The following is a 57,671-nucleotide window of genomic DNA, read 5'->3' as shown; positions in this document are numbered from 1 at the left end:
CCCAAAACTAACAAATAAAGCATGGAAGATAAAGTTAAGTTCGAAATGGAATTTCCTATTCAGGCATCTCCTTCGTTATTATATCAATATATTTCAACGCCTTCTGGATTAAGTGAATGGTATGCAGATAATGTAAATTCCCGGGGTGAACTTTTTACCTTTATTTGGGATGGATCTGAGGAAACGGCCAGTTTGGTAAGCAAAAAAAACGGGGAACGAATCAAATTTCGTTGGGAAGATGATGCAGACACCCCATATTATTTTGAAATAAGGATACAGGTGGATGAAATCACTAAGGATGTTTCCATCATGATCACAGATTTTGCTGAAGAGGATGAAGTGGAAGAGGGGAAAATGCTTTGGGAAAACATGATCTCAGAGCTAAAACAGATCTTGGGTTCCTCCTAGATTTCGTTATTAAAAATACTACATTTGCCCCGTTTATTAAACGGGGTTTTTTTATGATAAATTTAAATGGGAATATAGTAGAAAATGAGCAGGCAACGATTACTGTTTATAATAGGGGTATAGCGTATGGGGATTCGGTTTTTGAAACGATTCGGGTTATAAGCGGAAAAATAATGTTCTGGGAAGATCATTATTTCAGGCTCATGGCATCCATGAGAATTATGAGAATGGAAATTCCTGAAAATTTTTCTCCAGAATTCCTGGAAGAGCAAATCCTGAATTTAATCAAGGAAAACCTCCTTGAAAATTCTCCGGTAAGAATCAAGTTTACGGTATTCAGAAAACAGGGAGGCTATTATCAACCAGAAACCCTGGACATCGATTATTTTATCCTGGCAGAGGAATTAAAAGATCCATTTTACCTGCTGAATTCTGATGCTTATGAAATAGAACTTTTTAAAGACCATTATATCATGAGCGGATTATTATCTACTATTAAATCGAACAACCGCGCTGTAAATGTATTGGGAAGTATCTATGCAAAGGAAAATCAATATAACAACTGTTTGCTGCTTAATGAAAATAAAGCCATTGTAGAGGCTTTAAACGGGAATATTTTTCTTGTAAAAGATAACAAGGTAAAAACCCCGCCTCTAACCGATGGTGCTTTGAATGGGATTACAAGAAAGCAGGTGATCTCGATAATTAAAAAAATGATGGATCTTGAAATAGAGGAAGCGTCCATTTCACCTTTTGAACTTCAAAAAGCCGATGAATTGTTTATTACCAATGTTATTGTTGGGATACAGCCAGTAACAAAATATAGAAAAAAGGAGTTTGGTGCAGAAGTGGCGAAAGAGCTACTTTCTAAACTTAACGTAAAGGCAAGGCTTGCTTAGTTGTAACTTGGATTTTCGGGAGCATTGGACCATAACATATAATCGCCGCCCAATTCAATCATTTTATCTTTCCAAAAGGAACGATAGGGACGTTCTATAATATCTTTTGCATCCTGGTGAGTACTTATGATCCATGCATTAGAGTTCAGTTCATCATTTAGCTGCTGTGCATCCCATCCTGAGTAACCCAGAAAAAACCGTATTTGTTTTTCAGTAATCAAATCGTTTAAGATCAATTCTTTTACAACATCAAAATTACCGCCCCAATAAATGCCATTAGCAATCTCGATGCTTTCCGGGATAAGCTCGGGCACCTTATGAATGAAATATAAGTTGTCCTGTTCTACGGGTCCACCATTATAAACCTTAAATCCTTTATCGAGTTCAGGAATCAGGTCATTCAAGGTAAAATCAAGAACTTTATTCAGTATAAAACCAATTGAGCCACTTTCGGAATGTTCTGCAAGCAAAATCACCGATCGGTTAAAAGATGCATCCCCAATGATTGAAGGCTCAGCCACTAAAAGTAGTCCCTTGGCTGGTTTTAAAGCTATCATAATTACTGTCTTTAATTAAATCTAAAGATTTAATTATTAAATTCAAATGATTTTATTGTTTTTTATAAAAAAAAACTCTCCCGAAGGAGAGTTGATTTTATTTTACTAATTACAAGAATTAGTTTACAGCTTTCTGCAAGTCTGCTCCTGCTTTAAATTTCACTACATTTTTTGCAGCAATTTTAATGGTTTTTCCAGTCTGTGGGTTTCTTCCTTCACGTGCAGCTCTTTTAGAAACTGACCAGGAACCAAATCCAACTAAAGAAACACGATCACCTTTTTTAAGGGACTTTTCAACGTTCTCTAAAAATGATTCTAATGCTTTTTTTGCTGCTGCTTTTGAGATACCAGCGTTTTCAGCCATTGCATCGATTAAATCCGTTTTGTTCATAATTTGAATTTTAAATTAATTGTTGGTTAAACATTCTGTTAATTTGCTTTACAAATTTATGTGGATTTCCCAGCCGTGCAAGTAATAACAAGGGAAATACGGATTTTTGTTGAAAACTTTAACATTTTGTTAATAAAATAAGATTGATTTTCACGAAAATTCATAGTTTCAGCAATCACAAGGCCTTAGAGAACTTTGGCTTCGGTTTCAAAATTATAGCCATTTAAAAGTTCTTTGGTGAGCATTTTTCGTTTTCCAGGTAACTGAATTTCCTTTAAAATTAAAAAACCGTCCTTAACAGCGACCTTCAGCTGTTTCTCCACCAAAACCAATTCCCCAACTGAAAATTTATGTGCTTCCCTGGAAATTTCAGCTTGATAAATTTTCATTTGGACTTGTTCCGCTCCATTTTTTAATTTGGTCCAGGCGGCAGGATATGGGTTTAGTCCCCTAATAAAATTATAAATCTTATTTATGGGAGCGTTCCAGTCTATCCTGGTATTTTCCTTTGTGAGTTTAGGGGCATCTTTTAATGCGATATCCGATTTCTGTTTCCTGGGAATCACTTCTTCATTTTGGATTAACTCAAGGGTCTCTACAACAAGATAGGCACCTGTTTGCATGAGCTTATCATGCAATTCGCCTACATTTTCATCTGCTTTAATTTCTATCTCCCTTTGAAGGATCATCGAACCCGTATCGATCTTTTCATCTATAAAAAATGTGGATACCCCGGTAACGGTTTCTCCATTTATAATCGCCCAGTTTATTGGAGCTGCTCCCCTGTATTGCGGCAGAAGGGAAGCGTGAAGGTTAAAAGTCCCATATTCTGGCAACTGCCACAGGACTTTTGGCAGCATTCTAAATGCTACCACGACCTGAATGCTTGGGTTAAGGGCTTTTATTTCTTCAATAAATTCAGGAGATTTTAGATTGACTGGTTGCAATACCGGGAGGGCCTGAGCTGTTGCATACTGTTTAACAGCGCTTTCCTGAAGTTTTCTGCCACGCCCGGAAGGTTTGTCTGGAGCGGTTACAACGCCTACCACATTAAAACCGGCTTTAATAATTTCTTTTAGTGTGGAAACCGCGAACTCCGGGGTTCCCATAAAAATTATCCGTAAATTTTTCATAAGTAGATTCTTATAATTTTTTTATTGGTCTCCCGAGCTATCGGAAGTAATTAGCACAATTTTATTGGTGTTTTTACGTGTTTCAGTTAAGCTCATCATAAATGTTTTAACTTATATTGATTGCTTGCATTAAGGTTGATAATATCCTTTTCCATCATCAACTTCAAAACCTTGAGTATTCCGGCTTCAGGATAGGGGAGTGCTGCCACAAGTTCTCTCGAGTTTTTCTCTCCAGATTCCAGCAATTCTATAATCCCAAGATACATCTGTTTTATCAAATCCTTTTTAAACTTCTTTTCCGGAGGTAGACAAACTGAACAAATCCTGCATTTTTCAGTATCTTTTTCTCCAAAATAATGCAGAAGTTGCTGGCTTCTGCAGGTTTTGTCATTTTCCACATAGGCGAGAATGGCCTCTATTTTAGCTGTTTTGGTTCTGAACTGATTTTTTATGTAATTTGAAAAAGGATAAATTCCGGTTTCATCCTCTCTTGGAATCAAAAATGTGATGGAAGCATCATTTTGCTGATGCTCAAACTCGACAATTTTATCTTTATGTAACCGATTTAAAACCTGAATAATTTCAGCTTCCGAAACAGTTGCTTTTTTCCCTACAGAAGAAAGATTTACAGGCATTTTATTTTCGAAAATCCCACCATAAGTCCGCAAGATCGATTTCACGATTGGGTCAAATTTTAAATTTTCTTCCAGGTAATGAAAAAGCTGTTTGTTTGAAATTATGAACTGTAGATGTGCCGATTTCTGATATTGTTGTGAAAGTTTTAGAATGCTTATCCTGTCCAGTAATTGCAGTGCATTGTATGCCTTGATTGAATTAAACTGATACCGGTTACAAAATTCTGCGAAATTAAAATCATGCGTGGTATCCATTCCTTCCCCATAAGCGATTTGAAAATAGGTGACCAGTTTTTTATAGATAAGGATCACAAATTCCATATCCGGAAGGGATTTAACAAACTGATTTTTAAGAAGTGGAATATCGCTTTTGTTTGTGATGATTGTTGCCGATGCAGCCTGATCGTCCCTTCCCGCACGTCCGGCTTCCTGAAAATAACTTTCTATACTTTCCGGCAGGTTGAGATGTACCACATTTCGTACATTCGGCTTGTCTATACCCATCCCAAAAGCATTTGTGGCCACCATAATCTTTACATCTTCCCTAAGCCAGGCACTAAGTCTTTTGGATTTCTCTTTTCCGGTCAATCCACCATGATAAGCAGCAACCTTATAGCCATAATATTCAAGTTCCCTCGAAATTTCCTGAGTTGCATTCCTGCTTCGCACATAAATGATTGCCGATTTGGATTTATCTTCCAGTAATTCCCGGAGCCTGTACATTTTATCTTCAGCAAAAAGAACATTAAATGCAATGTTATTTCGCTCCAGGGACTTTTTAAAGATCTTTGGGTTGGGAAGTAATAATTGTTTCTTGATATCCTCAACAACCTCCTTTGTAGCAGAGGCGGTTAACGCCATTACGGGAGCTTCGGGATGTAATTCTCTTAGAACTGAAATATTGAGGTAGGCCGGACGAAAATCATGACCCCATTGGGAAATACAATGTGCCTCATCTATCCCAATTAAATTTACATTCATTTGTTTGATGCGCTGTTGCACCAGTTCCTGTTGTAATCGCTCGGGAGAAAGGTATAGAAATTTATAATTTCCGTGAATGCAATTATCAAGAAGTGCATCCAAATCTGAAAAAGAAATTCCGGAAGTGATCGCCAGGGCTTTAATCCCTTTTTGCTGAAGGGTGCTTACCTGGTCTTCAATAAGCGCAACCAATGGGGAAATAATAATACAAATTCCATCTTTCAGCAATGCCGGAATTTGAAAACACAGGGATTTTCCACCTCCGGTAGGCAATAAGGCGATAATATCTTCTCCCTTATATGCTTCGGAAATAATTTCTTCCTGTAAAGACCTGAATGATTCGTGTCCCCAGTACTTTTGAAGTATGTGCTTTGCTTCCTGCAAATTTAGACATCAAGATTATTCAATATGAAATCACAGCGCTCTTCTATACTGTTTTTTGGCACTTCTAAAGGCTCATATCCAAAGCCAAGATATGTTTTTTGAAGATGGGAATGTATGATTTTTGCCTGTTCAAAGGTTTCATAACGCTCATTATCGGTTACATAAATTTCTTCCCAGGGTGGTAATAAAAACACCTTTTCGTATTTATACAACGTACAGGCTTTGGTGAAGGTAGATGGGTATTCTGTGCCAAAATATTCCATATAGGCAATAACATCAGGGATACCACGGTCTATAAAGATGTGATATTCTGAAGATACTTTCGATTCGTGATGTTGATTTACTCTTGCTTCAAGCAGTTTAAAGCTGAATAAAAAAGGATCTTCGAGAAAAAGTTGATCGATACCTTGTTTTTGAGCTTCCGCAGTAACCTCCCTGGAAACCTCGTGCAGGCAATAGTGCCCATCTGCCTCCAGTTTTTTGATAACTGAAGATTTTCCGGAACCGGGGCCACCGGTAATAAGTATTCTTTTATTTTCCACTTTGCAAATTTCGGTATTTGTATGCTATAAAAAAAATGAAGTATAGATTGTATATTTGCATTTTAATGAAAGAACATTTATAATGGACTCAGCTCAAAACCCGGAAGAATTTTACGAAAATTTAAAAGCCAAATTACAGGATACGGCCATGTGGCCCACGGAATATTTATATAAGTTTATTGTGGTCACAAAGGAATCGAAAGTGGAGATCATTCAGCAGGTATTTGACAATATGGGCGCTGTGATCGAGACTACGAAATCTAAAAAAGGAAAATACACCAGTGTTTCGGTAAATGTAAGAATGAAAAATCCAGATGCCGTAATTGATAAATATATAGAGATTGGTGAAAAAGTGGAAGGGGTAATTTCCTTGTAGTTTGGGACTTTTTTGCGTTTTTATCAACTTTTTGAAAGTTCTTTTCGGTACTTGGATTTTATCCTGAAAGAACCCTTTGAATCCTTAAAACTTCTGTTCTATAAAATGTTTAAAGAATAGGGGATTTGAATAATATTTAGTATTTTGCACCCGATATAATTTCTACCTATAGTTATTACCTTTAAATTTCAATTTTGACATACGAATTAGAATATAACTCTGAAAGGAGTAAGCTGATCATTCCCGAGTATGGGCGGCATTTGCAGAAAATGGTTGAATATACCGTTGCCATCGAGGATGATAAAGAACGAAACAAAGTAGCGAAATCCATTATTGCGATAATGGGTAACATGAACCCTCATTTGAGGGATGTTCCCGATTTTCAGCATAAATTGTGGGATCAAATATTTATCATCAGTGACTTTAAACTTGATGTAGATTCTCCTTTTCCAAAACCTTCCCGGGAATTGCTTGCCGCACATCCAACTCCAATGGGCTATCCACAGAATTTTCCAAAATATCGTTTTTACGGAAACAATATTAAAAGAATGATCGATGAGGCCGTAAAAATGGATGAAGGACAATTAAAAGAAGCACTTGTACTTGCCATCGCCAACCACATGAAGAAGTCCTATCTCAACTGGAACCGGGAGACGGTAGATGATGATGTGATTTTTGATCACCTTAAGGAATTAAGCGGGGGAACTTTAAATCTAAAAAACAGTGAAGAGGATCTTAGTGAAGCCTCAAACCTGTTAAAGGGCAATAAAAAATTCAAAAACACACCAAAGAAAGCAGTCCGGCCAGCACGTGGCCGTAAGCGCTTTTAAAATATACTTACCAAATGGGAACTTTCCAAATTGAAGGGGGTCATTCCTTAACCGGGGAAATACAACCACAGGGGGCCAAGAATGAAACGCTGCAAATACTTTGTGCAGTGCTGTTAACCTCCGAAAAAGTCACGATTCACAACATTCCGGATATCATTGATGTTAACAAACTCATAAGTTTGCTTCGTAATTTAGGAGTAAAGATTGAAAAGTTGGGAAGATCAAGTTACAGTTTCCAAAGTGACGATTTAAATTTTGAGTATCTGGAAAGTGAAGCTTTTAAAAAGGATGGAAGCGGATTAAGAGGGTCTATAATGATCGTTGGGCCGCTATTGGGCAGATTTGGAAAAGGTTTTATTCCTAAGCCCGGTGGAGATAAAATAGGTCGCCGCCGCCTGGACACTCATTTTGAAGGTTTCATAAAACTGGGAGCTGAATTTCGGTATAACAGGGAAGAACGCTTTTACGGTGTAGAAGCACCCAATGGATTAACCGGGAACGATATGTTGCTGGAAGAAGCTTCTGTAACAGGAACTGCAAATATTGTGATGGCTGCGGTATGTGCAAAGGGGATTACTACTATATACAATGCTGCCTGCGAACCCTATTTGCAGCAGTTATGTAAAATGCTGAATTTAATGGGAGCCAAAATTCAGGGAATCGGTTCTAATTTATTGCATATTGAGGGAGTTGAAACCTTTACGGGTTGTGAACACACCATACTGCCCGATATGATCGAGATTGGTTCTTATATTGGCCTTGCGGCAATGACCAAGAGCGAGATCACCATTAAAAATGTAGGATGGGAACATTTGGGTATTATACCGAATACATTTAGAAAACTTGGAATAACTATTGAAAAAAGAGGTGATGATATTTTTATCCCTGCACATACAGAAGGATATGAAATTCAGAGTTTTATCGATGGTTCCATAATGAATATAAGTGATTCTCCATGGCCTGGTTTTACTCCTGATTTATTAAGTATTATCCTTGTGGTTGCAACCCAGGCAAGAGGAAGTGTGCTTATTCATCAAAAAATGTTTGAGAGCAGGTTGTTCTTTGTAGATAAGCTTATCGATATGGGGGCTAAAATCATTTTATGTGACCCCCACAGGGCTACTGTGATTGGACATGATTTTCAATCTAATTTAAGATCCACCACAATGACATCTCCCGATATTAGAGCTGGAGTAGCTCTTTTAATTGCGGCCCTGTCTGCAAAAGGGACCTCAACAATCCATAATATCGAGCAAATAGACCGGGGATATGAAAATATAGATGAAAGGCTTCGGGCGATTGGAGCTAAAATTAAAAGGATAGCATAAAAAATTGCATAAAAAAGTCGGTTTAATGAAAATTAAACCGACTTTTTTATGCAATTCAAATTATACGTTTTTCTCGATCTTTTTCTCAAGATATCCAAATAAATTCTGGTTTTTGATCATTGCAGATGTTCGCTCTGGCAGCATATCTTCCCATCCGTCTTTTCCGTCATTAATCATTTGCAGGACTTCGCGGGAGAAAATATCCAGAATTTCCGGATTGTAATCTTCTATATCCACCACTTTGCCGTTGTATTTAAAGAATTTGTACAACTCTTTCATTCTTGGATGAACCTTCAGGTTATCACTATTTACAATCTCTCCTGTTTCCGGATCTTTTAGCGGATATAAATATACTTTCAGATCTTTAAAGAATAATTTTCCGAAAGCTTCCAGAATTCCCCCACTTAAATGGCGATAGTATTTTTCGTCAAAAATATCCACAAGATTATTTACACCCATAGCAAGACCCATTCTTTCCTTGGTAAATCTTGAAAAATATTCAACTACTTTGTAATACTCCTGAAAATTAGAGATCATTACAGTTTGGCCTAAAGAACATAATAATTCTGCTCTATCCATAAAATCCCGTTCATCAATCTCTCCTTCCGCCCTTAAATTGGAAAGGGTTATTTCAAAGATCACTTCTGTGTTTTCTTCTGAAACTTTCTTTTCTTTTATAAAAAGATCCAGGGACTGTTTATACATATCCATATTCACCTTGGTAACCGGCCTGAAACTTCCCCGCAAAGCGAGAATATTCTTCTTGTAAAGTATTTTTGCCGGTAAAATGTTGTTGCCATCAGGCGCGAACATTACCGCATCTGTCATTCCATTTTTAACCAGTTGTAAACTCATCAGCCTGTTATCAACCTGTTCAAATCTTGGCCCGGAAAAGTTTATCGTGTCAATTTCAAGTTGGTCTTTATCTATATGATCATATAAATACCGAAGTAATTTTTTTGGATTATCATATTTATAATAAGCTCCATAAATTAGGTTTACACCAAGGATGCCTAAGGTGATTTGTTGTAAGCGTGCGTCGTTTTCATGAAACCTTATATGCAGGCTTATTTCGTTGTAACCTTCGCTGGGATCTACCTGGTAGCGAACACCTACCCATCCATGACCCTTGTATTGTTTTGCAAAATCAATGGTTGCCACTGTATTGGCGTAACTGAAAAATAATTTATTGGGATGCTTTTCGCGGCTTATTCTTTCTTCGATTAAATTGATTTCGTGAGATAACATTTTCTTCAGTCGGAGCTCCGTAACATAGCGTTTGTCCTCTTCAATTCCGTAGATGGCATCGCTAAAATCTTTGTCATAGGCACTCATAGCCTTAGCGATAGTACCTGAAGCACCACCAGATCTAAAGAAATTTCTAACGGTTTCCTGTCCAGCACCTATTTCGGCAAAGGTTCCATAGATATTTTCGTTAAGATTGATCCGTAAAGCTTTACTTTTAATTGAAGGGACATTTTCAAATTCTCTATCCCCCATAATGGTGATGGGCATATTCTTCTCTTTTGATATAACATTAGGTGGAACAAAGGTACTAAAACCCTTTCCCATAGAAAAAAAATATACTTACTTTAGCATTAAAACAAAAATCTTTGAAAGTAACATTTTTAGGCACAGGCACATCGCAGGGAATACCAATTATTGGGAGTACACATCCGGTTTGTTTAAGTGAAAATCCAAAGGATAAACGCTTAAGAGTGTCTGTTTTAGTGGAATGGGATTCCCATAACATATTAATAGATTGTGGCCCTGATTTCCGTATGCAAATGCTTGCCAATAAGGTTTCTCATATAGATGCCATACTTTACACACACGAGCATAATGATCATACTATTGGATTGGATGATATCCGGCCTTATTTCTTCCGGCAGGGGGATATACCAATTTATGCCCATAAAAGAGTGCTGGATTCGCTTAAAAAGAGGTTTGATTATATTTTTGAATTTGAAAATAAATATCCCGGGTCTCCTGGAGTTCAGGTAAATGAAATTCAGAACGAACCTTTTAAGTTCAAAAATTTTGAGATTATACCTGTAAACGCCATGCATAACCGATTGCAGGTTTTTGGTTTCAGATTAAAAGATTTCGTTTATTTAACCGATGTGAAAACAATAGAAAAGAAAGAGATTGAAAAATTGAGAGGCGTAAAGGTTTTGGTTATCAATGCGCTTAGAAGAGAACCGCATCATTCCCATTTCAATCTTGAAGAAGCACTGGAATTTATTCAGGAGGTAAATCCGGAAAATGCTTATTTAACCCATATAAGTCATCAGCTAGGATTTCACGAAGAAGTACAGGCAGAGTTGCCGGAAAACATTTTTCTGGCCTATGATAATTTAAAAATCGAACTATAATGCGCAGTAAAATATTTTTGTACCTGTTTATTTTTATGTTTCTGTTTACTGTTTTTATTTATGTGAATGATAAAAAAATACTCGATGCCAAGGAGGAACAAATTGAGAATTTAAAGTCGAGATTGACTGAGGCTGATATACAGAATGAAGTGCTTTCCAATAAAAATGCCGGGCTCAATTATTTCTCGATGAACCAAAATGAAGCAGCGATTTCCTATTTTGAAGATCAGGGAATAAATGCGGAAGAATTCACCCGAAAGGTTGAAGATGAAATAATAAGCCGAAACAGGGCAAACGAGGATAATGAACTTGTTCCTTTTGAAGGTATGGAAGGTGTAATGCGCATCAATAAAGTGAAGGTCCTAAACCATAAATGGATCATTGCCGATTTTACCGATGGGAAGTTTTGGGGTGAACTTTTGATCTCTTATGATGTAGATGAAAATAATGATCTTCAGCTCACCACAGAAAAATCATTTTTATATCCTGCAAATTAGAAAGTGAGTAGTGAGTAGTGAGAAAAGCGAAAATTCCTTTTCTCAAATCTCAAATCTAGTATCTAAATTTTAAATTCTCTTTTTTAACCAGTTTTTCAATTCCATAAAATTTTGTGGAGCTACACCGTGGCCAACAGGAAATTCTGAATATTTGTGAGCTATCCCTAATTCTTTTAATTTCTCCGGCGCTTTTCTGGCCCAGGTTGCAGGAATAACCTGATCCTGACTTCCGTGGGAAGCATATATATCCAGTCCGGAAAAATTGTTTTTGGAAAAGCCTTCTTCCAAAATGTCAAGGTTGATATATCCGCTTAATGCGATTAGGTTCTTAACTATTTCAGGATGGCTTAAGGCAACAGCATAACTAAGAATAGTGCCCTGACTGAATCCAAGTAGGGTAATATTTTCCGGATCGACAGGGTAGTTCGTGATTGCCTCCTTAATAAATTTTACGATCTTATCCCTGGATTCCCTGGCCTGATCATTATCGCTGAATTTCCCCTGAACAGAATCAAAATTAATAGCATACCACGCATTTCCATAAGGTTCCATCGCATAGGGTGCCCGAACGGAAATAATCATCAATTCTTCCGGAAGTTCATTTGCAAAGGAGAAAAGATCGTTTTCATCGCTGCCGTACCCGTGAAACATGAAGAGCGTGGGCGCTTTTTGATCTTTCAAGGAAGATTCCTTAATTATATGATGTAAAGATAAATTTTGAGTTTTCATTAACTTATAGTGCTAAACCATTTTTGATATTGAGTTCCAAGAATTGGAACTTCTCTTTGTTCACCCTGAATTGCTGTTACCATCCCGTAACCCCAAAGTACTGCTATAAAGATCCAAAAAGCGTATGAGATCATCCAGCTGTCAAAAATACTTATAAGTGCTCCAAGTACATAAAAGGTAATATGGATCCCCAAAGCCTGCCTAATATGAAAGCTGGCAAAGGTGTTTTTAGTGTCATTATTCATGAAATAAGCGATAATAGTCCCGATTATCGTCAAATAAGAAATTATTGCTGCAGTTTTGCCAGATTCAATAGTAGTATTCATATGTAGTTATTTATTGTTTTTGGTTCTATTTTAGGAAATTGGTAAAATGGTTTCTTAACCATAAAGGGCGCAAAGGTTCCGCAAAGATCACAAAGTCTTGCTATTCCAGCGGTTACTTCTGTCGTGTATCCCTTTTATAATTTCCAATTCAATAATTATTCATCTGCATCATTTTAAATCATCATTTTTTCTTTGCGTCCTCTTTTTTTTTCTTGGCGTACTTTGTGGTTAAATTGGAACATGGCAAAATAGCAATTCTTAATTGAGATCAATAAAATAATCCACAATGTTCTAAAACATAAACTTGGTTTTTAACGGTCTCCCGATAGCCATCGGGAGTAATTCGCATATTCCTGCCTGCAGGCAGGCGCGTTCATCAGTTTTTGCATCGAGTTACCGTTATGCTCATTTCATCGAAATTCAATTTTTAAATCGTGCCTTTAACAAAAGTATCATTTTTGAACCTTATTCAGAAAGAATCAGGTTTTTTCCTGAGATGACTCCATAAACTTTTCCATTAAGTTTCGAATCCAGGAAGATGCTGTTTTTAGAAGAGGAATGAATATGTTGAGTGGTGAAGTTATACGTTCCTTCCGGACTGAACAGACTTAAATTTGCTCTTTTTCCTTCTTTTATAACCGGTATTTTCAAACCGAAACGTTTTCTGCTTCCGGTTAAAAACCCGATGGTTTCATCCAGGGTGAAAACTTGTAATAATGCCCCAAATGCCGATTCTAAACCTATGCTGCCAAATAAGGCATATTCAAATTCCACTTTTTTATGTTCTATATCAATAGGGGAGTGATCACTGGTAACCATATCGATGGTTCCTTCTTTCAATCCTTTTATAAGTGCCTTGATATCTTTTTTGGTGCGTAATGGAGGTAAAACTTTCGTGTTCGTATCAAATTCCTTCAGTAGATCGTCCGTGAACAAAAGGTTGTGGATTGCTACACTGCAACTTACATCAAGGCCTTTCTTTTTTGCTTCCTTTATCAGTCTAACCGATTTTTCTGTGGAAATAGTCGGGATGTGCAATTTGCCTCCGGTATATTCCAGGATATAAAGATCACGAATAATTTGTAGTTCTTCAGCAAGTGCCGGTATTCCCTTTAAACCAAGAAATGTGCTGCTAACTTCCTCATTTACCAATCCTTTTCCTGCAATCTTATTATCCTGAGGAAAGGAAAGCACCAGCCCATCAAAATTTTGGGCATATTGAAGCGCGAGTTTTAATAAATTGGGATGAGCTATTGATTTTTTATGATCTCCAAAAGCGATGGCGCCCCCTTGGTGCATATCATAGAGTTCTGCCAGGTCTACACCTTCGCCAGCTTTTGTTAAGGAGCCAATAGGTGCGAGTTTTACCGCATTATTCTTGGCCTTGGAAAGTATTGATGTGATGGCGCCGTTATCATCGGTAACAGGATTCGTGTTCGGGTTGAGTGCAATGTGCGTAAAACCGCTTTTTGCAGCTACTTTAAGACCATTTGAGATTGTTTCCCGCTCCTCATATCCTGGTTCTCCAAAACTCACGCTACTGTCAAACCAGCCGGGGGAAATGTGAAGGTCCTTTAATTTTATTTCTTTGTCCACTTCAGAAATTTTAAGCGAAGTCCCAATTTTTTCAATTCTTCCATCCTTAATAAAAAGATCCACTTTTTTTTGATGGTAGGCTGAATTGAAATCTATTATTTTGGCCGATCTAAGAAGTAGCTTCATTTAAAATATTTTAAGAGTAAAGTTTCCACGATTAAAAATAACAAAGCAAAAGTAACAAACCATTTCCAAAGCGTATCCACATCTTTCTTATATCCGCCGGAAGAAATAAATTCAGGTATGCCCTTCAAAATTTCAACATTTTTAATGTTATCAATATCCTGGTAAATCAGTTCGCTTTCTTTTCTGTTCACATTATAACTAATGCCCATTACAGTATCTTTATTTTGTAAAATCCAGAAATTTCCGGGTTTCTGGGGAAACTCATCGGTAATCATTTCTACCTTATTTGAGAATCGCTGTTGCTGCGGAATTAAATTTGCTGTTTCGGAAGTTAGATGTAAAATCTCATCACTTCCAATACTTACCGGTACTTCTATACTATTTGTTTCTCCTAAAGTATAATATAGGGGAGTGGGTTGAAGGGCTGAAATCCCCATTTTATAGAAGGTAGGAACCACTAATGGGGAACGTATAAAATTGCTGTTTTTGGCATTTAAAGCTGCACTAAAAAAATAATTACCTCCAATCCCTATTAAAAACGGATCCATATCCTGAAATGATAGTATAGAAGGGCCTGAACCTGATATTTTATAAGAAATCTGGGTTTTAGGATATTCAAAATTAGCGATTTCATTCTCAAAAACCCCTTGGAAAATGGGATGTTGAAAGGAAATTCCGGTAATCCGTTTTTCCTGCTCTTGTGTGTTTTGAAATCCTGTAACACCAAGCTCACGAACAAAAAGCCTGTAATTACTGCCTGTTTCCTCTACAGAAGGAATAAAGATGAATACGGTGTTTTCCAGCTTTTTTTGCTGAAGCGTGTTCAACAAGGAATTTGAAATTTCAGAAATCTCATTTAAGATGATCACTTTTGCTGCAGAAATTGCATTGTAATTTATTTCTGTATTTAAAAACGAAGTATAGTTGAATTCCGGTGTTGTGAAAATCCTTTTAATAAAAGCATCATCTGCGTTGTTAATGCTGATGATGTTTATAGGTTCGGTTTTATTAAGGCTGAAGAACAAGCTGTTATCAAAGGCTAAACCAGTGTCTTCAATTTGAATGTTTCCTGAAAGTATTTCTTCTTCAGAAATAGGAAACTCAAGTTGTTGCTTTTTATTTTCACTAAAATCAACGCCGGTTTTTCCTATTAATTTATCGCCGTTATAAAGTGAGACAGTAGTATTATTCGTGAAATCCTGAGAAGCACTTATTTCAATATTCAAAATTTGATCTCCAGCGGCTTCACGGGAAATAAATGCTGAATCCAGGCGAATATTTTCGAATCTTTCCGGTTTTAAAGGACGTGCATATATCTTGGTGTTCTTTACTTTCAAATCTTCGGGCATTGAAGAGCTCTTTTGAAAATCGGAAATTAGCAGCAATTTTTTTTGCGTTGTGCTATCCCGGGAAAAGAAACTTTCTGCCTTTAATAAAATGGTTTTATAATCAAGTTGTGTCGAAGCATATTCCAATTCCTGAAGATCCTGCCTGGTAACATTAAGAAATTCTTCGGTATTGGTAAAAAGTGCAAATTTTTGATCTTCTGGCAAGTTTTCAAGCAATTCCTGAATGCTGCGGTCAAAAAGTCGCCCCTGTTGCCCATTTGCCTGCATACTATAGGAATTATCCAGATAAATGACGGTTTCAATTACGCCTGATTCTATGGTTTCATCAGGAAAAAAAGGTTGGGAAAAAGCAAAAATAATACTGGCGAGCAAGAATAAACGCGTGGCGAGAACCAACCATTTTTTGAGTTTTGAACTCTTTCTGGTTTGTTGGGTAATTCGTTTTAGAAATTTGACATTGGTAAAATCTTCACGGCGAAATTTTCTAAGTTGGAAAAGATGAACAATTACTGGGATTATCAACAGGAAGAGGGCGTAGAGTACTTCGGGATGATGAAACTGCATTGTGCTTTGAATATTTATCAAATATATAAAAAGCCATTAAAAACGAAAGCTTGTTAAACTATTAATGTCTTCTAATGCTAAAAGAAAATTTACTTCCCAAACCGGGTGTTGAATTTACGCTAATCTCGCCTCCAAGGCTATTCACCAACTTCTTTACGGTTGCAAGTCCAATTCCGCTTCCTGGGTTGCCATCCCTGTCATTCGTGTCCAGAGTATGAAATAATTCAAATATTTTGTCAGAATTCTCTGCCGAAAACCCAACTCCATTATCTATAACTTCAAAATGATAAAAATCCGGGGTTTCATGAAAACTTATATTAATTTTTCGAAGTTCCCTGTTATTGTATTTTAAAGCATTGCTAATAAGATTCAAAAGTATTTGTGTCAGGGCGGCTTTATTGATGTTTTTTAAACTGGCGGTCTCTGGGTATTTAATTTCAACATCATTAGAAACATCATACAAATGGGCTATTTCTTTAAGGATTTGATGGAGGTCAACATTTTCAGCCGCCTTTTCAAGAATATTTTCACTGCGATAAAAATTAAGGATTCCATCTACATAATTCCTTAATGAGTATGAGGATTCTACAAGGTAATCCAGGTACTGAAGCGTTTCTTCATTGAGTTTATCTTTGTTCTCTTCCCTTAAAAGCTCTGTTAAGGAGATAATATTTGCAAGTGGGGATTTGATATCATGGGAAACCAGACTGGCGAATTTTTCCAATTCGTGATATTTCTGTTTCAGTTTATTCTGGATTTGTAGAAATTTATAATTCTGGTTTCTAAACTCAAGCAACTTCATGATTTGATTGGCAAGAACTTTTAGCGATTTCTTCTGAAAATCCTGCAATTCCCGTTCCCGCACATCAAGAATATTTAAGGTTCCAATAGTCAGGCCTTTCGCATTAATGATTGGAACGCCACAATAAAATTTATAATCCTTATCGAAAAAAGGGATAGCCATTTGAAAAAGTTCGGGATCTTCAGAAAAATTTGCTGAAAAATATTCCGTACAGCTCTCCAGGGTTGCCTGTGTAAAGGAATTTTCAAGATCCATTTCTTCCACACTAATCCCTGTTCTAGATTTAAACAAAATCTTTTCTTTGGCTACAATTCCCAGGTATGCTACAGGAACATTGCAAATGGAAGATGCCAGAAAAATTAAGTCATCGTAATCCTTATCATTGGATAAACTGATTATTTGGTAATCCTGAATTACTGTAATTCTGGAATTTTGGGTCAATTTGGAATTATACTCCATATAAAAGATCTAGCCGGTTCTTTAAATCATACCAATAATAAGGATTTTTTTACTAATAGTTAACTGTAATCCAAATATTTGTTAGCTTATATGAGGAAGGAAAACGGAAAAGTGGAGAAGAGATTGGGAAAATCAAATTACGATTATCAGGTTTTTAACTGAAATGGAATTTAAATAATGTACTAATTGCAGGTATTAATTTTCATCACAAATAGTATGATTTATTGAAAAGTGAAATGAGGTTCCTTTATTGACTTCTGATTCCAAAGAGATTTTTCCACCCAGGGAATTCACTAATTTTTTGACTGTGGAAAGTCCAATTCCATTGCCTCTATTTCCGCTTCTATCGGTTTCTGCTATAACTGTGAAGAGTTCAAAAATATCTTCCTGTTTATCTTTTGGAATCCCAATTCCATTGTCTTTTATAGTAAAGTGATAGAATTCGTTATCTTTCCTGCAATCTATATCAATAACAATTTCCTCTTTCCGATTGTATTTTAAACTATTGGTAACCAAATTGAGTATTATTTGTTCCAGTGCACTCCTGTTACAATTCAACATTAAATTTTCCTCTGGCAGGTTAATTTCACAATTATAGTCTATGTTTAATAGATCTATAATCTCTTCCAGGAGATCATGAATATCGAATTCCTCAATTACAGTTTCTGTAAGGCCATCACTTTCATAATGTTGAAGAATTCCCGTAATGTAACTGCTTAATTTAAATGATGATTGCTTTAAATAATCAAGATATTTAATTCCATCCTCATCAAATTTATCTGCATATTTAGCCTTTAGCACATCAGCTGTTAGTATCATATTTGCAAGGGGCATTTTCATATCATGGGAAACAATTCCTGCAAAATCTTTAAGCTGGCTGTTTTTTTCTACAAGTACTTTTGTAACCTTTTCAAGTTTTAGGTTATGCCTTCTTAATTCAAAGAGGTTTTCCACTTGTTTGGCGAGCGCTACTAAAGCACTTTTTTGACCCTCGGTAAGAGAATTTGGCTTGGTATCTAAAACACATAATGTACCTAAAGCATTCCCGTTAAATGATTTTAATGGCATTCCTGCATAAAACAGAATCTTGGGATCATCAAGTGTATAAGGATTATTTTTAAACCTTAAATCTTCACGGGTATCCTTAATTTCCATCAATTCTTTTGGATCTAGAATTGCGTGAGCACAATGAGATATTGCTCTAGGAGCACTATTTAATTCGGTTCCTACTTTGGATTTGAACCATTGTTGATCTTCACCAATAAGGGTTATTAAAGAAACCGGAACATTACAAATGTAAGAGGCAAGTTTTGTAATATCATCGTAGTTTTCCTCAGAATCTGTATGCAGAAGTTGTAATTCTTCCAGGGCTGCCAACCTTTTTTTTTCACCTTTCGGAGGGGCTGCTTCTATCATATGCATAATTGTTTTTTGTTCTTGTAGCCAAGAATTAGACCAAAGTTACTGATTTAATTTTAAAAAGTTAAGGTAGTGTTAATATTTCTCAAACACGCCTAAACCAAAGAGCGCATAGTCATATTTCACAGGGTCTTTGGGATCAAGTTTGCGTAAATTTTTATCAAGTTCGTCAAGGGCTTTTGCATCGTTTTGTTTTCTTTTTAGCAATCCAAGTTTTCTGGCTGTATTTCCTGAATGCACATCTAAGGGACAGGATAATTGGGCAGCATTCAATTGGTTCCAGATTCCAAAATCAACATTCGCTGCATCGCTTCGAATCATCCAGCGTAAATACATGTTAATTCTTTTGGCTGCCGAATTCTTCATTGGATCACTCACATGTTTTTCGGTTCTTGAAAGATGGGGCATTTCAAAAAACACCTTTTTAAATTGATGTATGCTTCCCTGAAGAGAATCTCTTTCAGCATATTTGGTAAAAACACCTTCCAACCCCTGGTGCCTGGAGTAAATGTTTTTTAAGGACCGTACAAAGTATTGGAGATCTTTACCATTAAAGGTACGGTGAACAAAATTTTCAAGGGAATCCAAATCCTCATCCTGGTGATTCATAACAAAATCGTAGGGTGAACTTTCCATAAGCTCCATAAGAGAGGTAGCATTTTTAAGAATGCTTTTTCTATTTCCCCAGGCGATGGTTGCTGTTAAAAAACCTGCGATTTCAATATCTTCTTTTTTGCTGAAAAGATGCGGGATTTGAACCGGATCAGATTCTATGAATTCCGGGGTATTGTATTGTTCAACCTTAAAATCTAAAAATGATTTTAATTCGGATTTTTTGAGCATTTAGGGTTATTTTCTAAAGAATTATTTCTCCGTCTACCATGGTGAGTTTCCTGTCGGCCATATTTGCCAGTTCTTCGTTGTGAGTAACAATGACAAAAGTTTGGTGAAACTCTTCCCGAAGTTGAAAAAACAGTTTGTGCAGCCTTTCAGCCGATTCTGAATCAAGATTTCCTGAAGGTTCATCGGCAAAGATCACTGCAGGATTATTGATCAAAGAACGGGCCACCGCAATTCGCTGTTGTTCTCCACCGCTTAACTCTGCCGGTTTATGGGATGCACGGTCTTTTAAACCCAAAAAATCAAGCAATTCCAGGGCTCTTTTTTCAGCTTCTGCTTTTGGTGTGTTTTTTATAAATGCGGGGATACAAATATTTTCCAATGCGGTAAATTCCGGTAGCAACTGGTGAAACTGAAATATAAATCCAACCTGTTCATTTCTAAATTTGGAAAGCTTTTTAGAGTTTAGGGAATAGATGTCAATGTCGTTTATTTTTAGTGCGCTGCCTGTTTGTTTATCAGGGTTGTCAAGGGTTCCCAGAATTTGAAGCAAGGTTGTTTTTCCGGCACCGGAAGCTCCCACTATGGAAACAATCTCGCTTTTTTCAATATGAAGATTCACACCTTTTAAAACGTGTAAATTTCCGTAATATTTATGAATGTTCTGGGCGTATATCATTGGTGTAGCTTGTAAAGTGAATGTACTTATTTTCTAAAAGCCCCTGTTCTAACTTTTAAAAATTTTCTTGATATTATTATAGTCAATAAAATAAACCATCCGTAAAGAGAGGTTTTGCCTAAGGGATTGTTCAAATAATCTTTCAAGACTTTCCTCAAATCCTATTTCGCTTTGGTCGCTAAGGTTGAATATGGAATTCCTGTAAAGAAGAATAGCTTCACTTCCGGGAGCAAACTGCCAACGATAGCTAAGATCAAGATTCCAGATATTGAAATTCACATTGGGATCATTATTAGGAGTTACCGGATAATTGGTTGCTGTTAATTCTCCATTCTTCTGAAGGTTTTTAAACTCCCCTTCGGCAAAATTGGCTACCGACCAGAAATTACGAAAACTTAAACTTAATGCCTGTTTGGTATTAAAATTATAACTTCCCTGTAGCGAATTTTCTACACTTTTTGTATCCCTGTTCCCAAATATGATGTTTTCAGGCTTTAGGACTACAAAACTATTCCGGTTATTTATATTGGAATAATTAAAGGAGTAGATAAAACTTAGTTTATCATTAAACCTAAACCTGGGACTCAGTTTTAGGGTGTAATTTTCCTGATCGCTGTCAAAATACGTTCTTAGACCAAGGCGTGCATCTATCGCAAATTTCTTTCTATAGTCTGATGAAATCCAGGTTTCCCCGCCAAGACTCTGTTTATAGGTTATATAGTGTCCTTCCCGGCGCGGTTCAAAAAAGTCTTTAAAGTCTGATTCTATCACCGCGTAACCTCCAAATGCAAAACGATTTTTCAATACCCCAAAAAAGCTTCCGCCCACATCTGTTCCCGTGGCGAGATCTGGCTTATAGCGGCGGGTATGATTTCCAAATAATTGAATAGTATATCGATTAAATTTCCCGGTTGGTTCAAAGATTTGATAAGATGTACTCCAGCTGAAATTATTATAATTATTCCGAAAGTTTAAACCAAGGTCATTGATATCGTAAGTTTCATTTGCAAAATCGTGTTCCACCCCATATCTGAAATTTCCTTTTGTCCGGTTAATTTCAAAATTAGATGCAAATCCGGTTATATTTTGCCCGGGTTTATTCACATTGCTCATTTTTGCTTCCCCCTCTAAATTAAAGGAATTTGAGTTGTTGAAGACATCGAATAAAAATCCGGTAACATTTCCATCCCTGAAACTTCCATCCCGGACCACATTGGTATTTATAATGCTGATAGAGGAATTTTGATTGAATTGCTGGTCCAGCACTATAATATTATAATTGGCCAGCGGTTCTGTAACTCTATATCTTAAATCGCCGGAAACTGTGTCCTGAAAGATGGCGTTGGTTTCTTTTGTAACCGCATTAAAAAAGCCAATTCCAAGATCGTTTTCTGTTCTTCCAGAAATTTTTACCGCGTTCAGCAAATCGGCCTTTTCAGGATTTTCAATTAAGACCTCGTTGTTGAATGATCCTCTTTGAGCTTGATTAAACCCTATTGGGGAATCACCAATTCTTCTGGAATAGAACAGGTCTCCTTTTGTAAATAATTCGGTTCCCTCCGTAAAAAAAGCCCGGTTTTCGCCAAATGCCTGCTCAAAAGGACCCAGATTTAATTCCACGTTATCAAATGCGGTTTGTCCAAAATCGGGAATCAATGTTGCATCAAGGGTAAATGCATCTGTAATTCCATATTTGATATCCAACCCGGCACTGAAATTTGTTTGGTTGGTTCCTTCAAATTGATCGGTTTCAATGGAGGAATAAGGATAAAAACTCAATCGAACCGGTGGGTCAATGTTTTTTATACCTCGAAGCAAGCCATTGAATTGTGTTATTTTCCCAACAGATTTATCTATATAATTCCAGGAATAAGTTTCGTTTAAATGAGTGATTTTTCTACTCATTTGTATACTCCAGAGTTGTTCTTCTTTTTTGGGAAATCTAAGCGCTGCGTACGGAATTTTTATTTCAGCATACCAGCCTTTATCATCATAGGAAATCTCTCCTTCCCAAACCACGTTATAACTATAATCCTCATTTTCTCCACTCATCTTGGCATCTGCCAAAGTTCCTGCCGAAGTAATTAAAAACCGAGTTTGATTTTCACCATCATTATAGGTATTGATATCCACCAGAAAAAAATCTGCCTGGCCAATGTTATCCCGCTGTGTAAATTGCCTTAAAATTCTGTCAGGCTCGTTATCCAGCATATAAGCAGCGATGTATATGGCTTCGTCATCATACACGATCTTAACCTCTGTAGGATGGGTTTCCCTGCTTGGATCCCCATCTCCAGGTTCAACCATAAGGAAATTCGTGGCAATTGATTTACCTTCCCATACTGGATCATTTATGAAACCATCAATTTTTGGGGCTTCTGAAATGCGCTGGGCAGAATATTCTTTTTTAGAATATTTTTGTGAGTCTATATTTTGAGCCTGTAAATTTGTAAAAAATAGAATAGAGGCTATAAAAACAAGGTTTTTAAAAATCATTGATTAAATTAAGCTTGACTTTGGAAACGAGTGAATTATTTTAATGATGCAAATCTAATAATTGCAATTGTAGGATAAAGGAAAATAATAGAAAAATGATTTTTTTGTTTATTTTATGATTACTTTTGTTAAACAAAATAAAAATGTAGAATGGAAAATCAGGAAATTGAGATAACAACCCTGGCTGGAGGTTGTTTTTGGTGCACCGAAGCTGTTTTTGAACGGATAAAGGGTGTGGTTAAAGTTATCCCCGGTTTTACGGGTGGCGATATTAAAAATCCAGCATACAGGGAGATTATTACCGGACGAACCGGGCATGCAGAGGCTATTGAAATTCACTTTGACCCTCAAATAATTTCTTTTGAAGAATTGCTTTATATCTTCTTTAGTACTCATGACCCAACAACACTTAATAAGCAGCAATATGATGTTGGAACACAATACCGGAGTGCCATTTTTTATCATTCAGAAGAACAGAAGCAAAAGGCTCTGGCAGTTATTCAACGTCTTGAAGGAGAGAAGATTTTTTCAAATAAGATAGTAACGGAAGTCACGGAGGCTTCAGCGTATTATGAAGCTGAACCGGAACATAAAGAATATTACAGCAAACACAGGCAACAGCAGTACTGCCAGGTAATAATTGATCCTAAAATCAAAAAATTGAAAGAACTGTTTTCAGAAAAATTAAAAAAAGAAAATGTATAAATATTTCGAAGAATACAATGAGGAAGTTACCGGTGAGCTGCAGGAAAACTTTAAAAACATTATAGGACATCTTGGTGAAAACATTTCCCGGGAAGGTATTGTGAAAACTCCTGAGAGGGCTGCTAAAGCCATGCAGTTTTTAATGCAGGGCTATTCCGCAGATCCAAAAAAGATATTGGAGGAAGCTATGTTTAACGAAAGTTATGACGAAATGGTGGTCGTAAAGGATATCGAGTTATATTCTCTATGTGAACATCATATGTTACCTTTCTTTGGAAAAGCCCATATAGCCTATATACCGGATGGGAAAATTGTAGGGTTAAGCAAGCTTCCAAGAATTGTGGATGTTTTTGCACGAAGGATGCAGGTTCAGGAACGCCTAACTCATGATATCCTGGAATGTATAAATACGGTCGTAAAACCAAAAGGGGTTGCAGTGGTTATTGAAGCACAGCATTTGTGTATGATGATGCGGGGTGTTCAAAAACAAAACAGTGTTACAACTACCTCGGGGTTTAGAGGACAATTTAAGAAAATTGAAACAAGGAATGAATTTTTGAAACTTATAACCTCAGACTTAAAATAAGTGGCATTTTTTTTGCGTTATTAAAACCGTAAAAACTCTAAAATGATGAAGAACCTGAAAAATAAGTTATTGATACGAGGTATCATATACGATGCCATAGGGATGGCAACCTATGCTATTCCCGTTGCAGGACCATTTCTTGATTTAATATGGGCGCCATACGCCGCAAAACAGATGAGTGAAATGTATCCCGGAAAAAAAGGAAAAATAGCTTCTGTAATTGTATTTCTTGAAGAGATACTTCCGGGCACAGATATTATTCCCACTTTTACGCTTATGTGGTTATATACCTTTGTTTGGAGTAAGGAGAAATCCCCAAAGGAAATTATAATTGAAGCGGAGGTTATATAATTCCAATAGTATACTGCTATAACAAATAAAAATAGGTTCCCATTATGGCAACCTATTTTGTTTTAAATCAATTACCTCTTAATAAGCTCAGGAGGTAACCTGTTGGGGAATTAAAAAGAAGCTTGAACGCTCAGGCTTATATTTCTACCACGATCTGGAATTCCATCCGGCTTTAGCCTTGATAAATGAGAAATATAGATTTCATTCAGCAAGTTATTTCCGCTAAATCTAAGGTTTATCATAGTTTTATTTAGATTGAAAGAACCTCCAATTCCTGCGCTCAACAGGTTATAACCGGGAGTATTGGTTTCAAATGCACTCATATTTTCCTGATCCAGTACACTTTTCACAGTTAAAAAACTATAAGTGTTTTTAAACCAGGCTGCTTTTTCAAATTCAACCCGAAGGGTGTTTGTGATGGAAGTCGCTGGAATTAATGGAAGGTTTTCCCCATCTTCTTTTTCTCCCTTAACAATGGCTAGACTGCTTTCCAGGTGAAGCCAGTCAACAGGGTGGGGGTGAAGGTGAAGTCCTGCTTCGCCGCCGTAGAGTTTTGCATCATTTTGAAGATATTCAAAAACCGGATCTCCTTCAATAAACCTGTTGGTAGGATTAAGGAATATATAATCGTTTATATTGTTGTAAAATACATTGGTAAAAAGTTCGAAATGCTCATTTCTGTATTCCAATGCAAGATCCAGTTGAAGATTTTGTTCATTAGTAAGATCAGGATTTCCAAGTTCAAAACGATTGGTTCCTTCATGGGATCCGTTTGAAGTTAATTCGGCAAGATTAGGAGCCCTAAATCCGGTTGCAACATTAAACCTGCTAATGAATTGAGAAAAAAGGTCGTATTTAATTCCGAAGGAACCATTATAGCTGTTGAAGCTTTTGTCTATAGGAGCAAAATATTCATCTTCCCCAAAAACTCCCATTTCCCGGCTTTCTATAACTCTATTGTCAAATCGTACTCCTGCCTGAATATCCAATCTATCCAAATGATAATGCGTTAAGGCTAATATTCCTACATCGCTAACATCAGCATTGGGAATAAGGATTTCTTCGCCAAAATTTTTATTGGTTTGAAACATTCCCTGAACGCCAAAAATTGTTTCAAAATTTCCCCATTTAGCAGAATTGTATTTCACATCGTAATTTAAAGTTTCAAGGTGCATTTCAAGTGCGGGGCCTTCCTCTTCTTCGCCATTTTCCACTTCATTTCCCTCTTGACCGTGATGATCTTCAAATTCTTTTCTGTTATTAAAAAGATAACCAACTTTTATATCCAGACTGGAATTATTAAAAAATAATTTATTGTCGAAGCTTAAAATATGATTGTCTATTTGCTGATATGGTAATAATTCTTTTTTTGAAGTGGATTGCTCACCAATTTCTTCCGGAATCCCAACGGTGGAATTATTATAATTGTACCTTAAATCACCCCGGTATTTCTCATCCTGATATCCAATTCCGGTTTTGATGTCTTTTTCATCAAATCTTGAATTTGTCACCCTCATTCCTTTTCCGGTTTCATAATCACTATGGGTAGCGTAATTTCCCCGCACCAGAAATTTTAACCGATCTCCCGAGGTTTTAAATCCGGCATTGGTTTCGGTTCCAAGGGAATTAGAGTGATACGTGATGCCTGCATCAACTTCGGTGTCGGCTGGTAGGGCATATTTTTCAGGATTTAAATATAGAACACCACCCAAAGCATCGCTCCCATAAAGCAGGGAAGCCGGACCTTTTATTACCTCAACACTTTCTACTCCGCTGGAACTAAGGCCAAGTCCATGTTCATCTCCATATTGTTGATTTTCGAGTCGTACTCCCTGGGCATATACCAAAACCCTGTTAGAGCTTAACCCTCGTATTACAGGCTTTCCTATTCCCGCTCCTGTTGTTACCGTTTCAACACCTGGAAGGAGGGCAATGCCTTCTGCAAGGTTTACAGCCCCGGATTTATTAAGATTATCTATCGTTTCGCGTTCAACTCTTACAACATTCTCACTTTGTAATTTATGAAATGGGGTTGAAACGATCACTGCTTCCATTTCTATTGCTGAAGGCTGAAGCTTGATTATTAATTCTTCATCGAATGGAAAACTAACGTTAAGCGTACGTGTGGAATATCCTATTGAAGAAATAACAAGATTGTAATTCCCCGGGGAAATATTATCAATTTGAAACATTCCTTCAAAATTTGTGAGTGCTCCCTTTTCCAATTTTGAGATATAAATGCTTGCCGACATAACAGGTTCGCTGGTTTCGGCGTCAATAACTTTTCCTGATACAGAATTTTGTGCAAATGTTATGGAAGATACCGCAAAGGCGAGTACCAGATAAATTAATTTATACATTATTTTTATTTAAAAAGTTAATTACCACAGATCCTTCAGGATCTGAATATGAAAAAAAATATTTGACCTATGCAGAAACCGGAGGGCCTCTTAGCTCAAATGATAATTTCTGGTAATCACTTAAAAACAGGTAAGAATTAAAAAACTTCTTGTTTATAACAAGAGGTTGAAGAAGATTAAAGTTTTGAATTTCGAAAGTAAGAAATGGAGTGGATTGTAATTTACAGAGTTCACAATCAATGTTTTTTTTATGCAGGTGCGTATCCGAATGATTGTCGCACACCACAATTTCTTCGTGAGTAAACATATGACTGATGCTAATAACTGAAGGCAGCAACAAAGCCGCCGACATAAAGAGCAATACATATTTCTGAAAGAAACTCACTTTTTTTAATTTAAGAACCTTGAAAGACCAAGTCTGGACAACATTTTTTTTTCAAATTTCCAGAAAAAGTCGAACTGTCCAAAGATCCAACCAAATAAAACCAATAAAATTTGATAAATAGGGAAGATCAAAAGAATTCGAACCGCCCAATATAAATACCAGGGAGATGTATCCCTGTAAATTCCGAAAAAATCACAAACAGGTCCGGCAATTTTTACAGCAGAAGAACCCGTAATCGCAAAAACAATAAGAATAACGATGATCTGAAAATTAGAATCGATACCCCAACGCTGCTTTAATTTATTCATGATGCAAATATACCATATAGGGATTTATAAACAAACCGGTTACTAAATTCTTGTTGGAACCGAAAATCGTTGATTGTATTCTCGGGAAAGAAAAACAAAGTAATTATATAATAAATAATTAACATCATAACCATAATCTATGTTAGGATCATAATTGATTTGCTGAACATATAAATTAGGATTATAGCGAAAAGGTTGGTTTACACGGGCATTGTAATCTGAAACCAAAAACCGGTTTTTGTTTTCAAGGTAGGATTGAGAATGATAGCCTTTTGGCCTGGCAATGGAATTAATAAATAAATTAAACCCGGGTTCTATAATAATAACTTCGTATTCCAGGCTGTCATTTGCAATCCTCACGGTGTCATTGGCCATGGCTTTTCCTGTGTTATTTAAATTACGGTCTCTACTTGTGCCGCAGCTATAAATAAATAAACCCAATATCAATATGTAGATTAAATTTTTCATAGTTTCTATTTAATTTCATTGTTGTCCGGTAAACATTTTTGTGAAAACTGTAAATTCACATTCAAGGGGATTTTTAATAAACAAACCTTACTTTTCTGAATTTTTCAATTATACCGATAATTAAAGTAATTTTAAAAAAAATAAATCATAACTAAGTGTTTATCAGTTAAATAAAATCAAGTATCGGTTCTTGATTATTGCAGTTACGCCAAAGGCGGAACGATCTATACGCTTTACCGGACATTTCTGATTTTAATTAATGGAATTAGGTTTAAACCTTTTCTTCCTTGAATATTGAAACAATCTGTTCGGCAAGTTCCATACCTATTCTGTCCTGTGCTTCAGTTGTTGCAGCGCCAATATGTGGACTAAGTGATATTCTGTGGTCCATCAATACTGTTATTGCCGGGCTTGGTTCATTTTCAAAAACATCAAGTCCTGCAAAAGCTACTTTTCCATTTTCCAGGGCTTCTATCAATGCAACCTCATCTACGATTCCACCGCGTGAAGTATTGATAATTCCAACCCCGTTCTTCATCTTTTCAAATTCTTTTTTCCCTAACACCGCTTTTTTCTGTTCAGGTACGTGAACGGTAATAAAATCGGAATGTTGGATCAGGTCTTCAACAGGCTCTGTCTTGATAGGCACTTTAACCACCTGATTATTGTAAAAATGGAGCGTTATGTTTGTTTCTCCCACTTGATCATCACTGGCAATAACTTTCATTCCAACTCCCAGGGCGATTCTGGCAACTGCTTTTCCAATTCTTCCCAATCCAATTATCCCAAGGGTTTTCCCGCGAAGTTCTGTTCCGCCGGAATAATTCTTCTTTAAATTCTTAAACTGCGTATCTCCGCTAAGCGGCATGTTTCGGTTGGAATCATATAAATAGCGAACCCCGCCAAAAAGGTGGGCAAAAACAAGTTCGGCTACAGAGGAGGAACTTGCCGCCGGAGTATTGATAACCTGAATCCCCTTTTTTCGGGCATAGGCTACATCTATATTATCCATTCCAACTCCGCCACGTCCTATAATTTTTAGAGAAGGGCAGGAATCGATAAGGACTTTTCTAACCTCGGTCGCACCTCGAACCAAAAGCACTTGTATCTTTTCCTTATTGATATAATTGGTAAGTTGTTCCTGAGCAACTTTAGTGACAATCACTTCAAAGCCTGCTTCTTCAAGTATTTTAATTCCGCTTTGAGAAATTCCGTCGTTTGCTAATATTTTCATTTTTTTTCTTTTTCCTAAAAACAATTTTTTCAAATTAGGTTTAATTATAATAATATAGGGAGGAGTTGCTGGTTGGCTATAATAAAAAACTTAAGCCTTTCTCTCCATATCGCTCATCACATCTACTAAAACCTGTACACTTTCAAGAGGCAGGGCATTATACATGGAAGCCCTGTAACCACCAACGCTTCGGTGACCCGTAAGCCCATTGATCCCCGCATCTTTCCACGATTTATCAAAACGTTCCTTTAAAGAATCCTTTACAAGGTTGAAGGTGGCGTTCATTTTTGAACGGTCTTCTTCCGCAGCAAATCCTTTAAAAAGCGGATTGATATCTATTTCAGAATAAATCAATTGTGCTTTCTTCTTGTTTTGTTCTTCAATTCCCGAAATTCCTCCCTGCGCTTTTAACCACCTAAGGTTAAGTAGGGAAACATAAACCGCATAAACAGCAGGAGTATTGTACATGCTATCCTTATCTATATGCGATTTATAATTGAGCATAGCAGGGATTTTTCTGCTTACTTTTCCCAGGATATCTTCTTTAATTATAACCAGGGTTGTTCCGGCAGGGCCCATGTTTTTTTGAGCACCTGCATAGATAAGGTCGAATTTGGAAAAATCCATTTCTCTAGAGAAAATATCACTGCTCATATCACAAACCATAGGAACCGAAGTTTTTGGGAATCTCTTCATCTGGGTTCCAAAAATGGTATTATTACTGGTACAGTGAAAATAATCTGCATCTTCAGGAACGGTATATTTTTTAGGGATATAATTGAAGTTTTTGTTTTCAGAAGAGCCAACTACGTCCACTTCTCCAAACAGCCTTGCTTCCTTAATCGCTTTATCTGCCCATGTACCCGTATTGAGATAAGCAGCTTTTTTCTCAAGTAAATTATAGGCGACCATCAAAAATTCCAAGCTTGCACCACCCTGAAGGAATAAGGCTTTATAGCCCTTATTCTCCAATCCTAAGAGTTCCAGGGACAGGCTCCTGGCTTCTTCCATAACATCTACAAAATCCTTGCTTCGGTGTGAAATTTCTAAAATTGATAATCCGGAATTATTAAAATCAAGTATTGACTGCGAAGCTTCCTGAAATACGGTTTCCGGTAAAATACAAGGGCCTGCGCTAAAATTGTGTTTTTTCATAGTGTAAGTTTTATAACAAAGATGCTAAATCAATGCTTATTTTGTGTTATTTATATGCTAATTAGTCCATCGGCAAGGTACAAAAACAGTGGTTTAAATCCCTCATTGAGGGTTTAATTACCCGAATTTTAAAAGTATTTTCCTCTCTATAATAATCGCGACATAGATTGTGGGCTTGCCCCGAGGTTTTGATTAAAAACTTTAACAGGAAGCTGAGGAGCATTTTTTCTGAAAATAGTCTTGTAAAACAAATATTTAAAATTTTGATGAGATTCCGGCATTCTAAATGCGTCGGACTAACCAAATGGGAAGCCTGCTTATCGTAAAATTATACCCTAAATAAGCATTAAAGCTTGTTCAAGAACTCGAGCGTATCAACATTATCTGCATAATCCCAAAGTTGTGGATGTTGTGTTTCGCCAAAGGGTACTTCGCTTTCCATCAAATCTTGTGAAACCACACACTGCAGGTTTTCCCTGTTTTCTTCAAGGGTTTTCATCAAAGAATCCTTATTTGTGTAGTGTTCATAAAATAAAGTTGCAATGGGGGAACCAAAACCTGGTTCTTCTTTCAGGATTAAAAATCCGTTGTCCAGCAGCTTGAAGTTGCTCATTAAATAGACCGCTTTATTATAATCGTAGTTATTGGAGTATTTGGCGTGATTCATTAAATGTGCCCAGGGAAGCATTGCGTTAAAAAATGAATCGAAATTATAATTTAAGGGAACATATAATTTAGAAACATTGCGACATCCCAATCCAAAATATCTAAAAATATCTTCTCCTAGTAACTTCAGTTCCTCCTGGGTTTCACCTCCGGTGAGAATTGCCACAGAATTTCTGTTTTTTCGAATAATAGACGGTTTATTTCTGAAATAGTATTCAAAGTATCGGGCAGTATTGTTACTTCCCGTAGCGATTATTGCATCAAAATTATTCATTCTGCCATCTGTAAATTCAATTATATCACGAAATTCAGGATTTAAGGCTTTTAAGTAATCAGAAATGATAGGTAACAATTTTTTATCATTGGAAGATAGTTTGGTTAAAACCTTATTTCCGGCTAATAAAACCGAAATAAAGTCATGGAAACCAACCAGGGGTACATTCCCTGCCATCACAAGGCCAATGGTTTTTGGTTCTCCCTGAAAATTATAAGGTTTTAGCCATTTCTGCAGATTTTCTTCTGAAAGGGCCTTACTCCATGCTTCAAGAGAAAAAAGAACATTCTCCCTGGTGAACCATCCGTTATAATGAACAGCCATTTCAATTTGCTCCAACATCTCGTCAAAAAAAGGATCGTTATTGGTCAGATCGGCTCGTTTTTTTATCTCCGAATTTTTAAACTGACTTAAAAAAACTCCGACCTGAATTAAATAAGATTTTCGTTGCTGGATTGTCATAGTGCTTATTTGGTTATGAACTGTTTTGGCTTTAAATTTGTGACGACAAAATTAAAAGTTATCAATTAGAATACGTCTATAATTTCCTGAAAAGAAACATAATTTGATTTTGAAGGTTCAGGAACTATTCATTTAGACTTAATAAAACAACTATGGCAATTATAATAACAGATGAATGTATAAACTGTGGAGCTTGTGAACCAGAGTGTCCTAATACAGCTATTTATGAAGGTGCAGATGATTGGCGTTACGCCGATGGGACCGATCTTAAAGGTAAAGTGGTTTTAACCAATGGTAAAAATGTAGACGCAGAAGAGGCTCAGGAGCCTATAAGTGATGAGATTTATTTTATAGTTCCCGATAAATGTACAGAATGTAAAGGATTTCATGATGAGCCTCAATGTGCAGCGGTTTGTCCTGTAGATTGTTGCGTTCCTGATGATTCCCATGTAGAAACGGAAGAAGAATTATTGGCAAAACAGAAATTCCTGCATCACGATTCATAAAGTCGTTGGAATTAAACATAAAAAATCCCGCTTCCGGCGGGATTTTTTATGTTTTAAATTATCATTTACAATTTACGAAACTGCATATTTTAATTCATTCCTGTAATAAGAAGGGCTTTTTCCGGTAAATTTTTTAAACTGTTTATTAAAATGACTAAAATTATTAAATCCACTTTCAAAACAAACATCCAGGATACTCATTTGCTTTTCATGTAATAATTTAGCGGCATGAACCAACCTGTATTCATTTACAAACTGAACAAAGGTTTTTCCGGTTATTTTCTTAAAGTATCTGCAAAAAGAGGGAACGGTCATATTGGACATCCCGGCAATTTCTTCCAGGGGAATTGGGCGTTTAAATTCTTCCTTCACAAAATTAAAAATTACATTAATCCTGTTGTTATCCTGAAGTTCTGCCTCAAGTATAAAACCTTGTGCATTCAGGATGGTATAGTTTTCAGCTTCAGACAGCTGATGCAAAATATTCAAAAGTCCTGCTAATTTTTCAAAGTTATTCCTGGTTTCCAGATTTTCTATTTCTTTTCCAATCCTTCTTTTCTCCTCACCATGAAATACAATCCCCATTTTCGAGGTTTCCAAAAGCACCTTTATATTTTTCATCTCGGGTATGTCAAAAAAGGAAGCGCCTAAAAAATCTGGCTTAATTTGAATCACAGTTTCACATTCGTGATCGCTAAGACTATCTGTGAAGCCGCAATGCGGCAGGTCAGACCCTATTAAGATCAAATCTCCTTTCCTGTAATAGGAAATATGACTTCCAATTTGTCTTTTGCCTGAACCACCATTTACATATACCAACTCCAGTTCCGGATGATAATGCCAAAATGTATGATTTTTATTTTGCTGATTTTTATTATATATCCGGTAGGAAAATGAACTTCCAAAGGAAGGCACTATTTTTTCGAATTTCGGTTTTAATAGATTTTTCATGAATATACATTATTTAAATAAGAATAATTTAAACAGGATTTCAGCCTTTCTCGTTTACAAAATTAACGTAATTATGTGCTTTTTTACCTTATTTTAATGTTAAGTAAACTTTAAGAGGTTAATATTATACATTAATAGGGTTATTTAATTGTATTTATCCTTCAGAACACACTCTATATTTGTTTCATAATTATTAAAGTATTAACCTTTAAATTGAAAATTATGAAAAATGTATTTAAAAATGCTTTGTTGGTATTATTCCTAAGCATAGGATTTATGATGGGAGCTGCCGAAGATTTAGATGTTAAGGTCTTAGACGGACAAAATTTGAAAGTAGAGCTTAATAGAGGTGAAAAAGGAGATATTCTTTTATTGAAGGATACTTTTGGGAAGGTTCTTTTTAAGGACAGCATTGGTAAGATGGGAGCTTATGAAAAGATATTCAATCTTGAATTGGTTCCAAACGGTATTTACTACCTAAATCTGGATAAAAAAGGCAGTCTGCTTATTACTTCTATTGAGAAAACAGAAAACGGACTGGAAATCGACGAACTATCAGGGTTTGTTTTTAAACCTTGTTTTGAAATTGAGAAAAGACAGGTTAGAGTCTTTTTGAGTAATCCCGGGCAAATTATTGCGGAAATGAAGGTCTATGACTCTAAAGGGATTTTAGTTGGAAAGCTAAAAAGCAGGGAGCTGACCATTAAAAAAACATTGGATTTTTATGATGTTCCATCCGGTATCTATAACGTGGAGATCATTATTGATGGTCAGAAGTTTTATAAAGCATTGAAGATTGGTTAAAAAGACTGTAAACCTTAACAAAAAAAATCCTGCTTATTAGCAGGATTTTTTCATCATATATATTATTTATCAGGACAGCTCTCTTTTTAAGAAGATCACTGCCATAGGAGGAAGCGTTAAAGAGACCGAATGGGCCTTATCATGTGTAGGCGTAGCTTCTGAATTTACAAAATCCTTGTTTCCTAAATTACTGCCGCCAAAATTATTAGCATCACTGTTAAAGATTTCATGCCATTTTCCAGCTTCAGGAACACCAATTCTGTAATTTTCTCTGGGAATAGGAGTAAGATTACATACTACCAAAACATTGTCTTTATTATCCTGCCCTTTTCTCAGGAAACTGATGACGCTGCTATCTGCATCCTTAAAATCGATCCATTCAAAACCTTCCGGCTTAAAACTTTTTTCATAAAGTGCCGGTTCGGTTTTATATAGATGATTTAAAGCAGCTAATGTTCGCTGAATTCCTTTATGCGAATCTTCATTGGTTAAATGCCATTCCAGACTGGAATCGTGATCCCACTCTGAATTTTGTCCGAATTCACCTCCCATAAATATCAGTTTGGTTCCAGGATGTGCAAACATATAGGAATAAAGTGTTCTTAGGTTTGCAAATTGATTCCACCGGTCCCCGGGCATTTTACTTAACATAGACTTTTTCCCATAGACTACTTCATCATGGGAAAGCGGAAGCATAAAATTTTCGGTAAACGCGTAATTCGTACTGAAAGTGATCGTATTTTGATGATGTTTTCTATGAACAGGATCTTTCTGGAAATATTCAAGCGTGTCATGCATCCAGCCCATCATCCATTTCATTCCAAATCCTAAACCTCCCATATAGGTTGGTTTTGAAACCATAGGCCAGGCCGTAGATTCCTCGGCAATAGTAATGGCATCGGGAAACTCATCATAAACAACCTCATTGAATTCCTTTAAAAAGCTTATTGCTTCCAGATTTTCATTTCCTCCAAATTCATTGGGTTGCCATTCCCCATCTTTTCTGGAATAATCCAGATAAAGCATAGAAGCTACCGCATCTACCCTTAACCCATCGGCATGGAATTTATCAAGCCAAAACAATGCATTGCTTATAAGAAAAGCCCGTACCTCATTTCTTCCATAATTGAAGATATAGCTCTTCCAGTCCGGATGAAATCCCTTTTGTGGATCTTCGTGTTCAAAGAGGAAGCTCCCATCATAATAATGCAATCCGTGAAGATCGGAAGGAAAATGGGAGGGAACCCAATCCAGGATTACTCTAATGCCGGCCTGGTGCAAGGCATCTATGAGGTGCATAAAATCCTGCGGTGTTCCAAAACGGCTGGATGGCGCAAAATATCCGGTAACCTGGTATCCCCAGGATCCAAAGAAAGGATGTTCCATAACCGGCATAAATTCTACGTGGGTAAAGCCCAATTCATTAAGATAGCCGGGAAGCTCATGAGCCATTTCTTTATAAGAGAGTGACCTGTTGCCATCTTCCGGAACCCTTTTCCAGGAACCAATATGCAATTCGTACGCGGAAACAGGTTTTTCTTTTCCGACATTCTTTTTCCGGTTTTCCATCCAGTTTCCATCGCTCCAGGTATTTTCAAGATCCCATACCACAGAGGCGGTATTGGGCGGTATTTCCCACATGAATGCGAAGGGATCCCCTTTTTCAGCTTCATAACCGGAATTGGAACGGATAAAATATTTATAAATACTTCCTTTTTTTGCCTCCGGGATAAATAATTCCCAAATACCCGATTCATCCTGTCGCGGGATCATTTCATTGGCATTTTTAAACCAATTATTAAAATCACCTATTACAGAAACCTCCCTTGCATTGGGTGCCCATAACGCGAAGTAAACACCTTTGAATCCTGCAGAATCAACAATGTGAGAGCCCAGTTTTTTATAAAGATGAAAATGTTTTCCTTCCTTAAAAAGATGCACATCATATTCTGAAATGAGAGAGACTTTTTTCAAAGTTTCTAAGGCTTTTTTATCCCGTTCTTTTAACTTGATATCTTTCACAGTGCTTTTCCCTGATTTTTTATCCGAGGTCTTTTTTGTGCTGGTAGTTTTTTTTGCTGGTGATGTTTCCTTACCGATTGTTTTTCCTTTTGCAGGTGCTTTTTTCTTTGCCTTCACCGGTTTTTTCTCTGTCTCTTTGGTTTCAGATATTTTTTTCTTGCTGCCTCCACTATCGTTTACTTCTTCAGAAGCGGTTCCTTTTTTAAGATCTTTATTGGAGATCTTATCTTTTTTAGCTGGGTTTTTATTTACTTCTTTTTTAGCCATTTCTATACCTCCCTATTATTGATTTTATGCCCCGCAATGGTATTAATAACCAATCGGGTCTATTATTAAGTTCGTAATTAAGTTCATAAACCGCTTTTTCAAGTAGAAAGGTTTCCATTAAGATATCAAAATCTTCCTGCTCTTTTGGGATAAAATTACTTTCTCCCACGGTGTCTAAATACCCCTGAAGGTAAATTCTGGTTACATGATAATACCAGGATTCTGCCCACTTTTCGAGATCCTTTTCTTTTTTCTGTTGGTTGAATTCAGGCTCCATTATACTGCTATAGGCGGCATAATGAAAAGATCTCACCATTCCCGCAATATCCCGAAGAGGGGAACGCTTCAATCTTCTTTCGCTAAATGCCCTTGCAGGTTCTCCTTCAAAATCAATAATAATGAAATCTTTTCCAGTCCATAGTACCTGCCCTAAATGATAATCGCCATGAGTTCTTATTTTCATAATGGGTATTTTGTGCTTGTATACCCGTTTAAAACATTTGAGGACATCACCCTTCATATCCAGAACTTCTTTAGCCTCATCCCTGAATTCTTCCGGTAAATTTTTAAGGTTTTTCTGTAAATTCTGAAAGGAACTTCTGGTTAAAGTTTGCAAGGAGGAAAATAAAGATCGCTGATAATGTAAAGTAAAAGGTTCAGGTTCAAAATCATTTTCTTCCGGTTGTGAACCTAGTGCCTGATGCATCTCTGCAGTTCGTTGGCCAAGCAGATAAACGCGTTCAGGAAATATAACCCCTATTAAATCTTTATAAGATTGCGGTAATTCCTGATATGGAAGAGCAACCGTAAGAGGTCCGGCAGCAAGTTCTATATTTATATCTTTTTTTGTCAACACCCTTTCAAAAAACCGTTCTAAAGAATCTTTGGTATAATCCCATGCATCTCCCTGATTGGGGATTAAATCCTGCATCATGCCTAAAACAATAGTGCTTTTTTCAGTGGGGTTGTATTCAATAGCTCCAACAAATTTAGGAGCATTTTTATAATCGGTTTTTTCAGATAAATACCGGGTGATCTCAAGATCAGGATTGATGGTATTGTCGAGTTTTCGGTATAATTTCAGAAAATATTTATCATCATAAATAAGGGACGTATTGCTTTGTTCGGCATTGAGTACTTTTGAGTGAATCTCACCTTTATCCATAGATGTGCTTGCTGTACTGTGGTAAAAAGTCAGCCTTCCGGATCCACTTTGTATTTTTCGTCCTTTTCGTATATTTTGGAAAAGCACATTTCTGAAATCTTCATTATAAACGGAATCAAATAAAACACCTTCTTCCTCTTTAAGTTTAAGATGGCAGATAATCCCTTTTTTGGGAATTTCTTTAATTACTTCCTCTTTTTTATAGGATGAAAAAGAAATAGGTAGCTGATAAACTTCCGGCATTCCATCGTTGTAATTTACCTCAATGGTAAGAAGGGTTGCCTTTTGTTCTGTCACAGGAATATTTAGGTGACCCACTATCGAAATATTTTGAATAACCCTTGACTTTCCACCAAACCATCGGCAGGATTTAAGGTAGGAAGGAAGAATATTATTTTCCAGTTTTGCCCGTATCTTATTTTTAAACAGGTCTTCCCAATCTTTAATTTGAAGGGAAGGCAACTGGGAATCATTTTCAACAGATCCTTTTTGTTCTTCCAGTAAAAACCAATAATACCCATGAGGATTCATTGTAAATAAGTAGGGCTGTTCGGTTATTTTTGGAAATTTATTATGGCTGAATACCTCAACCGGAATATAACCCAAATAGGCTGAAAGATCCAGTTCTGCAGGTTGTGAAAACCTGGATAGATTTATTAGAATCAATATTTCCTCTTCCTGATAGGTTCTGGTGAAGGCTAAAATTTTGGCATTTGAAGGAGATAGGAATTTAATATCACCACGGCCAAATGCCTTAAATTTTTTCCGCATTCCTATTACCCGTTTCATCCACCAGAGCAGGGAAGAAGAGTTCATCAACTCAGATTCAACATTTACCGATTCATATTTGTATTCCAGATCAGTGATGACTGGAAGGTATAGTTTATGCGGATTTGCTTTAGAAAACCCTGCATTTCTATCGGCGGTCCATTGCATTGGAGTTCTTACTCCGTCCCGGTCACCCAGATAAAAGTTATCCCCCATTCCAATTTCATCCCCATAGTAAATTACAGGAGTTCCTGGCAGGGAAAACAAAAGCATATTCATCAATTCAATCTTGTTACGGTTATTTTCCAGTAAAGGAGCTAGCCGATGCCTTATCCCAACATTTATTTTTGCCTGAGGATCTTTGGTATATACCTTATACATATAATCCCGTTCCTCATCTGTCACCATCTCCAGGGTCAATTCATCATGATTTCTCAGGAATATTGCCCATTGGCAGGATTCTGGAATTTCAGGAGTTTGGTCTATAATGTCTATAATAGGGTAGCGGTCTTCCATTTTAACGGCCATGAACATCCTGGGCATTATTGGGAAATGATAATTCATATGACATTCGTCCCCATCACCAAAATAGGCGGCAGAATCTTCAGGCCACATATTTGCTTCCGCAAGTAAAAGTTTGTTGTCAAAATGTTTATCTACGTGGGCTCTTAATTTCTTCAGGAATTCATGCGTTGGAGGTAAGTTCTCACAATTGGTGTTTTCTCGTTCATAGAGGTAAGGAACTGCATCAAGGCGAAAACCATCTACTCCCATTTTACACCAAAAATCCATGATCTTAAAAATTTCGGCCTGTACATTTGGATTGTCAAAGTTAAGATCGGGTTGATGGGAAAAAAACCGATGCCAGAAATGGGATTTCGCTACAGGATCCCAGGTCCAATTCGATGGTTCGGTATCGGTAAAGATAATCCTTGCATCTTTGAATTTATTTGGATCTTCGCTCCACACGTAATAATCCCTGTAATTGGAATCTTTAGGTGCCTTTCTGGCCCTTTGAAACCAAGGATGTTGATCGGAAGTATGATTTATAACCAACTCCGTAATTATTTTTAATCCGCGTTTATGAGCTTCTTTTATAAGTTTTTTAAATATTTTAATATCACCGTAAGAGGGATTAATCGTGTAATAATCGGCAATGTCGTACCCATCATCTTTTAAAGGAGAAGGATAGAAAGGAAGCAGCCAGATTGCGGTTACTCCAAGGTCTTCCAGATAATCCAGTTTTTCCATTAAACCGGCAAAATCCCCAATCCCATCCCCATTACTGTCATAAAATGCTTTTATATGTAATTCGTAGATGATGGCATCTTTATACCAATATAATTCCTCTTCTATATTTGATTGGTTTAACATAGCTGTTTTATTTATTCTTTTCTTTTTGGTGATTTTCTATTTTGAAAATATGTCCCGGAATTCCCTGTGGATGCAAGGCAACATAATTCCATTCATTTTCCCATACATATTTGGAATCGGTTAACAGGTCTGTGATGGTAAAGGGGAAATTCTCCTGAAGGTTGAATTGTTTTAAAGGAACTTTAATCCATCCTGTCTGACTGAATTTTGGATCGAGGCTAATAACAACCAGAAGTTTATTCTCTAAATCCTGGCTAATTTTGGAATAACAAATCAACATATCATTATCGGTGTCACAAAACTCGATATTCCATGTGGTTTGTAAGGCCTCATTTTCTTTTCGTATCCAGTTTAATAAGGTTATAACCTCCTTAATTTTTGTGGAGTTTTCCCAATCCCAATGCTTTATTTCATATTTTTCAGAGTGCGTGTATTCTTCTTTTCCCGGATAAGCTTCATTTATTCCAAATTCAAATAACGGCCCATACATCCCCCAGTTGGAGGAAAGTGTTCCTGCCAGTAATAGTCGTATAAGGAATGAGGGCTCTTTTTTGTTTTCGAGGGAAATAGGCAGAATATCAGGAGTATTAGGCCAAAAATTAGGTCTGAAATACTCCCGCATTTGTGTTTTTGAAAGTTCGGTTAGGTATTCCTGAAATTCTTCTTTGGAATTTCTCCAGGTAAAATAAGTATAGGACTGCGTAAATCCCACTTTAGCAAGTTTTTCCATTACTCTTGGCCTTGTAAAGGCTTCTGCAAGAAATAAAACCCCATCATGTTTTAAATTGATCTCCTTGATAAGCCATTCCCAAAAAATAAAAGACTTCGTATGTGGATTGTCCACCCTAAAGATCTTAACACCTTTATCTATCCAAAATTCCACAATGCTTTTAAGTTCTTTCCAAAGGTTCTCCCAATCTTCTGTTTCAAAATTCACAGGCAGCACATCCTGATATTTTTTAGGAGGGTTTTCAGCATATTGAACAGTGCCATCCGGACGCCACTTAAACCATTGTGGATGTTCCTTGACATATGGATGATCCTGGGAACATTGTATTGCAAAATCTAATGCAATCTCCATTCCCAGTTCATTAGCCTTGGAAACCATGCTTTTGAAATCGTTCATGGTTCCCAGTTCCGGGTGTATGGCTTTATGCCCGCCATCTTCTGAACCAATAGCCCATGGAGATCCCGGATCATTTGGGCCGGCTTCGGTGGCATTATTCATTCCTTTTCTAAAACTCCGTCCAATAGGATGAATAGGAGGCAGATAGATCACATTAAATCCCATTTTTGCGATTTCGGGAAGTATTTTTTCACTGGTTTTAAAAGTTCCGTGGGCTCCTTCGGTTGGGGAAGTAGAACGCGGGAAAAATTCGTACCAGGCACTAAATAAAGCTCTTTTACGCTCCACCTGAACTTCAAGAACCTTGCTGTAGCGGCTTGCCTTGGTTTGATCCCGGAGGCGGAACATCAGGTTGGTTACTTCCGGACTTAATGCAAGGGCAACAGATTCGGTCTCAATTTTGTCTCTTCGAAGTTCTTCAATCCAGGATGTGAGTTTCTTTTTTTCTGAAGCATTAGCACGTGCCATGGCCTCATCCATCATTTCAACTCCTATAAGCAACTCTGTGTCCATTGGCTGTCCGGCTTCAAATTTCTTTTTTAGGCCATATTGCCAGGTAGAAAAGTGATCTATCCAGGCTTCAATGGTATATTCATAGCTACCTGTTTTTTCATTCTTAAATCTGAAAGTCCATTTGTCGTTTTCTGCAGATTCAGATAATTGTTCCTGCCATTTTTTTTCTTTCTCTGTGCCTTTTTTCTTCTCTCTGAACAACAAAAGTGCATTTACTTTATCATGACCATCTCCAAAAATGTCGGCTGTGACTTTTATTTCTTCATTAATTACTCTTTTAATTGGATATCTTCCGCATTCAATTTCCGGATTTACATTTTCTATAATTACTCTTTTATGGCCGTCTATACTCATGAGCACAACTTGTTTTTATATTAATTTATGATCCTGTTAAATTAAAAAAATTTAAGGAGAATGGATATTAAACTCTTTATTTTTATGACCGCATCTTAAAATGTATCGTTAAAATAATATTAAATCTTAAAATTTTCTTAATATCGTTCTTAGATTTGTTTGGAAAAAAAATAAAAGAATATGAGAAGAAAGATAGGAGCTGCGTATAATAGCAATGAAAAAGTGACATTTACTGTGTGGGCTCCCCTAAAAAATAAGGTGGAGGTTATATTTAAAGATAAGCCGTCTGTTGTCCTCACAAAAGATCTTTCGGGTTATTGGGAAAAGGAAGTTTCGGGAATACCGGTAGGAAGTTATTACAAATTCAGGCTGGACGAAAAAGAGGATTTTCCAGATCCGGCATCGCGATTTCAGCCTCTTGGGGTTCATTCCTGGTCCGCGATAGTCAACCAAAATTCATATTCCTGGAATGATAGTTCCTGGAAAGGAATTCCCCTAGCTCAAATGGTTATTTATGAACTTCACATAGGTACTTTTACCAGTGAGGGAACTTTTAAGGCTGTTATCAGCAAATTAGACCATCTTCTTGATCTTGGAATTAACTGTATTGAAATACTGCCTATTTCACAATTTCCTGGGGATCGAAACTGGGGGTATGATGGTGTTTATCCATTTGCTGCACAGGAAAGTTATGGAGGGCCGGAAGGCTTGAAAAAAATGATAGATGCCTGCCATGAGAAAGGAGTGGCCGTAATTCTTGATGCAGTCTACAACCATATAGGGCCTGAAGGAAATTACCTGTCCCAGTTTGGACCTTACTTTACAGATAAATACCAAACTCCCTGGGGAGCTGCTCTAAATTTCGATGATAAATATTCAGATGAGGTTAGGAACTTCTTTCTTGAGAACACACTTATGTGGCTGGAGGAATTTCATTTTGACGGATTGCGACTCGATGCAATTCACGAAATAATAGATCGGGGTGCCAAACATTTATTGAAAGAATTAAGTTTGGAAGTGGACAAACTTCAGCAAAAAACAGGGAAGGAGTATGTTTTAATTGCAGAGAGTGATTTAAACGATATAAAAATTATAAATCCTTATGAAAAAGGCGGATTTGGATTGGAAGGACAATGGGTAGATGATTTTCATCATTCCCTACATACTGTCCTTACCTCAGAAAATGAAGGTTATTATATGGATTATGGTAAAATGGAGCAACTAGCCAAAGCATTTAAGCAGGCTTTTGTTTATGATGGCCAATATTCCCATTTTAGAAAAAGGACTGTTGGGAACAGTCCGGCTGGCATGGAATTTTCCAATTTTGTTGTTAGTATTCAAAATCATGATCAAATTGGGAACCGATTATTAGGAGAAAGACTCCCTAAATTGATTTCTTTTGAAGGTTTGAAGCTTGCTGCTGGTACACTTTTTACTTCCCCATTTATTCCAATGCTGTTTATGGGTGAAGAATTCGCAGAAGAAAACCCTTTCCAATATTTTATAAGTCATGGAGATCCGGATTTGGTAAAAGCTGTTCAGCAGGGAAGAAAAAGGGAATTCGAATATTTCAATTCACAAACAAAAGGAGATTTTTCCGATCCACAGGCAAGAGAAACTTTTAATGATTCTAAGCTGAATTGGGCTTTTAAAGAAGAACCAACTAAAAATGCCCTTTTTAAATATTATAAATATCTAATTCAGCTAAAAAAGAAAGGTGCTTTTAATGCTTTCAGAACGGATAAAATCACCACCGAAGTAGACGAAGAGAGGAAAACACTTCTTGTTTTGAGCAGTGCAGATAATAAACTGATGGCTTTATTTAATTTCAATAATGAAAATGAAGGGATGCTTTTACCGGAAGCCGCTAAAAGTTGGGAGCTCATTCTGGCTTCAGCAGATAAAAAATGGAATGGAACTTATGATTTCCCTTCTGATTTTGCAGGAGGAGAAAAAATTAGTCTGCCGGCAAATTCTTTGATCATTTTAAAAAGTCGGAGGTAAATTCCCTGGTTTTGATTTTAACCAACATAATGGAAATCTAATATAAATAGCTCCTAAGCTTATAAAAGGAGGAATCAAAATAGAAAAATATACTATGAAAGAGAAATATGTATGTGTACACGGACATTTTTATCAGCCACCAAGGGAAAATCCCTGGTTGAATAAGGTTGAGATCCAGGATTCTGCTTACCCATACCATGATTGGAACCACAGGATCAATGCAGAGTGTTATATAAGGAACACCTCTTCCCGTATTTGGAATGATGAAGGAAGAATTGAATCCATTATGAATAATTATGGCTGGATGAGTTTCAATATTGGTCCTACTTTGTTAGCCTGGATGGAAAATGAAGCTCCTGAAACCTATAAAGGTATTCTTCAGGCCGATAAGGATAGTCAGGACCGTTTTTCAGGTCATGGGTCGGCCCTTGCACAAGCCTACAATCATTTAATTATGCCACTGGCCAATGAGAAAGACCAGGAAACCCAGGTTATTTGGGGGATTGAGGATTTTAAGGCCAGGTTTAAAAGGCATCCTGAGGGAATGTGGCTTGGAGAAACGGCGGTAGATACTTCTACCCTGGAAATGTTGGCCAAGCACGATATTAAATTTACCATACTTTCACCTTATCAGGCAAAAAATATTCGCAAAATTGGGGATGAAGAATGGGAGGATGCATCCAATGCCAAGGTTAATACCAAACGTGCATATATATGCAATTTGCCTTCCGGAAAAAGTATAAGTTTATTTTTTTATGATGGACCAGCTTCGCAGGCTGTAGCTTTTGAAGGTTTGCTCAATGACGGTGTTCGTTTTGCAGATAAGCTTCAAGGCAGATTTTCAGATAAAGAAGAAGTACAATTAGTTCATATTGCTACAGATGGGGAAAGTTATGGTCATCATCACAACCTTGGGGAAATGGCGCTTTCCTATTGCCTTAATTATATAGAGGAACGTGAAGATGCCCATCTCACTATTTATGGAGAATTCCTCGAGAAATTTCCACCAGAATATGAGGCCCAAATCATAGAAAACACCTCCTGGAGTTGTTATCACGGAGTTGAAAGATGGAGAAGTGATTGTGGTTGTAATACAGGAGGAAATGATAACTGGAACCAGAAATGGAGAAAACCTCTGCGGGAAACTTTTGACTGGATTAGGGAGGAGCTCATCGAATTATACGAAAAGGAGCTAAAGCAGTACACTTCTGAACCCTGGGAAGTAAGAAACCGGTATATCCAGGTTATCCTGAATAGAAAGACAGATAATATTCAGGATTTTCTCTCTGAAAATTTTGGAGATGATTTATCTGAAGATGAAAAAGTGAAATTGCTTAAGCTCATGGAAATGCAATACCACGCGATGTTAATGTACACAAGCTGTGGATGGTTTTTTGATGAAGTTACAGGAATTGAATCCATGCAGGATATCTTCTATGCAAAACGGGCAATTCAGCTGGCAGAAGAGATTAGCGGAAAAAGTTACGAGGATGAATTTGTTGAAAGCCTGGAAAATATACCAAGCAATATTCCTGAATATGAGAATGCACTTACTGCCTATAACAAATTTGTAAAACCAATGGCTTTGGATATGATCCGTATTGGGGCTCATTATGCGGTTTCATCATTATTTGAGGAATTTCCCGAAGAAGTCTCCCTTTACAACTTTAGTGCGAGTGTAAAATCAAGATATTATTATGAGGCCGGAAAACAAAAACTCATCATTGGACGAACAGAATTCCGATCGGATATTACATGGGAAACGATTGATATCTCCTATGCCGTTTTACATATGGGCGATCACCATTTATTTGGAGGCGTTCGGGAATATTTGGGTCCGGATGCCCTGGAGGAAATGCATTCCAGCGTTGTAAAATTCTTTAAACAGGGAAATGTCTATGAAATTTTTAATTTGATGGATACCTATTTTGGAAACCACAATTATTCCTTCTGGCATTTATTCCGTGACGAGCAGAAAAGTATCATGGAACTCATCATGGAAAATACTTTGAAAAATGTAGATAATAGTATGCAGCAAATCTTTGAAAACAGTTATCCATTGCTGCAAACATTTAACGAAATCAATATGGCCGTGCCGGAACGGTTGAAACTGCCTGTGGAGATGGCTGTTAACAGCAAATTGATTACTGTTTTAAAGAGTAAAACGTTTAGTATTGAAAAATTTAAAAAACTTATAGATTCTGCAGGACAAATCAATGTTGGACTGGATTTAGTAACGCTTAATTTTTTAATGGATAAAAAATTGAATTCACGTATGCGTAAATTCAGAAGACATCCTCAGGATTTAAAGTTACTTGATAAAATCAATCAATTACTCGATTTTATTAAAGAGGGGCCGTTAAGTCCAAATGAATGGCAAGCTCAAAACATCGCTTTTGGAATAAAAAATGAACATTATGATCATTTTATTAAAGAAAGTGAAAACGGAGACGAAACAGCTACCAACTGGGTGGAATCTTTCAAAAATATGGCAGAGAAATTAAATTTAGTGATCTAATGCAAAGAGTAGATTCAACCTATCGTTTACAGCTTTCACCACAATTTACTTTCAAGGACATGGTGAAGATCCTGGAGTATCTTGAGGAACTTGGGGTTGCAACAATTTACTCGGCTCCATTATTTCAGGCCAGGGAGGGAAGCACTCATGGATATGATGTCCTGCATCCTTTTGGGATTAACACTGAAATTGGCGACCTGAAACAATTTAGAGCAATTAACGCCAGGTTAAAAGAAAAGCAAATTACCTGGCTTCAGGATATTGTGCCAAATCATATGGCATTTGATCCCGAAAATCCGTGGATCAGGGATATCTTCGAACTTGGGCCAAAATCCAGATATTATAATTATTTTGACATTGACTGGGAATATAAGGGGCTTAAAAAAGTCATGCTCCCGTTTTTTGGAAATACCCTGGAAGAGCTTCTTGAAAAAAGTGAATTAAAGTTGAAATTTGACAAGGATGGTTTTTCCCTGAATTATTATGAAAGCAAGTATCCGCTTAGTGCAAGGACTTATGCTCAGGTACTCTTAGGAATCAAAGAAGAGACTTTTTCGGTTAAATTTGCCGGTTTCTCTGGAAATACTTCAGACTGGAATGAATTAAAGAATTCATTTTATCAGAAAATTGAAAAAGACTCGCAGCTTAAAATGGAGCTTTCAGCAGCGATTGAAAAAATTAATCATTCAGTCGAAGAGATTCAAAAAATACTGGATCTACAGTTTTTTTTACCTACACATTGGAAACATACAGAACAGGAAATAAATTACAGAAGGTTTTTCACCATAAATGGGCTTATTTGCATTCGAATGGAAGATCCGGAGGTTTTTGAAGCCTATCACACCTTTATAAAGGAATTGTGTGAAGATGGTTTAATCAATGGATTAAGAATAGATCATATAGACGGGCTTTTTGATCCTGAAGGTTATTTGAATCAACTCAGGCAGATGTTGGGAAGTGATATTTTTATAATTGTTGAGAAAATACTTGAAGCCGACGAAAAACTTCCATCACACTGGCCAGTGGCGGGAACCAGCGGGTATGAGTTCCTTTCAAAACTGAATCATTTATTTACAGATGCGAATAATGAAAAAGCATTTACAGAAGCTTATACCGAAATATCCCCGGAAAATGCAGATTATGAAGGCCTTGTATATCGGAAAAAATTATTTATTCTGAAGGAAAGAATGGGAGGGGAGCTTCATAATTTATGTTCATTATTGAATCAAAATCTGCTTCCGGAATCTGTGAATATCCATAAGGATGACACCTGGAAAGAAGCCTTAAGTGTCTATCTGGCTGCTGTTCCCGTTTACCGGATCTATCCGCAGGAATTTCCATTAAAACCAAATGAGATTGGGATTTTACATCAGGCTTATAAAACAGCCTTGAAAGAATTCCCGGAGTTCAAAGAAGAGCTCAAGCATCTCAATCTCCTGTTTATGGGAGAAGCCGGAAAAGACACTTCAGAGACTTTATATTTTCTTCAACGTTGCCAGCAGTTCAGCGGACCGTTGGCGGCAAAAGGGGTAGAGGATACCTCTTTTTATATCTATAACCGGCTGGTGGTTCACAATGAAGTTGGGGATTCGCCAGAGAATTTTGGCATAACAGGAGCAGAATTTCATCAAAATATGATGGATCGAAAAAAAGAATTTCCTTTATCCTTAAATGCTACTGCCACTCATGACACTAAACGAGGTGAAGATTCCCGGATGAGGTTAGATGTGTTGAGTGAACTTTCGCAGGAATGGTTTTTAAATTTTAACAGGTGGAAAGAGATTAATTCTGAAATAAGGGAAAACAAAGAAATTCCTGATGTTAATGAGGAATATTTCATTTATCAAACACTTTTTGCCGGAATGCCTTTTCAGGAGGAAAGCGATTTTTTCTCACGTATCTGTGAATTTTTGCAGAAGGTACTTCGGGAAGCAAAAGTCCATTCCAACTGGGCTGAGCCGGATGAAGAATATGAGAATTCTGTGTTTAAGTTTGTAAAAGATATTCTGGAACATAAAAAATTCAGGGAATCCCTGGATCCTTTTATTGAAAGAATCGCAGGGTTGGGTGTGATTAAATCCCTTGGGCAAACCCTTATAAAAATTACTGCCCCCGGAATTCCAGATATTTATCAGGGAACGGAATTATGGGATTTAAGTTTTGTAGATCCAGACAACCGCAGACCGGTAGATTATAACTTAAGAATGAAATTCCTGGAAGATTTTAAAGGCTTTGGCAAGAACACACTTTCCCAGGATCTGGAATTGCTGAAATCAAATTATACTTCAGGACAAATAAAAATGTATGTATTGAATAAATCCCTCTTGCAGCGTAAGAAAGATAAGGACTTGTTTCAAAGAGGAGAATACATCCCGCTTTTAGTTTCAGGAGAACATTCTGAAAAATTCATTTCCTATGCAAGGGTTTTAAATGGAGAATGGAGAATTATTATAGTGCCGCTTATAATTGCTGAATTGTTTAACCCTAAAAACCTTAGCCCGAATAAAGAACAATTTAAAGATGTTTTTATAGATTTGCCCGAAAATGCTCCTTCGGAATGGGATTCAATTTTTACAGATGAAACCATGATCACGGAGGGTAAATTGGCCTTAAAAGATCTTTTTGATGATTTTCCGGTTGTATTTATGAAAAACAAAAACTAAATATGGAGTTAAAAAGGAGCAGTGGTATTTTAATTCATATTACCTCTTTGCCATCCCCTTTTGGTATTGGAGATATGGGGCCTGAAGCATATGAATTTATAGATTTTCTGGAGGCATCGGGCCATAAATACTGGCAAATTCTTCCATTAAACCCTACAGATGCGGCTTTCACCCATTCTCCATACAGCAGTGATTCTGCATTTGCCGGGAATACGCTCCTTATTAGTCCCGAACTTCTGGAACGGGAGGGAGCGGTCGATTTACAAAATTTTGAACTTCCTGTAGATACCATTCCTTCAAAAGTAGATTTTGAAACTGTATCTACATTTAAGAAAGCCTTACTTGATGAAGCTTTTGTTAATTTCAAAAAGAAAAAAATACCTGCGGCTTTTAAGGATTTTTGTAAAACTCATGCATCATGGCTTGATGATTACAGCCTTTACAAAGCTTTGCGTAAACATTTTGGGGTTTCCTGGAATTTATGGCCGGAGACCTTGCGGGACCGGAAAGCTGCAGCATTAAATAAAGCAAGGAAAGAACACCTTGAAGAAATTGAAAAAACAAAGTATTTTCAGTTCCTGTTCTTTTCTCAGTGGAATTTACTTTCTGATTATGCGCATCTAAACAAGGTTAATTTTATTGGAGATATTCCCTTTTATATTAACCACGAAAGTGCAGATTGCTGGGCGAATGCCAGTTATTTTAAGCTGGATAAAAATAAAGAACCTGCTAAAATCTCAGGGGTTCCACCAGATTATTTTAGTGAAACAGGGCAGTTATGGGGAACTCCGGTTTACAACTGGAAAAAACTGCAACTTAATAAATATGATTGGTGGATTGAGAGGATACGGCAGAACTTGCTTTTGTTCGACCTGGTTAGGCTGGATCATTTTAGAGCCTTTTCGGCTTATTGGGAAGTTAATGCCGGTGATAAGACTGCAGAAAACGGGAAATGGACAAAAGCTCCAGGGAATGATTTGTTTAATATAGTTCAAAAGAAATTCCCTGAAATGCCTTTAATAGCTGAAGATCTTGGTTCTCTGGATGAGCCTGTTTATAAACTTATTAAAGATTTTAATTTCCCGGGTATGAAAGTGCTGCAATTTGCATTTGGTGAAGAGCGGGTGGAAAATACTTATTTGCCATTTAATCACTTACCTAATAATCTTGTGTATACCGGAACTCACGATAATAACACTTCCAGAGGCTGGTTTGAAAAGGCAGATAAGATAGTAAAACGCCATTTTAGGGATTATGTTGGTGCCAGGGTTACTTCAAAGAACATTCATTTGCACATGCACAAAATGGCACTTAACTCTGTTGCCAGGGTTGCAATTATCCCAATGCAGGATATCATTGGTTTGGGAGGGGAAGCACTCATGAATATTCCCGGAAGTACAAAGGGAAACTGGACCTGGCGGGTGGATTATGAAGATATTCCCCTACTATATTCTGATGAACTCAAAGCAATGAATGAATTATACGGAAGATCTGAAATTCCGGAAAATGAAAAATCCCTTAAAAGTTAACGTATTAGTTTTAAGGGGTTATTCTATTCTTAGGTTTCTTTTACAGAAATTTTTGAAAAGTAGATTATAAATTAATCCCTCATTGAGGGTTTAATTTCCCGAGGCTTGCATCGATTTTTAAAAGTATTTTCCAATTCATGTCTCAGGCTTTCCCCGAGATTTATGCTTTTTATTCCTGTAGCTGGCGTTGAATTTTTTCAATTGCATTTTGGATTGATTTTTCCGGTTCAATAATATTATTATTTCCCCAGAAATTCACGTCGGTAAACCCTGAAACATCATCAGACATTACGACAGAAGGTTTTATAAAGGAGTCATCCTTTTTTATTTTAAAGTCGGGAAGGGTTTCCCAATCGGTTACCGCCATTTCACCGTTTACGGTATATCGCGAATTGAATAGCTTATTTTTCCAGTTCACCACAAATACCAGGTTGGCTGTTCCATATCCATATTGCCATTTCCCATCGTTTTGGCGATAATCTACCTGATAGGATACATCTATTGGATAAACGGTAGATCCCCGCGGTTTTTTTCTAACAAACATTTGACTTGCCATTTTCCGGTTATCCACATTTAAATTATACGTAGCTTTTACCAGACTTAGGGTTTCGGTATCAATAAATAATTTACCATAATACCAGGGAATTGATTTAGTATGACTTTCAAAGTTTACCACGTACAAATTTTGATTATCCAACCTTACAGGCGCATCAAAATCAAATTTAAAATTTTGGAGCATATCGGGTTCCATAAGATATTGAGGATACTTTATTATGTCCACATATAAGGTATTATAAGGCCCGCCCCTTAATTTAAGGGCAAGTGTATCAAGCTTTTCATAATCGGCGGTTTTACGCGCCTTAAACAAAGAGATTTCATCATTTGAAAAAGAATCGTACGGAGCCTTATATATTTTTACCACAGCTTCTGAAAGAGATACATTTCTTCTTCCTTTTTTAATGGTTTCCCGATAGAAAGCAGTCATAAGAATTGGCTCGTCTACATAATTAGATTCCTTTTTCTCAAACATTTTTTTTACAAGGGATTGTGCATCACCTCCGTCATATATACTGATCTCAGATAACCGTTCTGCAATTTCATCAAGTTCCACCCGTGTATTTTCAGCTTTAAAAAAAGACAGGGGAAGGGTTTTACTCTGGTATCCAAGATGGGAGGTGGTAATCGTTGCTTCACTCAATGTTACAGGGATTTTAATGGAAAATTCTCCATCGGCATTGGTGATGGTTGAAATATTGGTTCCAACTACGGTAAGGTATGCAGATGCTATTTCATCTCCGGATCTACTATCAACAACAACACCTTTATATTCGGTTGTTTGTTGGATAATTTCAACAGGTTCAACAGCGAAAATGCTTCCTGAAAGGAGAAAAGTCAGCAAAAACATAATAGGATAAGTGAAAAATAGGGATTTTTTAATTTTCATTTTTATTGATTTATTATTTAATAATCAAAGTAATTTAAACCAAAGAGATATTTAATTATCAGTTATTTATTAATTTTAACAATTGGTCTTAAATTAATTCAGATATTTTGGTTAATCCGAAATTATACCTTCTAAGATACTGAAAATCTATTATTTATTAACAGAATTAAAGTAAAAGATTATCTAATTCTGCGAGTTGGAGACACCGTTTTTCAGCAGATTCAAATGACATTCAAAGGGCTTTCAGAAAAAAATCAACTTAAAATCTATATTAAGATTGCGAGATTTTATGCATATGCTCCTTGGGAAATCATTCATGGTATTCTGGAATTTTATTTCAGGAATCTTTTTTATTTTTTACTTTAAGAAAGTAAGTTGAATTAACAACAGAGAACGCTTGTTAAGTGAACTTACAACATTTTAAATTTGAAATAAATATCGGCATAAAATATGATTAGCCGTATTCCGTTATCAACTAGAGGATTAAAATATTAAAGGATGAAGAAATCAATTTACGGAATTTTAATAGTACTTGTTTTATCCCACTTTTCGGGGTATTCACAACTAACCGATGATAATAAGAGCGTAACTGCCCTTGTACTCACAGAGCTAAACCGGGAGCGTTCCCTTCAAAAGGAAAATCTGGATTTTCGTATCAGACAAATCGATGCCAAACTCACCAATCTTGATGAAAGTATTAAAAATACGAGTTCTTCTGCAGAGAAAATTGATAAATTGTTAGAACGGGTACAGATTCTGGAAGAAAAACAGTCCGAACTGGATAAAAATGCTATTTCTGTATACAAGTATAATTATAGCTCTGCAGTGCTCAATCTGGCTTCCATGGAGCGGGAAATAAAACCATTGAATCTTTTTAACAGTTCACGGGAATTCTACACCACGCTGGACAAAGTGAGTAATCCTATGACGTATCCCGGGTACGAAGCCTGGTTTAAGGAATTTGAAAAATATATAGAAGACAATAAAAAAGATCAAGCCCGCCTGGCAGCGCTTAGTCATATATTACAGGTTACCGGAAATCTTGCTGAAGGCACTCCATTTACAGGAATGTTTGCTGGAAGCCTTTTTGATGGAATAGGAACTTTTATAAATTCTCTGGGAAAACGCGACAAAGATCTTAGGGAAAAAAGTTTGAGCATGTTTAAGCTCACTACTTCCGTCTCTCAATTCACACATGATAAAGACCTGATAGAAACCGAATGGAAAGCGATCACCAAAAGTCTTGATGAACTTAAAGAACTTCAGAATAGGGCGATGGAGGAAAACTTTGTGGCGATATTGGGAATTAACCGATCTGATTTCAAGAAAAATTTCACCGATGAGACCGATGCCAAAAAACGGACGCAATATATAATTGATATTTCCAAAATAGCAGAAGATAAAATTTCGGAAGTGAAGAATAAAAACCCTGAGAACTGGAAGCAGGAATATTATAACCAGATGGTTACTGTTCAAAATTTAAAAATAAGATTTGGTACGCTTACTTTCAGAATTCTTGAAAATCTTGATAAATATAAAGTGCTCATCAATAAATACAAACAGGATGAATTTCTGAAGGATAGGGTAGCTCAACTAGACCTAAAACTGGATTTGGTGCGAAACAGTTTTGAAACCACTTTTAATCCGCAGGATTATATCCGGGCATCCAATGAGATGTATATTGTAGAATAGTAGCCCTAGCCATTGAATCCAGAACTTTAAATTTTAAACAATCTATCTTCTAAAAAAAATCTTACTTTTGTTTATATAAGCACAGCAAAAAAAGTTATGAGCCAAAAAGTGTTGTTAAACGCAAAGGAAATCAACATTATTCTACATCGGTTGGCTTGCCAGTTAATCGAAGATCATCCGGGTTTTGAAAACACAGTCATCATTGGAATTCAGCCGAGGGGAGTCTTTTTGGCTGACAGGATCATAAAACTTCTGCAGGAGGAATTCAATATAAAGAACATTCCGTATGGACATCTGGACATTACTTTTTACCGGGATGATTTCAGGAGAAGCGATAAACCCCTTGAGGCAAATAGAACAAAAATAGATTTTATAGTTGAAGATAAGCAGGTGATCTTTATAGATGATGTGCTTTATACCGGCCGAAGCATTCGTGCCGCTCTTACCGCGATCCAATCTTTTGGAAGGCCAAAGGAAATAGAATTACTTACCCTGATAGACCGAAGATTCAGCCGACATTTACCAATTCAGCCAGATTATAACGGAAGGCAGGTAGATGCCATTAACGATGAAAAGGTGAAAGTGCACTGGAAGGAACTTCATGGCGAAGATGCGGTGTATTTATTACCAAAGGAAAACAATTCCCAGGTGCAGGGAAAACAAAAAAAAGAGTAACCTATGAGCGAATTAAGTGTTAGCCACTTATTAGGTATTAAATATCTTACTCCGGAGGATATTGATTTAATATTTAAAACCGCCGACCATTTTAAAGAGGTGATCAACCGTCCAATTAAAAAAGTTCCCTCTTTACGGGATATTACCATCGCCAATTTGTTTTTTGAAAACAGCACCAGGACACGGCTTTCCTTTGAACTGGCAGAAAAAAGACTTAGTGCCGATGTTATTAATTTTTCTGCAGGATCTTCTTCTGTTAGCAAAGGAGAAACGCTTATAGACACCGTAAATAATATTTTGGCAATGAAAGTGGATATGGTGGTGATGCGTCATCCAAATCCCGGAGCGGGCATATTCCTTTCAAAAAACGTAAGTGCAAGTATTATAAATGCAGGAGATGGAACTCATGAGCATCCCACACAGGCCTTGCTGGATAGCTATTCTATAAGGGAGAAATTAGGAGAAGTTAAAGGTAAAAAAGTGGTTATTGTGGGAGATATTCTGCATAGCCGCGTGGCGCTTTCAAATATTTTTGCACTAAAACTTCAGGGAGCTGAAGTGAAGGTTTGCGGGCCAAAAACCCTGATTCCGAAGTATATCCAGTCTTTGGGGGTTGGTGTGGAAACAAGCCTTATAAAAGCTCTGGAATGGTGTGATGTGGCAAATATGCTCCGGGTACAAAATGAACGGATGGAGATAAGTTATTTTCCAAGTACCAGGGAATACACACAACAATTTGGCTTAAATAAGGAAATTTTAAACTCTTTAAATAAAGAGATTGTTGTAATGCACCCCGGGCCAATTAATAGGGGAGTAGAGATAACCAGCGATGTAGCCGATTCAAAACAGGCCATCATTCTGGATCAGGTACAAAATGGCGTTGCAATTAGAATGGCTGTAATTTACCTTTTAGCTTCTAAAATTAAGCCGTAGCGAATATATTAAAATATAGCATCATGCAAATTACTGAAAAAGAGAATTATAAGATACTTAAGGATGAAAAGGGTGATTTAACCGCATTTGCGGATGAATTGACCAAAAGACATTCCGATTTTAAAGAATATAATTTAGTGGTCAATTTGCTGGAGCATAAAAATCTAAGTTCTGAACAATTGTTGATGTTTTTGGAAATCGCAATGATACACTTTAATGAGAAAAAATCCTTTGTTATTGTAAAAGACAATATTGAAATAGATAAAGTGCCTGAAGATTTAATAGTGGCCCCAACCTTAAGGGAGGCAGAGGATGTTATAAATATGGATGAACTGCAACGGGAACTGGGACTATAATCCTTTTATAGTTTTAATTCTATGATACCCTTCCGCTCTGAAACCATATTTTTTCAGAATTATCTAACTCTAGCAATCCTGGATTCTACTTTCGGTTTTTATAGCATCCAAAAATAGATCAGGAGAGAATTGAATTCATGGGTTTTTTTAGAGAAAAAATTAATTAGTTAATTAATGAAACTTACAATATTAGGCTGTTACGCTGCTACCCCAAGAACTTTTACCAACCCTACTTCCCAGGTTCTGGAAATAAACAATCATCTTTTTTTAATCGATTGCGGAGAAGGCACCCAGGTGGAATTGAGAAGAAATAAGGTGAAATTCTCGAATATCAGGCATATATTCATTTCTCATTTGCATGGAGACCATTCCTATGGATTGGTAGGGTTGATTTCTACCTTCCGACTTTTAAAAAGAGAAGCAGAACTTCACGTTTACGGCCCAAAAGGAATAAGGGAAATTATAACCCTTCAGCTAAAGCTTTCAAATTCCTGGACCAATTACCCTTTGTACTTTCATGAACTGGAAGGAAAAGAACCGAAATTGCTTTATGAAGATGATAAAGTAACGGTGGAAACAGTTCCGCTAAAGCATCGTATCTACACCAATGGATTTTTATTTAAGGAAAAGATCGGTCCCAGAAAATTACTCATCAATAAGGCAGTGGAGTACAATATAGATGTTTCTCTCTATAAAAGCCTGAAATTGGGGAAAGACGTGGAATCCAATGACGGAAAAACCATTCCCAATAAATTGGTTACGGCAGATCCGGAACCACCCAAAAGTTATGCTTATTGCAGTGATACGGTCTATTATCCTGAAATCGTTCCTCAAATAAAGGAAGCAACCGTGCTTTATCATGAATCTACTTTTTTAGAGGTGAATCAGGAATTGGCAGAGCCTACAAGACATTCCACGGCAAAACAAGCTGCAATGATTGCCAAACAGGCCAGGGTTAAAACCTTAATATTGGGACATTATTCTACGCGTTATGGGAATATAAATCTTTTTAAAGAGGAAGCCTTAACAGTTTTTGATTCGGTGCAACTTGCCGAAGATGGAAAAACCTTTAACTTTTAATCCCTCATTGAGGGTTTAACCCGCCGCCTTCCCGAATCATTCAGGCGGGCTTGACTCGAATTTTTTAAAATATTTTCCTCCCGATAATATCGGGTTATACCTCGTGGAATAGCCTAAAGGTTCTTGCTTTCCTGGATGATCTCATTCTAATTTATTATTTCCACCATTTTCTGCCCTGTGAACCTTACCGGGAGTGTTGATCCTTTAATAATTTACAATTTCCCTACTTTCCGCCCTACTGTGTTTTTCCTTTAATAACTCCACTTTTAGTTCTTGCAATTCGATTTCCGTACTTAATTATGTAAGAATAATATTACAAATTTAGTTAAAATTAACGTAAAATAGATCAAAAATTCTTTTTGGTGTGTTTTTAAACGATTTTTTATGTATTTTGGCTATTCCAAACCTATTAACCTACTTGCTTATGTTTAACAATACAAAACTGTCGTGTCTGATTTTTTTATGCGTTTTTTCATTGAGTTCATGCACAAAAGACAGTATTTCTCCGAATAAAAACGCCGAATTAAAAACCGCAAATCTTGTTGACGCGTTCGCTTACAGCCAGATTGAAGTAGATATTTTAAATGCGGTTAATGATTACAGAAAAAGCAAAGGGCTAAGTACTCTTAAAAAAGTTGATGAAATTACCCTTCAGGCCGAAAGTCATACGGTTTATATGGTAGAAAAAAATGTTGTTAACCATGACAATTTCAATGTGAGATTTGCAAACCTGGTTGATGAGATAGGAGCTAAGTCGGTGAGTGAAAATGTTGGATATGGTTACAGTACAGCAAATGCGGTTGTACGGGCCTGGATAGAAAGCGAAGGCCATTTGGCGAATATAGAAGGAGACTTCACTCATTTTGGCGTATCTGTTGAACAGGATGAGAATGAAAAGAATTATTTCACCAATATATTTGTAAGAAGATAATAGGGAAGGAAGGAACCATACTACTAAGGTTCAAAAATCCTGAATATATGAGCTTCTAAGTTTGGTGAAAAATTGAAAATCAGAAACCTCGGGGCAAGCCCACGAGGTATGAATTGGAAATTACTTTTAAAAAATCGAGGCAAGCCTCGGGGAATTAAACCCTCAATGAGGTATTAAAAAAGCTACCCTTGCATTTACAGGAGTAGCTTTTTTAATACCATTAATTGTTTTTGCCTTTTAACTCTTCAGCAAAAAATTTTAATTCATCTTTATAACACTAAAAATAGATCTTCTGTTAAGTTGGTGTTCCTCTTTGGAACA

General features: G+C 36.7%; 48 protein-coding genes. 22 read left to right on the top strand and 26 right to left on the bottom strand.

All coding sequences use genetic code 11. The features are described from left to right. Positions 1 to 21: 21 nt before the first annotated feature. On the top strand, positions 22 to 408 hold the full coding sequence (locus ACKGJN_RS13640; RefSeq protein WP_409540104.1) for an START-like domain-containing protein: 387 nt from the start codon (positions 22 to 24) through the stop codon (positions 406 to 408). Positions 409 to 461: 53 nt separating this feature from the next. Next, complete coding sequence (locus ACKGJN_RS13635; protein WP_409540103.1) at positions 462 to 1,307, top strand: aminotransferase class IV; 846 nt, start codon at positions 462 to 464, stop codon at positions 1,305 to 1,307. Here ACKGJN_RS13635 and ACKGJN_RS13630 read toward each other — a convergent pair. The 5 genes from ACKGJN_RS13630 to ACKGJN_RS13610 all read right to left on the bottom strand — a co-directional run bounded on the left by ACKGJN_RS13630 (position 1,304) and on the right by ACKGJN_RS13610 (position 5,930). After that, on the bottom strand, positions 1,304 to 1,864 hold the full coding sequence (locus tag ACKGJN_RS13630) for a YqgE/AlgH family protein (RefSeq protein WP_409540102.1): 561 nt from the start codon (positions 1,862 to 1,864) through the stop codon (positions 1,304 to 1,306). The genes ACKGJN_RS13635 and ACKGJN_RS13630 overlap by 4 nt on opposite strands. Before the next feature lie 118 nt (positions 1,865 to 1,982). Then, a complete protein-coding gene (locus ACKGJN_RS13625) occupies positions 1,983 to 2,255 on the bottom strand; it encodes an HU family DNA-binding protein (RefSeq protein ID WP_006990442.1) in 273 nt (90 codons plus the stop codon). 185 nt (positions 2,256 to 2,440) lie between these two features. Then, positions 2,441 to 3,388: a methionyl-tRNA formyltransferase gene (gene fmt, locus ACKGJN_RS13620; protein ID WP_409540101.1), complete on the bottom strand. Its 948-nt coding sequence runs from the start codon at positions 3,386 to 3,388 to the stop codon at positions 2,441 to 2,443. 95 nt (positions 3,389 to 3,483) lie between these two features. Continuing rightward, entirely contained in the window at positions 3,484 to 5,388 is a 1,905-nt protein-coding gene (locus ACKGJN_RS13615; protein ID WP_409540100.1) for a RecQ family ATP-dependent DNA helicase, read from the bottom strand. 2 nt (positions 5,389 to 5,390) lie between these two features. Further along, on the bottom strand, positions 5,391 to 5,930 hold the full coding sequence (locus ACKGJN_RS13610) for an AAA family ATPase (RefSeq protein ID WP_409540099.1): 540 nt from the start codon (positions 5,928 to 5,930) through the stop codon (positions 5,391 to 5,393). Positions 5,931 to 6,012: 82 nt separating this feature from the next. Here ACKGJN_RS13610 and ACKGJN_RS13605 point away from each other — a divergent pair, with 82 nt between their 5' ends. From ACKGJN_RS13605 to murA, 3 genes are all read left to right on the top strand, one after another. Beyond that, a complete protein-coding gene (locus tag ACKGJN_RS13605) occupies positions 6,013 to 6,306 on the top strand; it encodes a DUF493 family protein (RefSeq protein ID WP_409540098.1) in 294 nt (97 codons plus the stop codon). Positions 6,307 to 6,500: 194 nt separating this feature from the next. Continuing rightward, entirely contained in the window at positions 6,501 to 7,136 is a 636-nt protein-coding gene (locus ACKGJN_RS13600; protein ID WP_409540097.1) for a DUF4290 domain-containing protein, read from the top strand. A 14-nt stretch (positions 7,137 to 7,150) separates the two neighbouring features. Continuing rightward, entirely contained in the window at positions 7,151 to 8,464 is a 1,314-nt protein-coding gene (murA, locus tag ACKGJN_RS13595; RefSeq protein ID WP_409540096.1) for a UDP-N-acetylglucosamine 1-carboxyvinyltransferase, read from the top strand. 60 nt (positions 8,465 to 8,524) lie between these two features. Here murA and ACKGJN_RS13590 read toward each other — a convergent pair whose 3' ends face one another. After that, complete coding sequence (locus ACKGJN_RS13590) at positions 8,525 to 9,979, bottom strand: TonB-dependent receptor (protein WP_409540095.1); 1,455 nt, start codon at positions 9,977 to 9,979, stop codon at positions 8,525 to 8,527. 98 nt (positions 9,980 to 10,077) lie between these two features. Here ACKGJN_RS13590 and ACKGJN_RS13585 point away from each other — a divergent pair, with 98 nt between their 5' ends. Together ACKGJN_RS13585 and ACKGJN_RS13580 are read left to right on the top strand one after the other, a co-directional pair. After that, on the top strand, positions 10,078 to 10,839 hold the full coding sequence (locus tag ACKGJN_RS13585; RefSeq protein WP_409540094.1) for an MBL fold metallo-hydrolase: 762 nt from the start codon (positions 10,078 to 10,080) through the stop codon (positions 10,837 to 10,839). Further along, positions 10,839 to 11,336 carry a hypothetical protein gene (locus ACKGJN_RS13580; protein WP_409540093.1) on the top strand — a complete coding sequence of 166 codons (498 nt, stop codon included), beginning with the start codon at positions 10,839 to 10,841 and terminating at the stop codon, positions 11,334 to 11,336. The genes ACKGJN_RS13585 and ACKGJN_RS13580 overlap by 1 nt, the downstream gene beginning before the upstream one ends. A 69-nt stretch (positions 11,337 to 11,405) precedes the next feature. Here ACKGJN_RS13580 and ACKGJN_RS13575 read toward each other — a convergent pair whose 3' ends face one another. The 9 genes from ACKGJN_RS13575 to ACKGJN_RS13535 all read right to left on the bottom strand — a co-directional run bounded on the left by ACKGJN_RS13575 (position 11,406) and on the right by ACKGJN_RS13535 (position 22,721). After that, the gene (locus ACKGJN_RS13575; protein WP_409540092.1) at positions 11,406 to 12,065 is read right to left on the bottom strand and encodes an alpha/beta hydrolase; all 660 of its coding nucleotides are present in this window, start codon (positions 12,063 to 12,065) and stop codon (positions 11,406 to 11,408) included. After that, entirely contained in the window at positions 12,065 to 12,391 is a 327-nt protein-coding gene (locus ACKGJN_RS13570) for a DUF4870 domain-containing protein (RefSeq protein WP_409540091.1), read from the bottom strand. Before ACKGJN_RS13570 ends, ACKGJN_RS13575 begins: the two co-directional genes overlap by 1 nt. Before the next feature lie 465 nt (positions 12,392 to 12,856). Next, positions 12,857 to 14,113, bottom strand: coding sequence for a dihydroorotase (locus tag ACKGJN_RS13565; RefSeq protein ID WP_409540090.1), 1,257 nt, complete (start codon positions 14,111 to 14,113; stop codon positions 12,857 to 12,859). Beyond that, positions 14,110 to 16,026, bottom strand: a complete 1,917-nt coding sequence (locus tag ACKGJN_RS13560; RefSeq protein WP_409540089.1) for a vWA domain-containing protein — start codon at positions 16,024 to 16,026, stop codon at positions 14,110 to 14,112. The genes ACKGJN_RS13565 and ACKGJN_RS13560 overlap by 4 nt, the downstream gene beginning before the upstream one ends. A gap of 61 nt (positions 16,027 to 16,087) precedes the next feature. Beyond that, on the bottom strand, positions 16,088 to 17,287 hold the full coding sequence (locus tag ACKGJN_RS13555; protein WP_409540088.1) for a sensor histidine kinase: 1,200 nt from the start codon (positions 17,285 to 17,287) through the stop codon (positions 16,088 to 16,090). Positions 17,288 to 17,482: 195 nt separating this feature from the next. Beyond that, the gene (locus ACKGJN_RS13550; protein ID WP_409540087.1) at positions 17,483 to 18,703 is read right to left on the bottom strand and encodes a GAF domain-containing sensor histidine kinase; all 1,221 of its coding nucleotides are present in this window, start codon (positions 18,701 to 18,703) and stop codon (positions 17,483 to 17,485) included. A gap of 78 nt (positions 18,704 to 18,781) precedes the next feature. Then, positions 18,782 to 19,549, bottom strand: coding sequence for a TIGR02757 family protein (locus tag ACKGJN_RS13545; RefSeq protein ID WP_409540086.1), 768 nt, complete (start codon positions 19,547 to 19,549; stop codon positions 18,782 to 18,784). A gap of 13 nt (positions 19,550 to 19,562) precedes the next feature. Next, positions 19,563 to 20,225 (bottom strand): ABC transporter ATP-binding protein, encoded by a 663-nt coding sequence (locus ACKGJN_RS13540; protein ID WP_409540085.1) that lies wholly within the window; start codon positions 20,223 to 20,225, stop codon positions 19,563 to 19,565. 48 nt (positions 20,226 to 20,273) lie between these two features. Next, entirely contained in the window at positions 20,274 to 22,721 is a 2,448-nt protein-coding gene (locus tag ACKGJN_RS13535; protein WP_409540084.1) for a DUF5916 domain-containing protein, read from the bottom strand. Between the two features lie 150 nt (positions 22,722 to 22,871). Between ACKGJN_RS13535 and msrA the strand changes: the two genes are divergently transcribed. From msrA to ACKGJN_RS13520, 3 genes are read left to right on the top strand one after another with little or no spacing between them, the layout of a single operon-like run. After that, a complete protein-coding gene (gene msrA / locus ACKGJN_RS13530; protein ID WP_409540083.1) occupies positions 22,872 to 23,426 on the top strand; it encodes a peptide-methionine (S)-S-oxide reductase MsrA in 555 nt (184 codons plus the stop codon). Further along, the gene (gene folE / locus ACKGJN_RS13525; protein ID WP_409540082.1) at positions 23,419 to 24,012 is read left to right on the top strand and encodes a GTP cyclohydrolase I FolE; all 594 of its coding nucleotides are present in this window, start codon (positions 23,419 to 23,421) and stop codon (positions 24,010 to 24,012) included. The genes msrA and folE overlap by 8 nt, the downstream gene beginning before the upstream one ends. Before the next feature lie 42 nt (positions 24,013 to 24,054). After that, positions 24,055 to 24,363 (top strand): hypothetical protein, encoded by a 309-nt coding sequence (locus ACKGJN_RS13520; RefSeq protein ID WP_409540081.1) that lies wholly within the window; start codon positions 24,055 to 24,057, stop codon positions 24,361 to 24,363. A gap of 110 nt (positions 24,364 to 24,473) precedes the next feature. Here ACKGJN_RS13520 and ACKGJN_RS13515 read toward each other — a convergent pair whose 3' ends face one another. From ACKGJN_RS13515 to ACKGJN_RS13490, 6 genes are all read right to left on the bottom strand, one after another. Continuing rightward, positions 24,474 to 26,723, bottom strand: a complete 2,250-nt coding sequence (locus ACKGJN_RS13515) for a TonB-dependent receptor (protein ID WP_409540080.1) — start codon at positions 26,721 to 26,723, stop codon at positions 24,474 to 24,476. A 390-nt stretch (positions 26,724 to 27,113) separates the two neighbouring features. Further along, positions 27,114 to 27,416, bottom strand: a complete 303-nt coding sequence (locus ACKGJN_RS13510) for a DUF6787 family protein (RefSeq protein ID WP_409540079.1) — start codon at positions 27,414 to 27,416, stop codon at positions 27,114 to 27,116. 42 nt (positions 27,417 to 27,458) lie between these two features. Then, on the bottom strand, positions 27,459 to 27,884 hold the full coding sequence (locus tag ACKGJN_RS13505) for a DUF6146 family protein (protein ID WP_409540078.1): 426 nt from the start codon (positions 27,882 to 27,884) through the stop codon (positions 27,459 to 27,461). 271 nt (positions 27,885 to 28,155) lie between these two features. Beyond that, entirely contained in the window at positions 28,156 to 29,118 is a 963-nt protein-coding gene (locus ACKGJN_RS13500; protein ID WP_409540077.1) for a D-2-hydroxyacid dehydrogenase, read from the bottom strand. Between the two features lie 90 nt (positions 29,119 to 29,208). Continuing rightward, complete coding sequence (serC, locus tag ACKGJN_RS13495; protein WP_409540076.1) at positions 29,209 to 30,273, bottom strand: 3-phosphoserine/phosphohydroxythreonine transaminase; 1,065 nt, start codon at positions 30,271 to 30,273, stop codon at positions 29,209 to 29,211. Positions 30,274 to 30,619: 346 nt separating this feature from the next. Then, complete coding sequence (locus ACKGJN_RS13490; RefSeq protein ID WP_409540075.1) at positions 30,620 to 31,675, bottom strand: acyl-CoA reductase; 1,056 nt, start codon at positions 31,673 to 31,675, stop codon at positions 30,620 to 30,622. 152 nt (positions 31,676 to 31,827) lie between these two features. Here ACKGJN_RS13490 and ACKGJN_RS13485 point away from each other — a divergent pair, with 152 nt between their 5' ends. Next, positions 31,828 to 32,181 (top strand): 4Fe-4S dicluster domain-containing protein, encoded by a 354-nt coding sequence (locus ACKGJN_RS13485; RefSeq protein WP_409540074.1) that lies wholly within the window; start codon positions 31,828 to 31,830, stop codon positions 32,179 to 32,181. A gap of 72 nt (positions 32,182 to 32,253) precedes the next feature. Here ACKGJN_RS13485 and ACKGJN_RS13480 read toward each other — a convergent pair whose 3' ends face one another. Further along, positions 32,254 to 33,132 carry an AraC family transcriptional regulator gene (locus tag ACKGJN_RS13480; protein ID WP_409540073.1) on the bottom strand — a complete coding sequence of 293 codons (879 nt, stop codon included), beginning with the start codon at positions 33,130 to 33,132 and terminating at the stop codon, positions 32,254 to 32,256. 222 nt (positions 33,133 to 33,354) lie between these two features. Here ACKGJN_RS13480 and ACKGJN_RS13475 point away from each other — a divergent pair, with 222 nt between their 5' ends. Further along, on the top strand, positions 33,355 to 33,936 hold the full coding sequence (locus tag ACKGJN_RS13475) for a hypothetical protein (protein WP_409540072.1): 582 nt from the start codon (positions 33,355 to 33,357) through the stop codon (positions 33,934 to 33,936). 69 nt (positions 33,937 to 34,005) lie between these two features. Here ACKGJN_RS13475 and glgB read toward each other — a convergent pair whose 3' ends face one another. From glgB to ACKGJN_RS13460, 3 genes are read right to left on the bottom strand one after another with little or no spacing between them, the layout of a single operon-like run. After that, positions 34,006 to 36,225, bottom strand: a complete 2,220-nt coding sequence (gene glgB, locus ACKGJN_RS13470) for a 1,4-alpha-glucan branching protein GlgB (RefSeq protein WP_409540071.1) — start codon at positions 36,223 to 36,225, stop codon at positions 34,006 to 34,008. Next, the gene (gene treS, locus ACKGJN_RS13465; protein ID WP_409540070.1) at positions 36,218 to 39,532 is read right to left on the bottom strand and encodes a maltose alpha-D-glucosyltransferase; all 3,315 of its coding nucleotides are present in this window, start codon (positions 39,530 to 39,532) and stop codon (positions 36,218 to 36,220) included. The genes glgB and treS overlap by 8 nt, the downstream gene beginning before the upstream one ends. A gap of 7 nt (positions 39,533 to 39,539) precedes the next feature. After that, positions 39,540 to 41,525, bottom strand: a complete 1,986-nt coding sequence (locus tag ACKGJN_RS13460) for an alpha-1,4-glucan--maltose-1-phosphate maltosyltransferase (RefSeq protein WP_409540069.1) — start codon at positions 41,523 to 41,525, stop codon at positions 39,540 to 39,542. Between the two features lie 180 nt (positions 41,526 to 41,705). Between ACKGJN_RS13460 and treZ the strand changes: the two genes are divergently transcribed. From treZ to malQ, 4 genes are all read left to right on the top strand, one after another. After that, complete coding sequence (gene treZ / locus ACKGJN_RS13455; protein WP_409540068.1) at positions 41,706 to 43,529, top strand: malto-oligosyltrehalose trehalohydrolase; 1,824 nt, start codon at positions 41,706 to 41,708, stop codon at positions 43,527 to 43,529. Positions 43,530 to 43,623: 94 nt separating this feature from the next. Beyond that, entirely contained in the window at positions 43,624 to 46,047 is a 2,424-nt protein-coding gene (locus tag ACKGJN_RS13450) for a DUF3536 domain-containing protein (protein ID WP_409540067.1), read from the top strand. Beyond that, positions 46,047 to 48,710 carry a malto-oligosyltrehalose synthase gene (gene treY, locus ACKGJN_RS13445; protein WP_409540066.1) on the top strand — a complete coding sequence of 888 codons (2,664 nt, stop codon included), beginning with the start codon at positions 46,047 to 46,049 and terminating at the stop codon, positions 48,708 to 48,710. The genes ACKGJN_RS13450 and treY overlap by 1 nt, the downstream gene beginning before the upstream one ends. Before the next feature lie 2 nt (positions 48,711 to 48,712). Further along, the gene (gene malQ, locus ACKGJN_RS13440) at positions 48,713 to 50,239 is read left to right on the top strand and encodes a 4-alpha-glucanotransferase (RefSeq protein ID WP_409540065.1); all 1,527 of its coding nucleotides are present in this window, start codon (positions 48,713 to 48,715) and stop codon (positions 50,237 to 50,239) included. Positions 50,240 to 50,408: 169 nt separating this feature from the next. Here malQ and ACKGJN_RS13435 read toward each other — a convergent pair whose 3' ends face one another. After that, entirely contained in the window at positions 50,409 to 51,683 is a 1,275-nt protein-coding gene (locus ACKGJN_RS13435; RefSeq protein WP_409540064.1) for a carboxypeptidase-like regulatory domain-containing protein, read from the bottom strand. Between the two features lie 498 nt (positions 51,684 to 52,181). On the opposite strand from ACKGJN_RS13435, the gene ACKGJN_RS13430 reads away from it, so the two are divergent. The 6 genes from ACKGJN_RS13430 (at position 52,182) to ACKGJN_RS13405 (ending at position 57,350) form a co-directional block, all read left to right on the top strand. Then, complete coding sequence (locus ACKGJN_RS13430; RefSeq protein ID WP_409540063.1) at positions 52,182 to 53,375, top strand: hypothetical protein; 1,194 nt, start codon at positions 52,182 to 52,184, stop codon at positions 53,373 to 53,375. 96 nt (positions 53,376 to 53,471) lie between these two features. Further along, positions 53,472 to 54,050 (top strand): bifunctional pyr operon transcriptional regulator/uracil phosphoribosyltransferase PyrR, encoded by a 579-nt coding sequence (gene pyrR, locus ACKGJN_RS13425; RefSeq protein WP_409540062.1) that lies wholly within the window; start codon positions 53,472 to 53,474, stop codon positions 54,048 to 54,050. Between the two features lie 3 nt (positions 54,051 to 54,053). Then, positions 54,054 to 54,983: an aspartate carbamoyltransferase catalytic subunit gene (locus tag ACKGJN_RS13420; RefSeq protein ID WP_409540061.1), complete on the top strand. Its 930-nt coding sequence runs from the start codon at positions 54,054 to 54,056 to the stop codon at positions 54,981 to 54,983. A gap of 23 nt (positions 54,984 to 55,006) precedes the next feature. Continuing rightward, a complete protein-coding gene (locus tag ACKGJN_RS13415; protein ID WP_409540060.1) occupies positions 55,007 to 55,339 on the top strand; it encodes a ribonuclease Z in 333 nt (110 codons plus the stop codon). Positions 55,340 to 55,513: 174 nt separating this feature from the next. Next, the gene (locus tag ACKGJN_RS13410; protein ID WP_409540059.1) at positions 55,514 to 56,419 is read left to right on the top strand and encodes a ribonuclease Z; all 906 of its coding nucleotides are present in this window, start codon (positions 55,514 to 55,516) and stop codon (positions 56,417 to 56,419) included. Positions 56,420 to 56,894: 475 nt separating this feature from the next. Then, positions 56,895 to 57,350, top strand: coding sequence for a CAP domain-containing protein (locus ACKGJN_RS13405; RefSeq protein ID WP_409540058.1), 456 nt, complete (start codon positions 56,895 to 56,897; stop codon positions 57,348 to 57,350). The last annotated feature ends 321 nt before the right edge of the window (positions 57,351 to 57,671 follow it).

Origin of the sequence: Gillisia xinjiangensis (assembly GCF_046298265.1) — a bacterium.
Taxonomy (GTDB): domain Bacteria; phylum Bacteroidota; class Bacteroidia; order Flavobacteriales; family Flavobacteriaceae; genus Gillisia; species Gillisia xinjiangensis.
The sequence above is the reverse complement of the archived record's forward strand: the minus strand, read 5'-3'. Positions and strand labels throughout refer to the sequence as shown.

Bases quoted from the DNA above. Each gene is read 5' to 3' on its own strand.
- ACKGJN_RS13415 (WP_409540060.1), top strand. From the start codon at position 55,007: ATGCAAATTACTGAAAAAGAGAATTATAAGATACTTAAGGATGAAAAG.
- ACKGJN_RS13460 (WP_409540069.1), bottom strand. From the start codon at position 41,525: ATGAGTATAGACGGCCATAAAAGAGTAATTATAGAAAATGTAAATCCG.
- ACKGJN_RS13580 (WP_409540093.1), top strand. From the start codon at position 10,839: ATGCGCAGTAAAATATTTTTGTACCTGTTTATTTTTATGTTTCTGTTT.
- ACKGJN_RS13640 (WP_409540104.1), top strand. From the start codon at position 22: ATGGAAGATAAAGTTAAGTTCGAAATGGAATTTCCTATTCAGGCATCT.
- serC (WP_409540076.1), bottom strand. From the start codon at position 30,273: ATGAAAAAACACAATTTTAGCGCAGGCCCTTGTATTTTACCGGAAACC.
- ACKGJN_RS13605 (WP_409540098.1), top strand. From the start codon at position 6,013: ATGGACTCAGCTCAAAACCCGGAAGAATTTTACGAAAATTTAAAAGCC.
- ACKGJN_RS13625 (WP_006990442.1), bottom strand. From the start codon at position 2,255: ATGAACAAAACGGATTTAATCGATGCAATGGCTGAAAACGCTGGTATC.
- ACKGJN_RS13590 (WP_409540095.1), bottom strand. From the start codon at position 9,979: ATGCCCATCACCATTATGGGGGATAGAGAATTTGAAAATGTCCCTTCA.
- ACKGJN_RS13570 (WP_409540091.1), bottom strand. From the start codon at position 12,391: ATGAATACTACTATTGAATCTGGCAAAACTGCAGCAATAATTTCTTAT.
- treS (WP_409540070.1), bottom strand. From the start codon at position 39,532: ATGTTAAACCAATCAAATATAGAAGAGGAATTATATTGGTATAAAGAT.
- ACKGJN_RS13555 (WP_409540088.1), bottom strand. From the start codon at position 17,287: ATGGAGTATAATTCCAAATTGACCCAAAATTCCAGAATTACAGTAATT.
- glgB (WP_409540071.1), bottom strand. From the start codon at position 36,225: ATGGCTAAAAAAGAAGTAAATAAAAACCCAGCTAAAAAAGATAAGATC.
- ACKGJN_RS13490 (WP_409540075.1), bottom strand. From the start codon at position 31,675: ATGACAATCCAGCAACGAAAATCTTATTTAATTCAGGTCGGAGTTTTT.
- ACKGJN_RS13575 (WP_409540092.1), bottom strand. From the start codon at position 12,065: ATGAAAACTCAAAATTTATCTTTACATCATATAATTAAGGAATCTTCC.
- treY (WP_409540066.1), top strand. From the start codon at position 46,047: ATGCAAAGAGTAGATTCAACCTATCGTTTACAGCTTTCACCACAATTT.
- treZ (WP_409540068.1), top strand. From the start codon at position 41,706: ATGAGAAGAAAGATAGGAGCTGCGTATAATAGCAATGAAAAAGTGACA.
- ACKGJN_RS13510 (WP_409540079.1), bottom strand. From the start codon at position 27,416: ATGAATAAATTAAAGCAGCGTTGGGGTATCGATTCTAATTTTCAGATC.
- murA (WP_409540096.1), top strand. From the start codon at position 7,151: ATGGGAACTTTCCAAATTGAAGGGGGTCATTCCTTAACCGGGGAAATA.
- ACKGJN_RS13450 (WP_409540067.1), top strand. From the start codon at position 43,624: ATGAAAGAGAAATATGTATGTGTACACGGACATTTTTATCAGCCACCA.
- ACKGJN_RS13420 (WP_409540061.1), top strand. From the start codon at position 54,054: ATGAGCGAATTAAGTGTTAGCCACTTATTAGGTATTAAATATCTTACT.
- ACKGJN_RS13500 (WP_409540077.1), bottom strand. From the start codon at position 29,118: ATGAAAATATTAGCAAACGACGGAATTTCTCAAAGCGGAATTAAAATA.
- ACKGJN_RS13475 (WP_409540072.1), top strand. From the start codon at position 33,355: ATGAAAAATGTATTTAAAAATGCTTTGTTGGTATTATTCCTAAGCATA.
- ACKGJN_RS13520 (WP_409540081.1), top strand. From the start codon at position 24,055: ATGATGAAGAACCTGAAAAATAAGTTATTGATACGAGGTATCATATAC.
- ACKGJN_RS13515 (WP_409540080.1), bottom strand. From the start codon at position 26,723: ATGTATAAATTAATTTATCTGGTACTCGCCTTTGCGGTATCTTCCATA.
- ACKGJN_RS13565 (WP_409540090.1), bottom strand. From the start codon at position 14,113: ATGAAGCTACTTCTTAGATCGGCCAAAATAATAGATTTCAATTCAGCC.
- ACKGJN_RS13560 (WP_409540089.1), bottom strand. From the start codon at position 16,026: ATGCAGTTTCATCATCCCGAAGTACTCTACGCCCTCTTCCTGTTGATA.
- fmt (WP_409540101.1), bottom strand. From the start codon at position 3,388: ATGAAAAATTTACGGATAATTTTTATGGGAACCCCGGAGTTCGCGGTT.
- ACKGJN_RS13430 (WP_409540063.1), top strand. From the start codon at position 52,182: ATGAAGAAATCAATTTACGGAATTTTAATAGTACTTGTTTTATCCCAC.
- ACKGJN_RS13630 (WP_409540102.1), bottom strand. From the start codon at position 1,864: ATGATAGCTTTAAAACCAGCCAAGGGACTACTTTTAGTGGCTGAGCCT.
- msrA (WP_409540083.1), top strand. From the start codon at position 22,872: ATGGAAAATCAGGAAATTGAGATAACAACCCTGGCTGGAGGTTGTTTT.
- folE (WP_409540082.1), top strand. From the start codon at position 23,419: ATGTATAAATATTTCGAAGAATACAATGAGGAAGTTACCGGTGAGCTG.
- ACKGJN_RS13505 (WP_409540078.1), bottom strand. From the start codon at position 27,884: ATGAAAAATTTAATCTACATATTGATATTGGGTTTATTTATTTATAGC.
- ACKGJN_RS13435 (WP_409540064.1), bottom strand. From the start codon at position 51,683: ATGAAAATTAAAAAATCCCTATTTTTCACTTATCCTATTATGTTTTTG.
- ACKGJN_RS13540 (WP_409540085.1), bottom strand. From the start codon at position 20,225: ATGATATACGCCCAGAACATTCATAAATATTACGGAAATTTACACGTT.
- ACKGJN_RS13635 (WP_409540103.1), top strand. From the start codon at position 462: ATGATAAATTTAAATGGGAATATAGTAGAAAATGAGCAGGCAACGATT.
- ACKGJN_RS13410 (WP_409540059.1), top strand. From the start codon at position 55,514: ATGAAACTTACAATATTAGGCTGTTACGCTGCTACCCCAAGAACTTTT.
- malQ (WP_409540065.1), top strand. From the start codon at position 48,713: ATGGAGTTAAAAAGGAGCAGTGGTATTTTAATTCATATTACCTCTTTG.
- ACKGJN_RS13535 (WP_409540084.1), bottom strand. From the start codon at position 22,721: ATGATTTTTAAAAACCTTGTTTTTATAGCCTCTATTCTATTTTTTACA.
- pyrR (WP_409540062.1), top strand. From the start codon at position 53,472: ATGAGCCAAAAAGTGTTGTTAAACGCAAAGGAAATCAACATTATTCTA.
- ACKGJN_RS13480 (WP_409540073.1), bottom strand. From the start codon at position 33,132: ATGAAAAATCTATTAAAACCGAAATTCGAAAAAATAGTGCCTTCCTTT.
- ACKGJN_RS13545 (WP_409540086.1), bottom strand. From the start codon at position 19,549: ATGCTCAAAAAATCCGAATTAAAATCATTTTTAGATTTTAAGGTTGAA.
- ACKGJN_RS13485 (WP_409540074.1), top strand. From the start codon at position 31,828: ATGGCAATTATAATAACAGATGAATGTATAAACTGTGGAGCTTGTGAA.
- ACKGJN_RS13550 (WP_409540087.1), bottom strand. From the start codon at position 18,703: ATGATAGAAGCAGCCCCTCCGAAAGGTGAAAAAAAAAGGTTGGCAGCC.